Below are 57,531 nucleotides of genomic sequence, written 5' to 3'. Positions count from 1 at the left end.
GCCGGGCGACTGGAACACGCCGATGCCGACGGCCGGCTGCTTGTTGAGCGAGAAGATCTGGCTGTAGGTCTGGGCGCCCAGCTCGACCCAGCCGACGTCGCGCACGCGCGTGACGTCGCCGCTGCTGCCTGATTTGACGATGATGTTCTCGAACTGGCTGGTGTCGTCGAGACGTCCGTTGACGTTGAGCGTGTACTGGAACGCTTGGCCCGCCGGCGTCGGCGGCGCGCCGACCTGGCCGGCGGAGACCTGCTGGCTCTGCTGCTGGATCGCTTGGATGACGTCCTGCGGCACCAGACCGCGCACCTGCAGCTTGTTCGGATCGAGCCAGACCCGCATCGAATACTGACCGGCGCCGAACACGGTGACGTTGCCGACGCCGGGCAGGCGGGAGAGCTCGTCGCGGATGTTGATGGTGGCGTAGTTGCTCAAATAGAGGCTGTCGTATCGCGAATCCGGCGAGGTCAGCGTCACGAACAACAGGATCGAGGTCGACCGCTTCTGCACGGTGACGCCCTGGTTCTGCACGGCCTGCGGCAATTGCGACAGCGCGCTGGAGACGCGGTTCTGCACCAGCACCTGTGCGAAGTTGAGGTCGGTGCCGATCTTGAAGGTCACGGTGAGCGTATAGGTGCCGTCGGAGCCGCTGTAGGACTGCATGTAGAGCATGTCCTCGACGCCGTTGACCTGCTGCTCGATCGGCAGCGCCACCGTATCGATCACGGTCTTGGCGCTGGCGCCGGGATAGCGCGTGGTGACCTGGACGGTCGGCGGCACCACGTCGGGATATTGCGCGATGGCGAGATTGAACAGCGCGACGCCGCCGATCAGGATCATCAGCAGCGCGATGACGTTCGAGAGGACGGGCCGCTCGATGAAGAACTTTGAGATCATGGCTGGCCCTTACTTGCTCGCGGCCTGCGGCTGCTCGATCTTCGTCACCTGCGGATCGATCTTCTGGCCCGGGATCACCCGCAGCAGACCCGCGATGACGACGCGGTCGTCCGGCTTCAGGCCGCTTTCGATGACGCGCAGCCCATTGTCGACCGGGCCGATCTGCACCTTGCGCTGCTCGACGACGTTGTCGCCGTTGACCACCAGCAGATAGCGGCCGCCCTGGTCGCTGCCCAGCGCAGTGTCGGGGACGAGCAGGGCCGCGTTCTCCTGGTCGAAGGGCACGCGAACGCGGACGAAATAGCCGGGCAGCAGCATCCGCTTGTCGTTGGGCACGAGGCCGCGCACCGCCAGCGTGCCGGTCGATTGATTGAGCGTCGGCGAGACGTAGTCGAGCTTGCCCTCGTGCGGATAGCCGGTCTCGGTCTGCAGTCCCACCTGAATCGGGAATTGCTTCATATCGGCGGGGGTCAGTCCACGGCGGGCGGCTTCGGCACGGATGCGCAGCACGTCCTGCTCGTTGACGGTGAAGTTCACATAGATCGGGTCCATCGCGACGATGGAGGCAAGCTGGGTCGGCGAGGAGACGCCGACGAGCTCGCCGACCGAGACCAAGTGGGCGCTGACGATGCCGTCGAACGGCGCCGTCACTTTGGTGTAGCCGTAATTGACCTCGGCGAGCTTGGTATTGGCCTGCGCCTGCTGCAGATTGGCCTGGGCGTTGTCGCGCGCCGAGGTGGAATTATCGAGCGTGGCTTGCGAGACCGCCTGGCGCTGCACCAGCTCGGCCTGCCGCTTGTAATCGGCTTCCGACTGCCGGACCGAGGCCTGCGCGCCGGCCTCGGCCGCCTGCGCCTGTTCGAGCTTGAGCTTGTAGGTCTCCGGCTCGATCGTGAACAGCTGGGTGCCCTGCTTGACGAAGCTGCCGTCCTGATAGTCGATCGATTGCAGAAAACCCTGCACCCGCGCCACCAGATCGACGCTCTTGATCGGCGCGGTGTTGCCGGTGGCCTCGATGTAGCGGGTCACCGGACGCTGCACGGGCGTTGCCACATCCACCTTGGGCGGCGGCGGTGCCACGAACGTGTTCTTGTCCTCGCAGCCGGCGAGGACGGCCACGGAGGCCGCAGCGGAAAGGACCCGCCCGATATGCCTCCACGCTCCGTTGCGTCGTGCGGGAGAGGCGGGATTCGCTGCGGTCATTCGGTAGCCCCCGATTGCTGTCTGTCGGTGCGGCAGGCTAGCAACAAATGACTGGCCGCGGAACACCATAGCCATGGCAGTCACCGGCCTTGCACTGCAAAGAGCGATGTGGCCTTTGACAAGTTTATCACCACAAACTGCTTTTCACCGAGGGCATGATCGACCAGAATTGTGTCAAAGGTCGCGCCGGCCAAACAGAGCGGCCGGGAAGAAGAAAAGGTGAGGAGACCATGACATGCCAACGCCATTTCGGTCGGCCCACGCCGGCCTCGTTCTCGCAGCGATTGTTGCCATGCCCGCGCTAGCAGACGGCTTGAAGGACGAGATCGCACCGACCGGCAAGCTGCGGGTCGCGATCGCCATCAGCCCCGCAGGCGGCGCGTTCTGGTCGACCAAGACCGAAGCCGGCTATGCCGGCGTGCCCGTCGATCTCGGCAAAGCGATGGCCGCCGAGCTCGGCGTCCCCGTCGATTATGTCGTGCACCAGAATTCCGGACAGATCACCGATGCCTCCGCAAAGGGCACCTGGGATGTGACCTGGCTGCCCAAAGATCCCGAGCGCGAGACCAAGATGCTGTTCGGCCCGATCTACGAGGTCGCGGATGCCACCTATATCGTCAAGCCTGGGTCGAGCATCACCAATTTCGCCACGCTGGACCAACCCGGCGTCAAAGTTGCGGCCGTCAACGCCACCACCACCATGCGCGGCGCGATCGCGCATCTGAGGCATGCGAAGGTCACCGGCTATCAGACCTATGACGAGATCTTCGGCCTCTTGAACAGCGGCGAGATCGACGCCTTCGCGCTGTCGCGCGATCAGCTCAACAAGATGGCGCAGAAGATCCCGGGTACAAGGGTGCTGGACGAGACGTTCAAGAAGACCGTGACTGCGGTCGCCGTGCCGCTCGGCCACAACGAGGCGCTGACCTTCGTCACCAAATTCATGACGGAGGCCACGGTCAACGGCACGCTGCGCAAGGCCTATGACGATAATGGTTTGAAGGATTCGCCGATCCGGACGGAATAGCGGCAGCGGCAGATTAGATGCTTGATCTTGGTCGCGTCTGATGTCCGCTTGTCCCGGAACGGCGGCACAAAAGCGGACATCGTTGAAGGTCGCCGGAGGGCAAGAAGCGCCTCAACGTTTATGGTCTTCTCGACGTTCGAAATTAACGCATAGAAGGTCGAGCTCTCCTCTAGTGATACTTGCCCGAAAAAATCGGCAGGTAAATTCGGCCTGCATCTTGCGCGGAAGTTCGCGAGCCGTTTCTGCCAAAAAAATGCATTCCTTGCATGTGTCTGCATGATGGGAGTGCTGAGTGGTGTCCAAACCGTCCAAGACCTGACGGAGTATGTCTCGAAACTTGTTTGCACCAAGCTCAAGTGCGTAAATTGCATTCACAAGCGGCTTAATTGGATCGCTTGCGAGGATCATCTCGCCTTGCGGCGTCACAGCTAGAGTTACTGACCGTTTGTCTGTCGGAGAACGCCTGCGCTCCAAGTAGCCCCTTCCTTCCAAGTCCTTGATCATCTGGGACGCGGTGGCTCGAGTAAGGCCGACGAATTGAGCTAGTGCTGAGGGGGTCCGTGAGAACCGATTGGCGCGAGCCAGAAACCGCAAGGCCATCCAGTCTCGATCATGCAATCCCTGTCGGGTACCATCAAAATGCCAGGCATTTCCCGCTTGCACCAGCAGGTCGACCGCTTCCCGAGCTGCCGCAATCATCCCGCACCTTTGCTTACATGCCACTCTGCATGTTCAGGATGGCAATTGGCAGTGCACGTCTAATTGGGAGAGGTCAACACATACATAGGTTTTGCAACCATGGCTCGCGCGCCAGCAATCGGTTACAACCGGTTGGCTATAAATCGTCTGGGCTCCGCTGCCAGAAGCCGACATCGCCACTCGTCAGCCCCCACCCTAATTCGCCGGCTTGGCGCGGTCGCTTCCTTGCATCAGGAAGCCCCTCACCTCGCGGTTGAGAAAATCCACGTCCGCAGGATTGAAGCCGCCCGCGGAGGCGTGGCCCGTGACGGTGCCTGGACTGATGGTCTCCATCCTCACATGAGCGATGTTCTTGCCCGCCGCGATCGGTTCGAATTCCGGATTGAGCAGGTCCTTGGTGCCGGTCAGGATGAGCGTCTTCGCCTTGATTGCGGCAAGCGCCTTCGCGGTGTCGCCGTTGAAGCCGGGCGAGGTGCCGACATCGTGGCGTTCGTAGGCCCAGGTCTGGTAGATCCAGTCATTGGCGTCGAATGCCTTCATCGCCGCGTCTTCCTGCTCCTTCATCCACGGCAGGACATCCATGCCGTTCTTGAACTGGGCCTGATACATATCCGGCGTGCGCGCCGCGAGCAGGTTGAGGATGTCGCGCCAGAGACGAATGCCTTTCTCGGGCGGCGCATCGTAATTGCCGCCGTTCCATGCGGCATCGTTCATGATGGCCTTGCGCGAGGCTTCGAGCACGGCCACGCTCCAGGCCGGAGTTTTCGCCAGGGGGACCATTGCCACCAGCGCATCCATGTCGTCGGGATGGCTGACACCCCATTGCAGCACCTGCATGCCGCCCATCGAAGGTCCGATCACGGCAACGAGATGCGAGATGCCGAATTTCTCCTTTACCAGGCGGTGTTGCGACTCGACCATGTCGCGGATCGTGAATTTCGGAAACTGCATGCGCGGCTGCGCCTTCGAATTGCTCGGCGAGGTCGTCAGGCCGTTGCCGATCGCGTCGGTGCAGATGATGAAATACTTCTCGGGGTCGAGCGCCTTGCCGGGGCCGATCATGAAGTCGACCCGGTGGTGATTTCCCGAGATCGCCGTCACCATCAGGACGGCGTTGGATTTGTCGGCGTTCAGCGTGCCGTGGGTGACATAGGAGATCGAGAAGTCCTTGATCACCTCGCCGCTCTCCAGTTTGAGGTCTCCCTCGCTGAAGAGCTGATGCGGCGGCTGCTGCGGCGTGTGGGCCGCTGCCGATCCGGTCAGCAGGAGACCCAAGACGGCAACGCGAATGAGGCCGGCGCCGGACAGGATCATATAACCCCCCATTTGTTGTTTGCCTTGCTTGGCGCCAGCTAAAAGCAAGCAGACGATTTTCGCAATGATCCGACGCAGCGAAATTTATCTGTGGGGCTACGGGAATAAACGAGATTGCTGGAATGATCGTCTCCCGCGAATGCGCACGCACTGCAATAAGGCAGGGCGATCGCATGTGACTTCGAGCGACAGTTGAGCGCATGCCTCGTCCTTCGAGACGACCGCTTCGCGGTCTCCTCAGGATGAGGCTAAGCGGCATCGATCCTCGCCAAGAAAAATGGCGCAACGCTCTTGGTCCTCATCCTGAGGGCCCGCCGACGGCGGGCGTCTCGAAGGACGGCCACAGGCGAAATCGCTGCCACATGCTATTCCCCTGCGCAATAAGGGGAGAACACGCCTGGCACGCGACCCTACCGCGGCTTGATCTCCGCGTATTTCGCCATCGCTTTGTCGAACTTCCGGTTGAACAGCCACATCGCCGCTAGGATCTCGCGGAAGCTTGCGGAGGTGCGCGCCCGGTCGGCCTGTCCGAACGCGAAGATGCTGTTGTTGCGCAAGTGCTTCATGATCGTGGGGCTGGAGACCCTGTAGTTCAGCAGATCGCCGGATTTGAGCGCGGCGCGCGTCGGGGTCGGCACGATCTGGATCAGCTCGAACAGCTTCATCTGGTCGATCGGGTCGGGCAGTGTCTTCACGATGGCGGGGATCTCGCGGAACACGTCCGCATGTGCGTTCATCAGGGCGTCGCGCACGTTGGTCCAGTGGTTGAAGCGGTGATCGGTACCGCGGGCTCGCGCCTCTTCCTTGTCGTCGCGCGCGCTCAGGGACGGATCGATCGCGGCGACCTCGTTCTTGATGGTCTCCCATTTCCTGTGACCGTTGCGGTCCTCGGAGGGGCCGGTCTGGAAGCTGCCCATATAGGTGTTCGAGCGACCGTTGCGGACGTTCTGCTTGCCGTTGGTTTCTGCGAAGAACAGCCCGAGGCTGATGCGTCCCGCAGCGGCCGCATGCTCAGGAGCAAGCCCCTTGGCGCGCGCGATCACCGTGGCGAGATCGACGACATCCCTAAACGGCGTCGCCGAGTTCTGCGCGTCGGCCGGCGGCGCCTCCATGACGTCGAACAAGTTCGAATATTCGTCGATCAGCGGTTCGATGTCGGCGTCGAAATAGGCTGGCGGAATCTCGAACTTGTTGGGCCTGCCGATCCGCGACGGCATGGCGTCGGTAAGATCCTTGTAAGTACTGATCACGGCGACACGCGCAAGATAAAGCGCCTGTCCCGGCAGGTTTGGCAGCGGCTGCTTGGCCTCGATCTGGCGCCGCCGCTCGGCCAGGACCGACTTGAAGTCGGCGAGCGCGCGGTCATAGGCGGCAAGCGCCTCCGATTGACGGGGCGTGAGCGCGCGCTGTTGGCCGGCGGCGGGCGCCGTCATCAGCAGGGCGACCGCCGTCAATGTCGCGGCGACAAGGTATCTTGGTCCCATGCGGTTCCCCGGGCGCCTGACGAATCGTGGCCACGATCGTAAGCATCAGACGCGGAGGCTGGCGAGACGCAATCTCTCGCAATCCCAGCGAGCGTCCTCCTCACCTATAGCGCGCGTTTCGAACTTTCCGGGGCGAGCAGGATGCCGATGAAGGCGCAGGCCGCGATCGCCTCGAAATAGAGGATCACAGGTGTGAAGCTGCCGCTTGAGCCCATCAGGGCGGTGCCGACGAGGGGCGCGATGCCGCCGCCCAGGATGATGCCGAGTTGCTTGCCGAGGGAGGAACCGCTGACCCGGACCTCCGTCGGAAATTGCTCTGCGGTGAAGGCTGCTTCCGGCGCGAACATCAGGGCGTGGATGATGCCGATCGAGACGACGAGGCCCAGGATGAGCAGCGTCGGATCTTTGCTGGCGACGAGCTGGAAGTAGATCGGGTACCAGGCCGCGGCCAGCAGGATGCCGAGCGCGATGAACGGGCGGCGGCCGAAGCGGTCCGAATAGGCCGCGATCAGCGGCACCAGGCACATCTCCAGCACGTTGGCGACCATGGTGCCGAAGGTGACGTTGGACTGCGCCATGCCCAGCGTCCTGACGGCATAGCCGAGCACAAAGACCGTGCTCATGTACTGGAACGTGCTGTGGGCCATGTTGGCGAGGCATCCGAACAGCACCGACTTCTTCCACGACCGCGCCACCTCGAGCAGCGGTGCCTTCGGCCGCCCGGCCGAGGCCTGGACCGCCCTGAACATGGTCGATTCATCGACCTGGAGGCGGATATAGCTGCCGAGCATCACCAGCACGAGGCTCAGCACGAAGGGCACGCGCCAGACCCATTGCGCGAAATCCTGCGGGCTCGAGACGAAGCCGAGCAGTGCGATGAAGCCGGATGCCAGGATCACGCCGATTGGACCGGACGCGTTGACAAAGGAAGCGAAGAAGCCGCGCCGTGCCGACGGCGCATTCTCCAGCGTCAGCGACACCGCGTTCATGTATTCGCCGCCGAAGGCAAAGCCCTGCACAAAGCGTAAGGCGACCAGCGCGATCGGCGCCAGCAGCCCGATCGAATCATAGCTCGGCAGGCAGCCGATCAGAAAGCTCGCGACGCCCATCAGCACGAAGGTAATCGTCAGCATCGCCTTGCGGCCGAGCTGGTCGCCGTAGTGGCCGAACACCATGCCGCCGAGCGGCCGGGCGACGAAGCCGACTGCAAACGTGGCGTAGACCGCCAGCATGCTCGCGGTCGAATCCATCTTCGGGAAGAAGAAGCGATCGAACACGATGGGAGCGGTGAAAGCGTAGATGAAGAAATCATAGTGCTCGATCACCGACCCGAGCGAGGATGCGACCACGAGCTTGCGGAACGCGGGCGTGATGGGCGCGGCTTCGGCGCGGTCGGTCGGGCCGGCGATGACCTCGGCGGTGTTGCTCATGTGTTTCCCCTCGTTGGCTTTTTGCTTGTGTCGTTTCAAGTCAGGCGCCTCGGCCCGGCGGCGAACAAGGCAAGCTTCGCCGCCGCCGAGATGCAAAGACGTCGAGCGGACAGCTCACGGCGCCTCGTCGACGACGGGATTGCGCAGGATGGCGAGCTTCTCGACCTCGACCTCGACGATGTCGCCGGGCTTCATCCAGAGCGGCGGGGTGCGCCTGGCGCCGACACCGCCGGGCGTGCCGCTGACGATGACGTCACCTGGCTCGAGCCGGGTGAATGTCGAGCAATATTCGATCTGCCGCGGGATATCGAAGATCATGTGCTTGATCTGGGCCTCCTGCACGATCTGCCCGTTGAGGCGGGTGGTGAGCTTGAGCTCGCCGAGCCCGCCGAGCTCGTCGGGCGTCATCATCCACGGGCCGAACGCGCCGGTATCGGGAAAATTCTTGCCCGGTGTGAACTGGTGGGTGTGGCGCTGGAAATCGCGGATGCTGCCATCGTTGTAGCAGGAATAGCCGGCAACATGGCCCATCGCCTCGCTGCGGGAGATGTAACGCCCGCCCTTGCCGATGATGACCGCGAGCTCGCCCTCGAAGTCGAGATCAGTCGAGACGCGCGGCCGGATGATGGGCTTCAGATGCCCGGTCTGACTGTTGGAATAGCGCGAGAAGATGGTGGGGTGCTCGACCTCGGCGCGGCCGGTTTCCTTGCGGTGCGTTTCGTAGTTCAGGCCGACGCAGATGATCTTGTCGGGGTTCGGGACGACCGGCAGCCAGGTGAGTCCGGCGAGCGGTGTGGCGGTTGCCTTGGACTTGGCGTCCGCAACGCCTGCGAGGTTACCCGCGATGGCGGCCCGGAGATCGGCGTAGCGCGAGGCGAGCACGGCGCCGACATCAAGGAAATTGTCGCCCTCGACGAGGCCCCAGGTCGTGCGTCCCTCGATCGCAACGGTTGCGAGTTTCATGCTGTCTTCTCCATTTTCAGATCGGGATTGGAATGGGTGTGCAGGCGCGACATGACCTCACGCAAGAGACTGTCGAGCTCGGATGCGCTATGCGCGGTGCCGAACACGTAATGATCGGGCCGCACGATCACGGCGGCGGCCGCGTGGCGGTCGAACCAGCCGGCCAGCACACCGTCGATTTCTTCGAGCATGCCGGCTGCACCGGCGCCGGCCGGCGTGATCGTCGTTGCGGCCAGCTCGGGATGCGCCGCGCAGAGTGCCGTGAGCGAGGCCGCATCGCTGCGGCGGCCGTCGATGAACACGCGCAAGGCGGGCCCGGTGATCTTGTCGAGCAGGCAGGGCGCGCCGTCGCGCAAGATCCGTGGTTGCGGAAACAGACTGCCGCGCGCAGCGCCATCCTGCTCAGCCAGCAAGCCCGTGCGCAGCGGCGGGATGATTTCCTGCCGGGTGATCTCGAGCGGCTTGCCGCCGCCGTCCCTGAGGATCTGCGCGTCGCGGCGTCGCGCGGCGGCCGTATCGCGCTCGCAGATCGACTGGCCGATCGCCTTGATCTTGCCGGTCAGCTCGATCACGTGTTGCTTGCGTTCGGCCGTGTAACTGTCGAGCAGCGTCTCGGGCGAAGTGTCCTTGAGCACGCGGTCGAGCTTCCAGGCGAGGTTGGTCGCATCGCGCAGGCCCTGGCACATACCCTGTCCGATGAACGGCGGCTGCTGGTGTGCGGCGTCGCCGGCGATGATGATGCGGCCGTTGCGCCAGTTTGCGGCGACCAGCGCGTGGAAGCGGTAGGAGGCCGCGCGCCACAATTTTCCATCTTCCGGCGCGAGCCAGGGAGCGAGCAGCTTCCACACGTTCTCCGGGCGCTCCATCTGCTTGGCGTCTTCGCCCGGCAGCAGCATGATCTCCCAGCGGCGATGGTTCTTCGGGCCGATCAGGAAGCTCACGGGCCGCGCCGCGTTGCAGAACTGCGCGGAGTTCTGCGGCAGCTTGGCGAGCGCGTCCTCGTTCACCCGCACGTCGACCACGAGCCAGGGCTCGTCGAAGATCAGGTCGTCGAGCGCGATGCCTGCGATCTGCCGCGCGGTACTCGAGGCTCCGTCGCAGCCGATCACGTAACGCGCCGTCACGGTCCGCAATTGCCCGCCCGCGTCCCTCAGCGTCGCCTCGACGTGGTCGGGCCGCTGCACGAGACCGACCAACTCGACGCCGAGCTCGGCCTTCACGCAGGAGAAGCTCAAGGCGTGACGGCGCAGCTCGGCCTCGACCGGCGGCTGGCTGAACACCATGCTCGGCGTGTAGCCGAGCGGGTAGGGCTTCGTCACCATGTGGACGCGCCGGATCAATTGGCCGTCAACGCCAAAATGCTCGGACGCGGTGAAGGGCTCGACATGAGGCGCGATCGCATCGGCCAGCCCCATATTGTCGAAGTGGCGAAAGATCTCGTGATCGAGCGCGATCGCGCGCGGCCTGTCGTAGATGTCGGTGAGCCGGTCGATGACGAGCGTGCGATGGCCGAGACGGCCGAGCAGGCCGGCGGCGACGGCGCCGGTCGGCCCGAAGCCGACGACAAGCACATCATGCTCCGTGGCAGCCGTGGACGTCGTCATGCGCGGCGACCTGCGTCGAACAGCACGGCGAGTTGCGCCGACTTGCACGCTTCGCTCTTGGGCGGCGCAATGCCCCATTGGTCTGTGCGTCCCGGTGGCCAGACCCATTCCGCCGGGCTCTTTGGACGATAGCTGTCGTCAACCTGGAGGACTTCGGCCGTGTACTCGACGACGATTCCGGTCGGGTCGACGAAATAGGCGAACACGTTGTTGCCGGGCCCGTGACGGCCGACGCCCCAGCCGATCGGAAAGCCGTGATCGATCATGCGGCCGGAGCCGCGCATGACCGATTCCAGATCGGGCATCAAAAACGCGACGTGGTTGAGACCGTTGATCGGCGCTTCCGCGAGCACGACCGCATGGTGATCGCTGTTGCAACACAGGAATGCCATCAGCTTGGAGCGGTCGGTCAGGCGAAAGCCCAGCACCTCCTGGTAGAACGTCGAGAGTCTTTCGATGTCTGCGCTGTTGATGTTGACGTGGGCGAGCCGCTCGGGGCGGTCAGCCAAAATGCGCGCCGTCTTGGTGCGATCGCCGTGGACGAACTCCATGCAGGAGCCCTGCGGCTCGCGGATCACGAAGTGCGCGCCGCCCGATGGCGCGTGTGATGACCCCGGCGGCGTGATGATCTCGCAGTCCGCCTCGCTTGCGCGCGCGAAGAGGCGGTCGAGATCGTCGCGCGAGCGGACGCGAAAGGTGATCTTCCGGAGCGCAGTCCGCTCGCCTTGCGTGAGCTCGAGGACGTGGAAGTCCGCTCCCGTCGCAGCGAGATACATCGTCCCCTCGGCTTCGGCAGCGACATCGAGGCCCCAGACCTTCGCATAAAAGTCGGCCGAGGCGCCGAGGCGCGGCGTCGCGATCTCGACGCTGCGCAACGCGACCACCGGAAAATCGGACATCGGGCTTCCTCGCTAAAGGCACGGGGCGCATCCGAATAGCCGCGGATCGCCCCAGAGCCGGTTGTTGTGGGCGAAGAATTAATATATACAAATCTGCCAGTAAAGATGTAATTTATAAATTCTTGGTCGCTCGCGGGCTGATGTACAAAAAACGCGATGAATCAGTGGGACGCCATGAGCTCAGACCTGTCGAGCCCGAAGACCGACGCGCCGGCGACGCTGGCGACGAGCATCTATGCCCGCCTCAAGGCCGACATCCTGACCACGCGCCTTGCCCCCGGACGCAAGCTGCAGTCGCGCTTCCTGATGGAGCACTACAATGTCGGACAGACTCCGCTTCGCGAGGCTCTCAACCGTCTGACCACGGAAGAGTTCGTGGTCGGCATGGAGCAGCGCGGCTTCTACGTGAAGCCGGTCAGCAAGGATGAGCTTCGGGAATTGACCAAGACGCGCTGCTGGGTCGAAGGGCTGGCCTTGCGGGAATCCATGCAGAACGCGACGCAAGCGTGGGAGGAGGCGCTTCTGGTGACGCATCACCGCCTCGACCGCACGCCGCGCTCGCTCGATCCGGACAAGTTCGCAGACAACCCCGACTGGGAGAGAGCTCACCGCGCCTTCCACGCCACGCTGATTGGCCTGTGCGGCTCGCGCCCGCTGCTCGGCTTTTGCGAGCAGCTCGCCGACCGGCTCTACCGCTACCGCATGATGTCGATTGCCAAGGCCTATCCGGTCCGCAAGATCGGGACCGAGCACGCAGAGATCCTTCAGGCCGTGCTCGACCGGAGAACGGATGAAGCCGTGGCGCTGCTCCAGAAGCATTATCAGCGCACGGCGGATGTGATCGATTCGGACCTGGAGACGGTACTGCCGGAGTCCGACAGGCCTCACGCCGCGCGATAGTCCGGCGCGGTCGCCAGGAATTTCGCATAGGCATCCGCATCCGGCGGCTGGAAGCGCCCGGCCAGCCCGCCGCGCTTCTGCTGCGTCGCGCCGATGTCGGCCATCAGCTCGTCGAAGTGGCGGTAGTGATAGGGCGCGACGCACAGACCGCCATAGACGCCGGCGGCCGGCCGCTCGACGCGCTTGAAGTGCAGCATCATCTCGATGTTGTCGCGCATCTGCTGCGCCGTCGGCTGGTTCGCGAGCTGGCCGTCGGCATAGCGCACCAGCCAGTTGGCGGCGAGGTCGGCGCAGAGCACGGTGCAGAACGACGAGTTGAAGCCGACGAAGCCGAGCTCAGGCAGGTCGGGATTGGCGATCAGGCGGTAGAGCCGGTACTGCCCGTCCGCATCGACCAGCTTCTGCCGGTAGGCTTCGGGCAGGAACGGCACGCCGAGCTTGTAGCCGATCGCGAGCACCGCGACATCGGCGCCCACGCGCTCGCCGCCGCTCATCACGATGCTGTCGCCGTCGTAATGGTCGAAGGTGCCGAACACCGCCTTGATGCGGCCGTCGGCGACCATGGGATAGAAGCCCGGCGTCGCGATCGGCACCGAGCAGTTGACGCCGTCCTCGATCCGCTCTTTCGGCACCATGTTGCAGCGGCCGAGCTTGAGCTGCGCCTTGAGCAGGCTTTCCAGCCCGCGCCAGTTCGCCCACACCAGCGGCGCGGCGATGCGGTGCGCGAGCCGCCCCATCGCGCTGATGCCCCAGCCCGGAAACATCTCCTCCTGGGCGCGGATGTAGAGGATGCGCTTGAAGTTCACGAGGCCGCCGATGAAATAGGGGATGCGCCAGACCGGCTCGCGCATCACGATGGTGACCTCGCGCGCGCCCGATTTCACCGCGTTGACTGCGACGTCGGTTGCGGACTTCGAGCCACCGAGCACGACGACGCGGCGTCCCTTCGCCAGCGAGGGATCGCCGTATTTCGACGAATGCAGGATCTGGCCGCCCTGCGCGAGGAAGCCGTCCTCGCCCGGGCAATGCAGCTCGCGCGGCTCGTTGAACTGGCCGGTGCAAACCGCGACGAAATCGAAATCCTCGTGCGTGCTCACGCCGTCCTTGCTCTTCAGTGTGAGCGTCCAGCCCGGCTTGCCGTCGGCGCGCCGCGCCATGCCGGCGACCTCGGTGTCGAGGCGCAACATGCGGTCGAGGCCGAAGCTCTTGGCATAATCGGCGAGATAGGCGTGAACCTGCGGCCCGGTCGGCCATTCCGGATAGGCCTCCGGCATGGCGCGGTCGGTGTAGCGGTAGAGCTCCTTCGGGCTTTGCGTCTGCACCTCGGGGTAGGAGCGCGCCGGCTCCCAGACGCCGCCGAGACCGCTACTGCGCTCGACGATGGTGACGCGGTGGCCGCGGCCGGAGAAGGTCTTGGCGGCGGCAAGGCCGGAGACGCCGGCGCCAATCACGCAGACATGCTTGGGAGTGATCATGGGTTTGCTCGCAATGTGTTTTCCGCGCGCAAGCGGCCACGTTCAGCCGCAAGGCGCGGCCGGCGGGCCTGCAAGCAGATGAATTGGACGGGGAGGCGGCCGCCTAGTCGTTGGCCTCGGGCGGCAGGAAATCGACCTCGTGCAGCGCCGAGATGCGCACGACTTCGGCAGGGTCGGTCAGATTGTGCAGCTGATTGAACAGCGCCTCCAGTTTCTGCATCGGCGAGACCCAGAACAGCGCGCGGCACGGCTTGTCGGATTTGTTGAAATAGCCATGCGGGATGCCACGCGGCATGCGCACGAGATCGCCGGCATGGGCCTTGACCCATTTGCCGTCGAGCTTGAGGTCGAGCGTGCCCTCCTGCACCAGGATGAACTCGTCCTGGGTCGGATGGATGTGCACCGGCACGAACTGGCCGGGATCGCTGTTGGTCTCGAACGCGAAGGTGGAGTCGGTGACGGCCTTGGGGAAATAAACCTGGCCCAGAATGTTCCAGCTCTTGCCGCCGTAGCCTGTGCCCTTAGCGGTAATGCCTTTTTCGAGTGCAGTCATGGCGCGCTCCCAATGAATTCCGGCGGGGATGGAGCTTCGGTCAACAATGGGGCGCCTGTCTATCCGCTAAACGAATCCACGGAGCGCCTGTTGCCGTGCAGCATGATGATTTCGGGGAGGTCGCCCTTTTCGCGTTCGGAAAACTATTATAGGCTTAAAATAATTCCGCGACGCGAAGCGTGGTCGACGATGTCCGCAGCCGTGCTGGAAATGACCGCAAGGGCGTCCGCAGCCGAACGGCTTGCGGATTTCGCCCGCGTCACCACCGACGACGTCGACGAAGCGGCTGAAGAGATCGGCCGCATCTTCTGTCCGCACGATCTGAAGCCGGCGCAGGCGCGCGCGGCCGGCTTTTCGGCCCGGCACAATTGCGCGGCCTTTGACGGCTTTTCCATCAACTACGTCGCCTATGGCGGATCGGTCTGCATCGATCCCGGCTGCCTCGAGCGCTTCTTCCTGGTGCAGATCCCGCTCGCGGGCACAGCCCACATCCGCGCCGGCGTCGCCGAGCTCGATGCGGCGCCGGAGCGGACGGCGTCGCTGCTGTCCCCAACAATTCCGACGCAAATGATGTGGCGCGACTGCGCGCAGGCGATCCTGCTGCTCGACCGCCGCATGGTCGAGCAGCGCGCCGCGGCGCTGTCGGGCAGGGCGGCGGACACGGTCGAGTTCGATCCCGTGATCGACCTGGAGGCGCCGGCCGGGCAAGCTTTGCGGCGCAGCCTCGCCGAGTTGACGATGCTCGCCGAGCGTCTTGGTTCTTCCGGCAGGCTGTCAGCGGTCGCGATGGCCGATTGGCGCGAGCTGCTGCTCGATCAACTCCTCAATGGCCAGCAACATGGCCTGTCGGATGCGATTCAAACATTCTCCGGCCGGGCCGAACGGCTGCCGCGTGCGCTCCGTGCCGCGCGCGATCATCTTGCGGACAATGCCGGCGAGCCGCTCGACCTCGCGCGGCTCGCCTGCGCCTCCGGCATCGGCATCCGCGCGCTCCAGCTCGGCTTCCGCCGTCATTTCGGCCTGTCGATCTCGCAGATGCTGCTCGACATGCGCCTCGCCGGTCTCAACGCCCGGCTCGCGCAAGGATCGCCCGATTCTTCCATCACCGACATCGCCTTCGATCTCGGCTTCACCCATCTCGGCCGCATGGCCGGCGCCTACCGCGAAAAATTCGGCGAGACGCCATCGGCCACGCTGCGGCGGCGGATGAGCTGAGGCGGAAGACCTACTTCCGCGGCCGCGTCGTGGTGTCTTCCGCCGCCTGCTTGCGCAGAAAAGCTTCGACGTCGGCCTGCACCGAGTAGGGCGTCGGGATCGCATCGCCGGCGGAGTCGACCGCGGTGTCGAGGCAGCGGCGCAGCATGCGGGCGAGCTCAGCCTTGCGATAGGGCTTTCTCAAGAGCGGCGTGCCCATCGTGGCGCTGCCCTGCGCGTGCAGCGAATCGTAGGCCTAGCCGGAGGTGAACAGGACCCGCAAAGAGGGCCGCGCCGCCACCATCTGTTCGGCGAGCTCCCGTCCGTTCATGCCGCCGGCCATCACGATGTCGGTGAAGAGCAGGTCGAACGGCGTGCCTTCGGCCGCAATCGCGAGGGCCTCGGTCGCATTGGCAGCCGGGATGACCTTGTAACCGAGGCTTTCGAGCTGGACCGCGACGTAGTGGCGGACGTCGCGGTCGTCCTCGACGCAGAGCACGGTCTCCTTGCCGCCGACGATCTTGCGATCGTCATAGCCGGTCGGGCGCAACGCGCTGGCCTCCGCCTTCGGCAGGTACATGGTGAAGGTCGTGCCGCGGCCCTCTTCGGAGGCGACTTTGATGCCGCCGCCGGACTGCTTGACGAAGCCGAACACCATGCTGAGCCCGAGCCCCGTGCCCTTGCCGACCTCTTTGGTGGAGAAGAACGGATCGAAGATGCGCTCCAGGATGGCTTGTGGAATGCCCGTGCCGGTGTCGGCAATCTCGATCTCGACATAGTCGCCGGCATAGCCGGCGCCGACCGCCATGGCCTCGCGCACGCCGAACACGACGTTGCGCGTCGTCAGGGTCAGTCTGCCGCCGTCCAGCATGGCGTCGCGCGCGTTGATCGCCAGGTTGAGCAGCGCCGAGCTCAACTGGCCGCGGTCGGCGAAGGCGAGCCAGACGTTGCGGTCGAGCCGGGTGACGATCTCGACCTTCTTGTCGAAGGTTGCCAGCAGCAGCTTTGCCAGCTCTTCAAGCAGCTCGTTGACGTCGATCTCGACCGGCTGCAGCGCCTGCTTGCGTGCAAAGGACAACAGGCTCGACGTCAACGCCGCGCCGCGATCGGCGGCCTCGCTGATCAGCTTGGTGATGGTCGCAAGCGGCGGATTGTCCTTGACGGCTTCGGCGAGGATCTCGATCGTGCCTGTGATCACCGTGAGCATGTTGTTGAATTCGTGCGCGATGCCGCCGGTGAGCTGTCCGACCGCCTCCATCTTCTGGGACTGGACCAGTTGTTCCTCGGCGGCGCGCTTCTGGGTGATGTCCCGGACGAAGGTGTTGACGACGGTGCGTCCGCCGAGCCGCAAGACCGTGCTGGAGGCCTCGGCCAGGATCCGCTCGCCGTTCCTGTGGACCAGGGTGAGCTCGAAGCGAAGGCCGGACGGCGTGTCCGACAATTCCGGCACCAGCCGCGCCATGCGCTGCCTGAAGGCGGCGCGCAGCGGCTCGGCGACGATGAGGCCGACGACGTCGGCACCGAGCGCCTCCTGGCGCGTCCATCCGGTCAGGGCCTCGGCCTGAAAACTCCACTCCAGCACGACACCGCTGTCGTCGATCTGAATGAAGGCATCGAGCGCGGTCTTGATGACGGCTTGCGTCATCTGTGCGCTGTCGCTGCGCGCCCGCGCCAGCTCGGCCGATTGCGCGACCGCGCGTTTCTCTTCCGACCTCTCGATCGCGCGCGCGCAGAGGCGCACGAGCAGCACAGCTACCGCGGCACTTGCCAGCACGGCGACCAGCTGGGCAATGCCGAATTCACGGGTGCCGGTCGCGGCATAGGAAGCGAACAGGGCTACGGCCGTCACGATGACCTGTGCGGCCATCGCGAGTGTCAGAAGCCCTCTGAGTTTCATGGTCTCACACCAAAGACGCCAGCCGCGGACCGCATCGGCCGCCCGGTCCTGGGAGGGCCGCTGCATGTGAGCTACAGACTCGGCGTGGCGGCGTCGAGGGGCAATTTGCAGTGGTACAGGGCGGCGGACGCCTCAACCTGCCGGCGAATCGGTTTGGCGCAGCGTCGTCACCCAGATCACGCGCGCCGCCTGCTGGGTGGGATTGTCGAACATGTGCGGCACGGTGCTCGGAAAGCGGAAGCTGTCGCCGGCTTCCAGCACATGGGCCTGGTTGTCGAGCCAGAGCCGCAGGCTGCCGGACAGGATGTAGCCGGCCTTCTCGCCGGTGTGCTGCAGGAAGTCGGTGCCGGAGGAGGCGCCGGGATTGAGCGTGAGCTCGTAGAGCTCGAGCTGGCCCTTGCCTTCGGGGGTGAGCGCTTCCTTGACGACGCCGCTGGCGGTGAGGCGCAGCAGCCGGCGACTGTTCTTGCGCACGATGTAGCGCGGCACGTCGGCGGGATCGCTGGCCTCGAAGAAATAGGAGATGGGAACGTCGAGCGCGATGCTGAGCAGGCGCAGCGTGCGGATCGACGGCATGGCACGCGCGCGTTCGAGCTGGCTGATCATGCCGGTGGAGAGGCCCGTCTTGTTGGCGACGTCCTGGATCGAGAAGCCGGCGCGCTGACGCAGCAGCCGCACGGTTTCGCCGAGGCGCTGGTCGACCGCATCGTCCGCCTCGTTTCCCGGGACGTCCTTCGGACTGTTGGTGTCGCCGCGACCATCCATGTCGCTCTCCCGTGCATCATCATGAGCCCCGGCCGTGTCGGTCCGAGGCTTCAGTCGGAGTGAAAAGGTTGTGCATACTAGCAATGCGATTGACAGGTGTATTTAGTCATGATGAAATTTTGACTGAAAAATTTAGAAGCACTAAAGCCCACTCCTGTCCCTTTGCCGGGGTCTCGGGGCGCGGGAGACGGTGCCGCGTGCGGGAACGGAGACTGGTCATGGCAGACAGCACCGGCAGGTTCGGCGTTGGCGGACTCCACTTCGGCATTCCAAACCGCCGACAATTCTTCCAGCTCGGTGCGGGTGCCGCGGCGGGTTTGACGCTGCCGGGCCACGCCTTTGCCCAGAGTGAACGTCCCTCCAATCCGCCGGACAAGCCGCGCGGTCAGGTGATCGCGGCGCTGTCGCAGGAGCCGACCGTGTTTCATCCCTTGATGCCCGGCATCGAGGTCGATCAGGGCGTCTGGTGGCAGGTGTTCTCGCTGCTCTGGTACATCGACCCCGCCGGCAATTTCGTTCCCGACCTCGCGCGCGAAGTCCCGACCATCGAGAATGGCGGCCTGTCGGCCGACGGCCTGACCTGGAAGATCAAGCTGCGCAGCGACGTGAAGTGGCACGACGGCACGCCGTTCACGGCAGACGACGTCAAGTTCTCGCTCGAGCTGATCAACGATTCCAATTTCCGCGCGCGCAGCCGCGTCGGCCACAGCCTCGTCAAGGACATCAAGGTCGTCGCGGCGGACGAGATCCATTGGCGCATGGAAGCGCCTTACTCGCCCTATATGTCGATCCTGGGCTCGCTCACCTTCATCGTGCCCAAGCACATCCTGGAGAAGGTGTCAGATCCGAACGCCTCGCCGTTCCACAATGCGCCGGTTGGTACCGGGCCGTTCCGCTGGGGTGAGCGCGTGCCCGGCGATCACATCCTGCTCAACGCCCACACCGGCTATCACGGCAAGGGACCGTACGTCGAACGCGTAGTGTTCAAGTACATCCCCGACCTCACCGTGCTCTACACCCAGTTCCGCACCGGCCAGGTCGACTACACCGGCCTGCAAGGCATCTTGCCGAACTTCGTGCAGGAGGCGAAGACGCTGAAGGGCCGCAAGATCGTCGTCTCCTCGACGTCATCCGTGGAGCATATCGCGCCTAATCTGGAGTTCGGTCCCTTCGCCGATCGCGCGGTGCGCGAGGCGCTCTACCTCGCCATCAACAAGCAGGCGATCATCGACGCGCTCTATTACGGCCTGCCGACGCAGACCGAGAGCTTCGTGCCGCAGCAGGCCTGGTCGTTCCAGCAGGAGCTGTCGCAACACAAATACGATCCCGCCAAGGCCAACGCGCTGCTCGATGCCGCAGGATGGGTGCGCGGCGCCGGCGGCGTGCGCGAGAAGGGCGGCGTCAAGCTCGAATTCACCAATTCGACGACATCGGGCAATGCAGCGCGCGAGCAGACTCAGCAGCTCCTGATCCAGGACTGGCGCGCGATCGGCGCTGCGATGCGCGTCAACAACATGCCGGCGGCCGTGATCTGGGGCGACTTCTGGCAGCAATCCAAGTTCAATTCGGTGATCGTCGGCGTGAACTTCATGCTGGGCAGCGACCCCGACGTGACGCCGCGCTTCGGCTCCGGCGCCATTCCCGCCAAGGGCGGCCGCGGCTACAACACTTATCAATATCAGAGCGCGGAGGCCGACCGGCTGCTGGCCCAAGGCGCCAAGCAATTCGACCTGGCGCAGCGCAAGGCGACCTATGGCGAGCTGCAAAAGCTGATCCGCAACGACCTCGCCATCCTGCCGCTGTTCCAGGGCTTCATCGCCGAGGGCGTGAAGGAGGGGCTGCAAGGCTTCCGCCCCAACATCAACACCTCGATCAATTGCTGGAACATCCGCGAATGGTACTGGGCCTGACGGATCAGGTGCGCAGGGCAGCCTGAGATGGCCCGTTACGTCGTCAACCGCCTGGCGCAGGCGATCATGCTGCTGGTGATCGTCTCGGCGATCGGCTTTGCCATCCTGCATCTGGCGCCCGGCGGTCCGCTGTCGCAATTCGCGGCCTCCGCGCAGATGACGCAGGAGGATCTCGATCGCGTCACCAGGCAGCTCGGCCTCGATCGCCCGCTGCCGATCCAGTATCTCGACTGGTTCGGTCGCATGCTGAAAGGCGATTGGGGCCGCTCCTATCGCGACGGCGAGGCGGTGCTGTCGGTGATCTCCTCGCATCTCGGCGCCACGCTGGAGCTGATGGCGACGGCGACCATCATCGCGGTGCTGCTCGGCTGCTGGATCGGCATCCTCGGCGCGCTGCGCCGCTATTCGCTGTTCGACACGCTCGCCACCGTCGGTGCCATGATCGCGCTGTCGATCCCGACCTTCTGGTTCGGCCTCGTCACCATCTACGTGTTCTCGGTCAAGCTCGGCTGGCTGCCGGCTGGCAATCGCGAGACCGTCGGCGACGGCTCGCTGCTCGATCTCCTGCATCATCTCATCGCGCCGGCGATGGTGCTGGCGCTGGTGGAGACCGCGATGTGGGGCCGCTTCATGCGCTCCTCCATGCTCGAGGTCATCAACCAGGATTACATCCGCACTGCGCGGGCCAAGGGCATGCCGGAATGGCGCATTCTCACGGTGCACGCGCTGCGCAATGCACTGCTGCCGATGATCACGGTGGCAGGCCTGCAGTTTCCGACGCTGCTCGGCGGCGCGCTGGTGGCCGAGACCGTGTTCACCTGGCCCGGCATGGGGCGGCTGTTCCTCGATTCCATCGGCTATCGTGACTATCCCGTGGTGATGGGCATCCTGATGTTCTCGGCGACCATGGTGCTGATCGGCTCGCTGCTTGCCGACATCCTCTACGCCGTCGTCGATCCGCGCATCCGGGTGGGCTAGGTGATGGCGACCGCGGCCCTCTCCACCGTTCAGCTCGCGCCCGGCCAGGCCGCCTGGCGGCGCTTCCGCCGGCATCGTCTGGCGCTCGCCGGCGGCGTCATCATTCTGGTGCTCGTGCTCGGTTCGGCATTTGGTCCGTATCTGCTGCCGTTCGACGACACCTATATCGACATCATGAAGCGGTTCGCGCCGCCGCTCTCGGGCGCGCACATCCTCGGCACCGACGAGCTCGGCCGCGATGTGCTGGCGCGGCTGATGATGGGCGCGCGCGTCTCGCTGTCGATCGGCTTCGTCGCGATGATGATCGCGATGGCGGTCGGTATCGTCGTCGGCGCCTTCGCCGGCTTCTATGGCGGCCTGATCGGGGCGATCTTGATGCGGCTTGTCGACGCCGTGCTGTGCTTTCCGACGATCTTTCTTCTGCTTGCCCTTGCCGCGCTCACCGAACCGGGCCTCGTCACCACCACCGTACTGATTGCAGCGACCGCCTGGATGGCGGTGGCGCGCGTCGTCGAAGCCCAGGTGCGATCGCTGAGGGAGCGCGAGTTTGCTGTCGCTGCGCTCGCCTTCGGCTCCTCGAACCTGCGCATCATGTTCCGCGAGCTCGTGCCCAATGCGATCGCGCCGATCGTGGTGGCGGCGACGCTGAACGTCGCGAAGGCGATCCTGCTCGAATCCTACGTCAGCTATCTCGGCTACGGCATCCAGCCGCCGGCCGCGAGCTGGGGCAACATGCTCAACAACGCGCAGATCTATCTCACCAACGCGCCGTGGCTCGCGATCGCGCCGGGCCTTGCCATCACGTTGGCCGTGACCAGCTTCAACTTCCTCGGCGACGGCCTGCGCGATGCGCTCGATCCGCGCATGAACATCCCGTGACGAACAAGACTTCGATCGAAACTGAAATCCAGGAGTGCCCCATGTCACCGCCGCTCAATCGCATCAACAGCGACGAACGCCTGCCGGCGCAGGTGGACGTCGTCGTCATCGGCGGCGGCGTGATCGGCGTGTCCGCGGCCTATCATCTGGCGAAGAAGGGGCATTCCGTCGCGCTGGTCGAAAAGGGCCATGTCGGCGGCGAGCAGTCGAGCCGCAATTGGGGCTGGTGCCGGCAGCAGGGCCGCGCGCGCGAGGAAATTCCGCTGGCACGCGAGGCGCTCCGGCTCTGGGAGGACATGCAGAACGATGCCGGCGTCGATGCCGGTTTCCGTCGCACCGGCGTGCTGTTCCTGACCAAGAGCAAGGACGAGCTCGCAAGCTGGGAGCGCTGGGCCGCGGTCGCGCGCGAGATGCAGGTCCACTCCACCGTGCTGACGCCGGCAGAGGTCGCCGAGCGCGTGCCGGGGAATACCGACGCCTGGGTCGGCGGTCTTCACACGCCGAGCGATGGCCGCGCCGAGCCGTCGATGGCCGTGCCGGCGCTGGCCACTGCCGCGCGCAAGCATGGCGTCAGCATCCATCAGGGCTGCGCGGCGCGCGGGCTGGAGACGCAAGGCGGCCGCGTCAGCGCCGTCGTCACCGAGAAGGGCACCATCCGCACCCAATCGGTGCTGCTCTCCGGCGGGGCGTGGTCGTCGCTGTTCTGCCGCCGCCATGGCATCGAGCTGCCGATCGGCCTCGTCAACGCCACCGCATGCCGGACCACGCCGGCGCCGGAGATCACTTCCGGCGCGCTCGGCACGGATTTCTATTGCATTCGTCGCCGCCTCGATGGCGGTTTCACGCTGGCGCTGCGCAACCGCGGCACGGTCGAGCTGTCGCCCGACCTGTTCCGCTACGCGCGCACGTTCTGGCCGACTTATTTGCATCGCAAGAACGGGCTGAAACTCTCGTTCGGCAAGTCCTTCTTCGAGCAGATCGTGCGCGGCACCAGCTGGAGCCTCGACAAGCCGTCGCCGTTCGAGACTGAGCGCGTGCGCGATCCCGAGCCCGACATGTCACTGGTCAATGCCGCGCTTGCGTCTTTGATCAAGGCGAATCCGGAATTGAACGACATCGAGATCGCCGAAGCCTGGGGCGGCACCATCGACTGCACACCCGACACGATCCCCGTGATCTCGCCGGTCGATGCGCTGCCGGGCTTCTGCCTTGCGACCGGCTTCTCCGGCCACGGCTTTGGCATCGGCCCCGCGGCCGGCAAGCTCGCCGCCGACATCGTGACCGGCGCGACGCCGCTGGTCGATCCCGCCGCCTACAGCCACAAGCGCATGATCGACGGCCGGCGGCTGGCGCCGGTCAGCCCGTTCTGAGGGCCGCATGACGGTTCTCTACAAGGCCAACATGGTGCGCGGCGCCGAATGGGCGCGCTTCTTTGCGGAGCGTGCGCCCGAATTGCCGTTCCGGCTCTGGCCCGATATCGGCGATCCCGCCGACGTGCGCTACCTCGTGACCTGGGTGCCGCCCGACGACATCGCGACGACCTTTCCGAACCTGGAGCTCGTGTTCTCGGTCGGCGCGGGCGTCGACCAGTTCGATGCCACGAAAGTTCCGGCGCACATTCCGCTGGTCCGCATGCTGGAGCCCGGCATTGCCGAGACCATGGTCGAATATGTCACCATGGCCGTGCTGGCCCTGCATCGCGACCTCCTGCAATTCATCAGCCAACAGAAGGAGCGGGTCTGGCGCGAGATCCGGATCACGCCGGCCAGGCGTCGGCGCGTCGGTGTGATGGGGCTCGGCCAGCTCGGGCAGGCCGTGCTCGAACGCCTCAAGGCATTCGGCTTTCCGCTTCTGGGCTGGAACCGGTCGCCGCGCGAGATCGAGGGCGTCGCCTGCTACGCGGGTGCAGAAGCGCTATTCGAATTCCTTGCGCAGAGCGACATCCTCATCTGCCTGCTGCCTCTCACCGATGAGACGCGCGGCATCCTGAACGCGGACCTGTTCGCGCGCTTGCCGCGCGGGGCGGGGCTGGTCAATGTCGGCCGTGGCCCGCATCTCAATGAGGCCGATTTTCTCGCCGCGCTCGACAGCGGCGCGTTGTCAGGTGCGGTGCTCGACGTCACCGATCCTGAGCCGCTTCCCTCAGGACATCCGTTCTGGAGCCACCCGCGCATTTTGCTGACGCCGCACAATGCCAGCATGACGACGCCCGACACCGCCGTCGATTTCGTGCTCGACGTCATCGCCCGCCACCGCCGCGGCGAAGTGTTGCCGGGGCGCGTCGATCGCACGCGCGGATATTGAGGCGCGATGATGATGAGACCGTTGGTGCAGCCACGAGCTCCTCTTACCTCTCCCGCCTGCGAGAGAGGTCGCGCCAAAGGCGCGGGTGAGGGTTCTCTCCTCTGGGGGAGTCTTCGTTGTCGAGACACCCTCTCCCCAACCCTCCCCGGCGAGCGGGGGAGGGAGCGCACCTTCTCTGCGGCAGGCTTCGAGGTCCAGGTATGAGCACCGGCGCGACCAAACCCGAGCAGCTCGTTGCCGAAGCCCCCGTGCTGTCAGTCTCCGGCCTCACCACGTCGTTCATGCTCGACGAGCGACGATGGATTCCCGTCGTCCGCAACGTCTCCTTCGACTTGGCGCCGCGAGAGACCGTGGCGATCGTCGGCGAGTCCGGTTCGGGCAAGAGCGTGACCGCGCTGTCGATCATGCGGCTCATCCCGAAGGAGATCGGCCGCGTCGAGGGGCGTGTCACGCTGGCCGGCCGCGATCTGCTGACGCTGCCGGAAGCGAGCATGAAGGACATCCGCGGCAACGATGTCGCCATGATCTTCCAGGAGCCGATGACGAGCCTCAATCCGGTGCTCACCATCGGCTTCCAGATTGCGGAGGCGCTGATCCAGCATCGCGGCCTGTCGCGCGCGGCGGCGGAGGCCGAGACCATCCGCCTGCTCGACCGCGTCCGCATTCCTGCGGCGAGGTCGCGCTTCCACGAGCACCCGCATCGCTTCTCCGGCGGCATGCGCCAGCGCGTGATGATCGCGATGGCGCTGGCCTGCAGGCCGAAGCTCCTGATCGCGGACGAGCCGACCACCGCGCTCGACGTCACGATCCAGGCCCAGATCCTCGAGCTCCTCAAGGAGCTCCAGCAGGAGGAGGGGATGTCGATCCTCTTCATCACCCACGACATGGGCGTCGTCGCCGAGATCGCCGACCGCACCGTGGTGATGTATGGCGGCCAGGCGGTGGAGACGGATGCGACTGCGCGTATCTTCGCGACGCCCTCGCATCCCTATACGCGCGCGCTGCTTGCCGCGGTGCCGCGGCTCGGCTCGATGGACGGCTGCGCCCGGCCGATGCGGTTTCCGATCGTCGACAAGGTGACGGGGAGCTCGGACGAGCCGGCGGAGACGCCCGACACCGTCTCGACGGCCGAGCGGCCGCTGCTCGAAGTCGCTGGCCTCACCACGCGCTTTCCGATCCGTTCCGGATTATTCGGCAAGGTCTCCGGCCGCGTCCATGCGGTCGAGAACGTCTCCTTCACCTTGCGGGCCGGCGAGACGCTGGCGCTGGTCGGCGAGTCCGGTTGCGGCAAGTCGACCACGGGCCGCTCGATTCTCAAGCTGACCGAGCCGGACAGCGGCACCGTGCTGATCGACGGCCAGGATGTCCTCGCCATGAATGGCCGCACCTTGCGCGACGTTCGAAAGCACATGCAGATCATCTTTCAGGATCCGTTCGCGAGCCTCAATCCGCGCATGTCGGTGGGGACGGCGATCGCCGCGCCCTTGCTTGCCAACGGGCTGGCTTCGGCGTCGCAGGCGCGCGACAAGGTCGCGGACCTTCTCGTGCGCGTTGGTCTTGCCGCCGACATGGCCGCGCGCTTTCCGCACGAATTCTCAGGCGGCCAGCGCCAGCGCATCTGCATCGCGCGTGCTCTCGCGCTCGGGCCGAAGCTGATCGTCGCGGATGAGGCGGTCTCCGCGCTCGACGTCTCGGTCAAGGCGCAGGTCGTCAATCTGATGCTCGACCTGCAAGCCGGCATGGGCCTTGCCTATCTCTTCATTTCGCACGACATCGCGGTCGTCGAGCGCATGAGCCACCGCGTCGCGGTGATGTATCTCGGCGAGATCGTCGAGATCGGCCCGCGCGCATCCGTGTTCGGCAATCCGCAGCATCCCTATACCAAGAAGCTGATGGTCGCCGTGCCCGTGCCCGATCCGTCGCGGCGCGGCACGCGGCGCGACGTGTCGAACGACGAGATCAGAAGTCCCGTGCGTGCGCCGGATTATCAGCCGCCGGTGCGGCAATATCGCGAAGTCTCGCCTGGCCACGTCGTGCAGGTCTGGGGCGAGGAATGGTCGGGCTGACTGCGAGCTCCACATGTCCTCCGGAAATCGTGAGCGGATGGCGCGACAGGGAACAGCGGTATGTGAACCGCTTCATACTCGATCACTCTCTTTCTGAACTACCACGTCCGCAAGAAATTGCCGCACCCGGACCTGATTGACGAACACGGGTGAGATGCAATGCCTGCGCAGCCGCGTGCTCGCAGCTTTGGATTGGCTCCTCGTCTTGCTCACGAGCAAGCCAGCTCCATCACTCAGCACAGATTTTTCAGAAATTGGAATCAAGGGCATCGAGAAACGCGTCCTGGCAGCTTCTATTCGGGTCGGCCGGTAGGCTGCTATTTACTCAGAAGGAGCCCCCAATGAAGATTAGCAGCGCATTTTCCAACGCATTTTCCCTCACAAGGCACGTCGGCAGTCTTCGGATCCCCCGTTCCAGTCTGATCAAGTCGGCCCATATCCTTGAAAGAATTGGGCTGGGAGCCGTTGGAGCCTCTTGCGGCCTCTATGTGGGTGCGACCCTGTTGCGTCAGAAAGGCGGACTGTTTGAAAGCGGCTGGATCGTACTGATAACAATGATCTACGGAGCTCTCAGTTATTATGTCGGAATCGACTTGGCCGGCAATGTCGCACGGAAGCCGGCATCGAGCATCTCGGAAGAATGGAACGGTTCCGAGCCGGCCGAGATCATGAGTGCAGCCGGTACGTTCAGCGCAGCGATCGCCGCAACTCTGTCGGTCAGCATCCTTGTCCTTGATCAAAATCTGCCTAACGGCCTGATAGGCTTTGTTGCCGGCTGTTGGGTGGTTGGTTCTTCGCTTCAGGTTGCGGCGGGCACGATGGCTCGCAACTACGAAGCGCCCATCAACAAGCAATGAAGGACGTGCGCTCATGGAAGAACGTCCGCTTGACATCGTACGTCAGCACAAGCCGCAGTGTTGGTTCGGCTTCAGGTCTGGAATGAGCAACGACGATTCATCGCAACCTCTGCTGTCCAACGCTGCGCGCCAGCGATGTTTGGTAGCGCAGCCGTTTCGCATCGAGCAGTGTCCCGATCGAAACCGTACCGGTACTGAGTAACCTAGGTTTTCGCACGGCAAACAAGACGTGCCATCATGACCGCGTTGGGATATTCTCTCTGCGCGGCCGTGGTCCAAAATTCTGCTAACTGCCAGTCACAAGATCGGTGGGAGCCATGCAGATTGCGGAGTGGCTCGAGAAGCTGGGGCTTGGGCAATACGCAGAGCGTTTTGCCCAAAATGGCATCGACGTGGGCATCCTCCCCGAACTGATGGACGAGGACTTTGACAAGCTCGGAGTCCTGCTCGGTCATCGCCGCAAGATGCTGCGTGCCATTGCCGAGCTCGATCCAGCCGCATTGATCGCGTCGCCGTCTCCTCCTCACGACGCGGAGCGGCGCCACCTCACCGTCATGTTTTGCGATCTGGTCGGATCGACTGCGCTCTCAGCGCGTCTCGATCCCGAGGATCTGTGGGAAGTGATCCGGGCCTACCGCGCCGCTTGCGCGCGCGTCATTGCCGCTTATGACGGCAGGATTGCCAGATTCGTCGGTGACGGAATCCTCGTCTACTTCGGTTATCCGCGCGCCCACGAAGATGATGCGGAGCGCGCAGTGCGGGCGGGCCTCGACATCATCGCTGCGATTCGCCAGCTCGAGACAGGAGCCGGCGAACGGGTTGAACTGCGGATCGCAATCGCGACCGGGCTCGTGGTGGTCGGCGGCCTCATCAGCGGAGATGCATCTGAGGAGCACGCAACCGTCGGCGATACGCCAAACCTCGCTGCCCGGCTGCAGAGCCTGGCGGAGCCGGGGGCGGTCGTCGTTGCTTCATCGACGCGCCGGCTGCTTGGCGATCTCTTCACCTTCCGCAATCTCGGCCGTCGCGAGGTCAAGGGGATAAGCGAGCCCATCGCGGTCTGGGCGGTGGAAGGAGCGAGCGTATCGGAGAGCCGCTTCGAGGCGGTCCGCGCCGCGCGCTCGATCGGCTTTGTCGGCCGCAAGGACGAGATCGAATTCATTCTCTCGCGCCAGCGGGAGGCATGGCAGGGCTTGGGCCAGATCGTATTGATTTCCGGCGAAGCTGGCATCGGCAAGTCGCGCGTTGTGGCAACACTGTCCGAAAGCCCCTCGCTGGGGACACACCGTCGAGTGCGGTATCAGTGTTCGCCTTATCACACCAACAGTGCACTTCATCCCTTTATCGCGCAGCTCGAGCGCGCCGCCGCAATTCGCTTGAACGACACGCCGGAACAAAAGCTCGACAAGCTCGAGGCCATGCTGGCGCTGGGAACCCAGCAGGTCGCCCGAGCAACCCCGCTGATTGCGGCTCTGCTTTCGATTCCCATAGGCGACCGTTACCCGCCCCTCGGCTTGAGCCCGGCGCAGCAGCGGAGACAGACGTTTGCTGTCCTTCTCGATCAGCTCGAGGGATTGGCGCGAGGCCAGCCTCTGTTGCTCATCTGCGAGGATATGCATTGGGCCGATGCCACGACGCTCGAGCTGTTCGATCTCGCGGTCGATCGGATCAGGGCCCTGCCGATACTCGTGCTCATGACATCCCGGCCGGAGTTCGAGCCCTCCTGGTCGGGCCTTGCCAACGTCAGTCTGTTGCGGCTCGACCGGCTCGACCGGCAGGACACGCGCGCGCTGGTGGAGCAGGTGGTCGTCGGCCGCCAGCTGCCACGCGAGATGATGAAGCAGATCATCGACAAGACCGACGGCATCCCGCTGTTCGTCGAGGAATTGACCAAGATGGTGCTGGAGTCCGGCTTGCTCGTCGAAGATGCCGGACGCTACCGCCTGAATAGTCCGCTGCCGCCGCTTGCCATCCCCGCGACGCTGCAGGATTCGCTGATGGCGCGGCTCGACCGGCTCGCTCCGGTCAAGGAGGTGGCACAGATAGGCGCGGCCATCGGCCGCGACTTTTCGTACGCGCTGCTGAAGACCGTGGCAGGACGCGATGATCTGACCCTGAGGGCTGCGCTGGGACAGCTTGAAGAGGCCGAATTGCTGTTGCGCCGTGGGGCGCCGCCCGAAGCAAATTATAGTTTCAAGCACGCCCTCGTTCAGGAAGCGGCGTACGAGAGCCTGCTCAAGAGCAAACGGCAGGTGCTTCACACGCGAATTGGCGAGGTCCTGCGCGAGAAGTTTCCAGCCGTCGCCGAGACCGAGCCGGAAGTCCTGGCACACCACTTCACTGAGGCGGGGCTGAGCGAGGTCGCACTCGAATGGTGGCGCAAGGCGGGCCAGCAGGCACTGAAACGCTCGGCCTATTCCGAGGCGATCGCGCATCTCGGCAAGGCCATTGCGATCGCAGATCAGTTGCCAGACGAGCCGCGCCGGGTGATGAGCAGGCTGCATCTTCAAATCGCATATGGCCGTGCACTCAGGGGCAGCCTCGGCCATAGCGCTCCCGAAACGGTCGCGGCATGGACGCGTGCGCGCCAGTTCGCAGCCCACATCGATGATCCCGTTGAGCTGGCGCCGGTGCATTCGGGACTCTTCAATGCCTGCCTGACGCACGGCGAACTCGCTCCGATGCGGGAGCTGGCGGACGCCATCAGAAGCGCCGCTGACCGACGACCGGACTCGCCGGTGGCCGCCGTGGTTGCCCATTGGGCGGGCGGCGTCACCTGCTGGTTCGCGGGCGATTACTTGAATGCGAGAACGCATCTCGAGCGGGCGCTGGCGATCTATGGTGCCGAGCCGGATCCCGCGACCTTCAGGGCTTCGGCGCTGGATCTGCCGTTCGTGATCATGAGATTTCTTGCCCTGGTGCTCTGGCCGCTCGGCAGCACCGCTCGTGCGCGCAAGCTTGCCGCGGAAGCGGTGGGTGCTCCGGCAGAAAAACGAGCGCTGTCCCAGGCGAATGCGCTGGTTCATCGCGCAGTGTTCGACGGGATATGCGGGGGCATGCTGCAGCAAACAGAGACGATCCTGGCGCTCGGTCTCGCGCGCGACCACACGATGCCGCTATACGTGGCCGCGGGCACCTACCTGAATGGCCTCGCCAAGTGGCGCGCCGGCGACCGAATGGCCGGATTGGCGGACATGCGTCACGGCTGGACCTCGCTGCGCGAGAACGATTGCTACCTCTGCGAACCGTTTTGGGGGCTGCATGTCGCCATGGCGAATGCGGAGCTGGGCGAAGTCGAGACCGGGCTGGATATCCTGGACGAATTGATCGCCGGGACGGCACAGTCCGGCCAGCATTGGCTTGATGCCGAGCTGCATCGTGTCCGCGGTAAACTCTTGTCGCGCCATGACGGATCCAGTGCCGAAGATGCCCTGAAGCGAGCGCTGGAAATCGCGCGACACCAGCAGACCAGGACTTTCGAGCTGCGCAGCGCGCTTGAACTTGCCCGGCTGCAAGAGGCAAATGACCGAGCGAATGCGATATCCGAGGTGCTCGCTCCCGTGCTCGCTGAATTCGAGGCGGAGCAAAATCTTCCCGAAGTCCTGGAAGCGAAAGAGCTACTTGGGAATGGGCGTTAGCCGCGCCGTGATCGGCGCAAACGCCGCGCCGACTTCAAGCCGGAATGGGGCGATATCCTGATCCTCGATTCGGCAGCCGTAGTTATCCGGTTTTGACACGGCTTAACCTGATGTGGTGAACCCTAGGTATGCTTCTCGTGGTTGCGAAGGCGAGTCTGCCGCGGTGGCGAATCCTGATTTCGGCTGGCGGCAATGTTGTCGGATTGCTCCTTGCCTCAAGGCGCAAACTTCATCCCAACGCCCGACGATTGGTTTGCCTTCGCTGCGGCAGGCGCAGCGACCAAAGCCCATTGGAGATCCAGTCGTGGTTCGTTTGCACGTCGAACGTTTCATTCGCAGCCGGGTTGTTCGTCGAGCCCTGGCGCTCGGGATCATCGCGCTGAGCGGATGGGCCCTGTTGCCGTATGTGACCTACCGAATCGCTCCCTCCGCCTTTGTCAATGCCGAGCTGATGCGGGTGACCGCACCCTTCGCGGGTCAGCTCTCGCCTGATCTTCCGCGCAAGGGCGAATATTTCCAGCAGAGCCGGGTGGTGCCGCTGGTCGGGGCGCGTTCGCCGGACCGCCGACACCTCATGGACCTCGATCAGCAGCTTGCCGTGTCCACCAAACGCGCCGAGCTCGCACGTCGGCAACTCGAGGAAATCGCCGAGCTCGATCGCAAGCTCCGCGAGCGCAGCGAGGACTATCGTTTGGGGATGGTCGCGCGGCTGAGCCACGAAATCGGCGAAACGGAAGTTGAAAAAGGCGGCTGTCTCGCCGAGGCGCGGCAGCGGAACGATGTCGCGGGCCGGATGGAGAGGCTCGTGAAGCTCGGCATCAGTTCGCAGATCCGCTCCGGCGAAGCCCAGGCGTCGCAGGAGGCAACCGCAACGCGGTGCCAGATGGCCGATGAACGCCTGCAGCGCCTCAAGACCGAGTTGGGGGCGGCCGAGAAAGGTCTTTATCTTCGTGGCGATGCCAATGACGTGCCCTACTCCCAGCAGCAACGCGAGCGGCTTGTTCTCCGCCGCCAGGAGCTCGAGACGGACGAGTTGCAAAACAGCTCACGTTCTGCGCAACTGGCCGCGGAAATCGCCGAGGAGCGCGTTCGGCTTGATCGTCTCGATCACTACGATCTGTCGTTGCCTGCCGCCCATGTCGTCTGGTCAGTCGCGGCCAGCCCGGGCTCGATGGTCACGGAAGGGCAATCGGTCCTCGATTTTGCAGACTGCCAACGCCGCTTCATTGTCGTTGAACTGCCCGAGCGCGATTTCGAGAAGATCAAGGCCGGAGATGCGGCTACCGTCCGCCTGATTGGGAGCGGCGAATGGAAGACCGGCCAGGTCCGGCAAGTCCGGGGATCGGCTGCTTACGCCGATGATCGACTGCTTGCGGCTCGGGTGCCGCGGCCTGATCCCGGCAACATTACCGTCGAGATATCGCTTCCCCCAAATGAAACGTGGGCCGACCGCAATGGCTCCTGCGATATCGGACGGCTGGCCGAAGTGCGCTTCGAGCGCAGAGCCGACGGTTTGCTACGATTGGTCAGCTCGAAGTTGAAATGGCTAACCGCGCGCCTGGAGCTCGCCCAGTCGTCCCTGTGAGCGAGGTGTTCCATGCAGGCCATGACCCTGTCTCTCTCTCAGCTGTTCGCGCCGATGGTGGGCATCTTTGCGGCGATGTACCTGTTGGCGCCGACCTTTCCAGTCGCGCGCCTTTGGGCACGCGTCGCGGTTTTTGTCGCGGTTTGGCTTGTCGTGGCCCGCTATCTCGAATGGCGTATTTTCACCACGGTGCTGCCGGCAACCGGGACTTGGTATCAGGTCTGCTGGATCTGGTTCTGTCTCTTCGTTGAGCTCCTGACCTTCACGGATCAGTTTATTCTTTATCTGATTTTCCTTCGCAGGACCGATCGCCGCAGCGAGGCAGATCAGCACGAGCGTCGGCTTCGCAGCCTCCCGGATGACGAGCTGCCATCGGTCGACGTCCTTATTCCAACCTATGACGAGCCGTTCGAGGTGCTGGAAAAGACGATCACCGGCGCGCTGTGTCTGGACTATCCAAACTTCCAGGTCTGGGTTCTGGATGATGGTCGCCGGCCTTGGCTCAAGGAACTCTGCGAGGAAAAGGGTGCCGGGTATCTCACGCGCGCCGACAACTTGAATGCCAAGGCGGGCAATATCAATCATGCGCTGACGCAGACGAGCGGCGAGTTCTTTGCGATCTTTGACGCGGACTTCGTGCCGCAGCGCAAATTCCTGATGCGCACGATCGGCGTCTTCGCGGATCCAAAGATCGGAATCGTTCAGATCCCGCACACCTTTTACAACGAGGATCCGATGCAGGCGAATCTCGGCCTGCACAGGGGATTGCCGGACGAACAACGGTTCTTCTTCGATTCCATCATGCCCGCGCGCGACGGCTGGGATGGTGCCTTTTGTTGTGGTTCCAACTCCGTCACGCGTCGTGCAGCACTTCGCGTGGTTGGGGATGCCTTGCCAACCCAGTCCATTACCGAAGACATTCTGCTGACGCTGGTCCTGCTGCGCAAAGGCTACATCACCCGTTATCTCCACGAGCCCCTGGCGATTGGATTGGCGCCGGAAAGCCTTGACGCGTTTTTCGTGCAACGGCAACGCTGGGCGCGTGGCGCGATCCAGATTCTGTATCTCGCCGCCGGTCCGCTCGGCCCCGGACTCGGCTTGATGCATCGGCTCCTGTTCTTTCCGACCCATTGGCTCTCATTGGGCTTGCGGGCGCTCATGGTTGTGGTGGTTCCGATCGTGTTCATGTGGACCGGTCTAGCGCCTGTCGTCGACGTCACCCCCGAGTCGGTCTTCTTTTACTTGTTCCCCGCGATCCTGGCGCTCAACGGCGGCATCTCTTGGTTTGCGCCGCACGTGCACTTTCCGCTGGCCGCTCAGGTGTCGGCGACGATCCAGAGCTTCAAGATTCTGCCGACGGTGCTCGGGACTCTCGTCAAGCCGACGGGACATGCGTTCAAGGTGACGCCCAAGGGAGCTGCCGCGCGGTGCGCAAGCTACGCCGCGGAGATATTCTGGCCGTCGGCGGCGCTGATGGCGTTGACGGTTGTCGGCCTGGTTCTGAACACCATCCCGGAATGGCGGATGATCGATCATCCGGCCGCTTTACCGATGGTCGCCTTCTGGTCGGTGGTGAACATCGTCGTGCTCTTCTTCGTCTGCATGACCTCGCTGCAGGCTCGGATGGGACGCGCCGAGGAGCGTTTCGACGTCGATGAATCGGTCTTGATCCAGACTGGGACCGGCGAACGGCTTTCTGGGCGCGTGAACAACATCTCCCTCTCTGGCGCTGGCGTTCTGCTCGGCTCCGGCATTGACTGTCCTGGCGCTGGAGAACCGCTGCGAGTGCACATCATGCAGGTGGGCTGGATCGACGCGATGATCGTACAACAACGAGGCCGGCTGGTCGGGATGCAGTTCCATTTGCCGCAATCGCTTGAACGAGACCTGCTGATTCGCAAGCTCTTTACCGTCGCCCGTCTGAAGGAGAACGGTGTCATCGCATGCTCCGTGAACAGGGCGATGCTCAAGAACATCTGGTCAATGGCCGTGCCGTTGCCTCAAATTGTTACAACTGGCGCGAAGCCCGCATCGCTCTCGCCGCCGGTGCGTTTGCCGGCAGAGAGCCTGGTCGTTCGGCCTCAACCGCGGATCGACGATTTGGCACATCTTGCCGGAGTCCGAAGCCTGCATCCGGCCAGTTTCACTGAGCCTCACTTTGGCCGAGTGGCCGGCACGTTGAGCGAGGCCGTCAAGTCGGGCTGATTGCTGTGGTGTCCTTCTCGCCCGACCGGTCGATGGGTTATCGATCGACGGTCAAGCCGCTCATCGATGCCGTCGGTCTTCTCCCGGAGCCTTGTCAAAAAACTCAACCGGAACGGGCAACTGTCCCTTAGCCCAAGGCGTTTACGGGGTTGAGGGTGGAGGGAACATCTCTTGATCGATCACCGTACTGATGTTCGCCAGGGGCGTCTGACGTTCTGGGTCTCGGCATTCGTGGCGGTCGCCTGTATGGCGATTGTCGCGCTCAGCGGCTGGCGGGAATGGTCCTCGCGACTGGCGGTGCTGAAGGGCTCCGAAACGGACATGGCCAATCTGGCCCGGTCGCTGACGCAACACGCGGACGACACGTTCGAACTCGCGGACACCGTTCTGAATGTGCTGGTTGGTCAACTCGAATTGGAGGGAACCGGGCCAACGGCAATCGCCAAGATTCAGACCTTTTTGACCCGACGCAAGGCCGCGAACCGGATCCGCGCCGTATTTATCTACGACGAGACCGGCCGCTGGCTCGCAACTAGCGCGCCAGTGGATTTCGCCCGTCTCAACAACAGCGATCGAGATTATTTCCAGCATCATCGTGCCGTGGCGGACCGGGGGACCTTCATTGGGAATCCGGTGAAGAGCAGATCGGGCGGGCAATGGATCATCACCGCGTCAAGGCGCTTCAATCATCCTGACGGCAGTTTTGCCGGAGTTGCTCTTACGACGATCGATGTCGACTATTTTCTACAATTTTATCGCGGGTTCGACGTTGGCCAGAACGGTTCAATCGCTCTGGCGACCGCGGGAGGCATTGTCCTCGCGCGTACCCCGGACAACGGATATACGGGCCGCGATCTGTCGAGTGCTCCGCTTTTCAAGACTATTCGCGAGCGGCCGGCGGCGGGCGTCTACTACTTCACGTCGCCTCTCGACGGCGTTCGGCGTCTGAGCTTTTATCAACTCAGCAGCCGCTACTCCGTTCTCCTCGTTGCTACGGAATCGGAAGATGACGTCTTGGCCCCCTGGCGCCGAGCCGCGCTGACGCGCATGGCCGCAGTCCTGGCGCTGATAGGTGGGCTCGGTGTTGCCGGGCTCTTTCTGGTGCGCCAGTTGCACCTGCGGCAGAAGATGGCCGCTGCCCTGGTCGCCAAGGAGGCGGATTTTCGCCTCCTTGCAGAGCAGTCGGGAGACATGGTCATGCGCGTCGCAGTCGATGGACGGATCCTCTATGCGTCGCCGTCCACCGCTCGAATCCTTGGCTGGGCTCCGAACGAATTGGTGGATACATCAGCCCTCGCCGGCATCAATCCCGCGGATCTGGCCCGAGTTGAGCAAACGCTCTCCGCATTGATGAACGGCGAAGCCGAGGAGGCGAGAATCACATATCGCACCCGTCATCGTGAGAAGGAAGAGATCTGGGTCGAAACTGCACTGCGCGTCACGAGGAGTGCGCAGAGTGGACACATCGACGGCGTGGTGGCGATCTCGCGCGACATGACCGAACGCAAGGATCTGGAGGATAGGCTGGCGGCTCTCGCCAGTTCGGACGGCCTGACGGCCTTGGCAAACCGCAGACACTTCGACGAGCGGCTGGAGGCGGAATGGGACCGGGCCAGGCGGGAAGGAACGCCTCTGTCACTGCTGCTGATGGACGTCGATCATTTCAAGAGCTTCAACGACCGGTACGGGCATCAAGCGGGCGATTCATGTCTCCGCTCGATCGCGGGGGTCCTGGCGCAGCAGGCCAGACGGCCGGCAGACGTGGCGGCCCGGTACGGTGGTGAGGAATTCGCCTTGCTGCTACCGAATACCGACGCAGGAGGTTGCGAGCAGGTCGGCGAGCGAATCCGGCAGGCGATTGAAGACCTCGGCATCCTGCACGCGCTCAACCCGTCATCCAGGCAGGTCACCCTCAGTATTGGTGGGGCCACACATAATTCGTTCGGCGAAAAGGCGGATTGCACGTCGCTGATAGCGGCTGCGGATAAGGCGCTCTACGCCGCCAAGGAGGGCGGACGCAACCGCCTTGTGATGTCAGGGCAAGTCGTCGCGTGGCCCGGCTCGATACGGGCTTGAAGAGCAACTCCAGCGCGCCGTGGCGTGGCCTCACGAATTGACGTGCACGAAATCCCGTAACAGCGGATAGATCTCGTTATTCCAGCGCCGGCCTGAGAACACGCCGTAATGGCCGACGCCGGCCTGCATGTGGTGCACCCGCCGATAGGCGCGCACGCCGGTGCAGAGGTCTTGGGCGGCGAGGGTCTGGCCGATCGAGCAGATGTCGTCTTTCTCGCCCTCGACCGTCATCAGCCCCATGCGGCTGACGGCCCTGGTGTTCACGGGACGGCCGCGATGCATCAGCTTGCCCTGCGGCAACAGGTGCTCCTGGAAGACGTCGCGCACGGTCTCGATGTAGAACTCGGCCGGCAGATCCATCACGGCGAAGTATTCGTCGTAGAAGGTCTTGATGGTCGCGGCCTTGTCCTTCTCGCCCTTGGCGATGTGGTTGGCGAGGTCGAGATGCTGCTTGATGTGGCGCTCGAGATTCATCGAGACGAACGCGGTGAGCTGTACGAAGCCGGGATAGACCTTGCGCAGGGCGCCGCGGCATTGCACCGGCACGTAGTTGATCAAATTGCGCTCGAACCATTCGATCGGCCTGCTCTTGGCGAAGTCGTTGACCCTGGTCGGCTGGATCCGCGTGTCGATGGGACCTGCCATCAGCGTCAGCGTCGCCGGCCGCGAGGGATGGTTGTCCTCGCACATAATCGCGGCGGCCGCGAGCGCCGAGACGGAAGGCTGGCAGATCGCGACCATGTGGGGGCGCGGGCCGAGCTGGCCCAGGAAGTCGATCAGATGCTCGGTGTAGTCGTCGAGCCCGAAGCGGCCTTCGCGGCGTGGAATGTCGCGCGGATTGTGCCAATCGGTGATGTAGACGTCGTGGTCCTGGAGCAGCGTCTGCACGGTGCCGCGCAAGAGCGTCGCGAAATGGCCGGACATCGGCGCCACCAGCAGCATGCGCGGCTGCTCGCCAACGCCGTCTTTCCTGAAATGCAGCAGCGAGCCGAACGGCGTCGCGTAGGCGATCTCCTCGGTGACGGCCACTTCGCGATTTCCCACCATCACGCGCTCGATGCCGTAGGCCGGACGGTGATAGGTCAGGGTCGAACGTGAGATCAGCTCCAGGGCGGCCGAGAGCCGGCCAATGAGCTGATCCGACATGCCCTGCGGCACCAGATTGACGAACTTGAGCGCGGACGAGGCCCCCGCGCGCCACGGCGCCGTCAGGTCCATGTGGTTCTGAAAGGCCTGATAATACATCGACATCATACTGACATGCCCACCCGTTCCGCGGTGCTATGCAATAACGACGCCAACGGCAGCCGGACCGCCCGCAAATTGGCACGTCGCTTGCTGCTCACGTCACGGCAAGCACAGGGCAGGTCCGCGAGCCGGCGGAGAGGCGGGATCAGGGAAGGGCCATATGGTAAAGGCGACACTGACCATCAGCAGCAAGAACTATTCGTCTTGGTCGCTGCGCGGCTGGTTGCTGGCGAAATTCTCCGGGCTCGATTTGGAGGAAATCGTCACCGCGCCGGACGATCCGTCGGCGCGCGCGGAGATTCTCCTGCTGTCGTCGTCGATCCTGGTGCCGTGCCTGCGGCATGAGGGCGCGGTGGTCTGGGATACGCTTGCGATCGGCGAATATCTCAACGAGGTGATGCCGGGCGCCGGCCTGCTCCCTGATGACCGCATCCAGCGCGCCCATTGCCGCTCGATCTCGGGCGAAATCCATTCCGGCTTCACCACGCTGCGCGCCTCGCTGCCGGTGAATCTGAAGGGACGTTTTCCCGGCTTCAAGATCTGGTCGCGCGCGCAGGCCGACATCGACCGCGTCTCGTCCATCTGGCTTGACTGCCTGGAGAGGTCGGGCGGCCCCTTCCTGTTCGGCGCGCAGCGCACCATGGCCGATGCGATGTACGCGCCAGTGGTGACGCGCTTCGTCACCTATGATGTCAAGCTGGAGCCGCTGCTGAAGGCCTATGCCGACACCATCATGGCGATGCCCGAGATGGCCGAATGGATCGCGGCGGCGCGGGAGGAGCCGGCCGAGATCGAGGAGCTCGAGGTCGAATATTAGGCAGCCATTGCGCGGCCTTGCCTGCTTCGGCGGCGGCGATCCGCTCACCCAGCCTGAGAGCTATACGCTTGTCACGATTAACCTTTGGCGATCGTGACCAGCCGACGCCGTCTCCCGCGTTGCACAGATATTGTACGCACCTGCACGGCAGCATCGACATCTAGCCGTGAACAGATGCGTACACGGCCGTTCGGCTGATTCGGACGTGATTCGTTCGGGCCGCGTTCCGTTGGTTAAGGCGGAGCGCGGCGCCGTTGCATTTTGGAACAGATATCGGCTTCAGGCGGCCCCGCGCTGCTTCACGCGCGGCAGGCGCCAGCCGATGACGGTGGCTTCGACCGCGATGCCGGCTTCGTGGTTCTGCCAGCGTCCCTCGACATAGCGGCAGGCGAAGGGCAGTTGGTACGTGCCGCTGTGGTCCTCGCACAGCACTTCGAGCGCCAGGCCCGGCGGTGGTTCTCCGGCGCCATCGAATTCCGCCAGTCGTCTATCGCGCGTTGCCATTCCAAAAATCTCCCCTAAACAAAGCCGCGGAACGAGCGCCCACTTCTTCCGCGTCCGGATCATCGTTCCCCGTCCGAGGGAACGGACGCAAGCTCAACGCGAGAATGCGGTACGAGTGTGGTAGCCTTTCCCGGCTGTGCGCAAACAGCGCACATTGCCGTGATCGATCGGACGAGGAACCTTTCATGCTGCTTCGAGATGCCGGCATTTGTTTCGCGATATTGCTGCTCGCAACGCTGGCGAATGCGCCGGTGCACGCGCAGGACGTGCCCGGCATCGAGATCTGCACGGTCGAGAAGACCATGGAGCGTCGCACCAGCTGCCTGCAGAGCAATGTCGACTTCCTGCAGAAGACGATCACCAAGCTCAATCTCGACCATCAGCAGAAGCTGGATGCGGCGGGTCGTCAGATCGACGCATTGAAGACAGGCATCGCCGGCTTGCAGAAGACGCTTCTCGATCTCCAGGCCGCCCAAGCGAAGACTGCCGAGGATCTGAAGAAGAAGCAGGACGCGCCGCCGGCCAAGGACGCTGCGAAGTAGGCGCGGCGATCACGCCACGCGATAGCGCTCCATCACGCCGCGATCGGGCTCATAGCCGAGCCCGGGTCCCGTCGGCACCGCGACGTGGCCCGTGGCATCGACGTCGGCGCGGCCGCCCCAGAGGCAGGCCTCGCGCTTGAGATAGAACATCTCGACCAGCCCGTCGTCGCGCGTCGCGAGCAGATGCAGCGTCGCCAAGAGGCCTGGACCGAAATACGGGGAGTGCGGACCGATCTTGACGCCGAGCCGGTCGGCCAGCGCCGCGACCTTCAGAAATTCGGTGATGCCACCGACCTTGATCACTGACGGCTGGGCGTGGCTCACCGCGCCTGCCTTCATCATCTGGCGGAATTGATAGTCCGTGCAGGCATTCTCGCCGGCGGCGATGTCGAGCCCGCCTTTGCGGCGGACCTCGGCGAGCGCGGCGAAATCCTCCGGCGGCCAAACCGGCTCCTCCAGGAACATCGGTCGCGCGTCGCGGCACGTCGTCGCAAACGCGATCGCCTGCGCGGCCGTCAGAGGGCAGTTCATGTCGACCATCAGCGGAATGGCTGGCCCGATCGCCTCCCGCGCGGCGAACACCGCCGGCGCCGTGGTCTCGTGCAGCTTGATCGCGCTATAGCCGAGCGCGAGCGCCTTCCGGCATTCGGCCGCGATGTTGTCGGGCGAGCCGATCCGCAACAGGCTCGCATAGGCCGGAATGGCCGTGCGCCTGGTCTCGCCGAGCAGGCGATGCACCGGCACGCCCTCGATCTTGGCAGCAAGGTCCCACAGCGCGATGTCGAGCCCTGAGATCGCGAACATGGTGATGCCGTAGCGGCCGAACAGATGCAGATTGCGCTGGATCTGCTCCATCATTGCGGGAATGCCGGCGGCATCGGGCACCTTCAGCCCGCGGGCCTGCGGCGCGATCATCTCCTCGACGGCGCTGCGCGTGGTGCGCGGGCAGACATAGGCGAAGGCATCGCCCCAGCCGGTCAGCCCGGCATCGGTTGAGACCTCGACCAGCACCATGTCGAGCGCGGTGATCGCGGACGCGCCCTGACGAAAGCTCGCGACACCGGAATCATAGGGGATGCGGATATGGTGCGCCCGCACATCGGTGATGTCCATGATCCGGTTCCCCCTTCTCGTGAGCGGTTCTGGCGAGTGTAGCCGCGAACGCCGGAGCGTTGCCAGTGGCCATTGTCGGATTATCCTTCCTGTGCCGCCAGCAATGCCGATCAAGCGACGCGGCCGCATGCCGCGCATCATGACCGCGCTTCGAACGAGGGTTGAGCCGCCATGAACCCAGCGCAGCGTGCGCTCTGGTATATCGAGAGCCATCTGGCCGAGCCGATGACGCTCGACGAGATCGCTGCGATCTCGGGCGTGTCGCGGTTCCACATCGTACGTGCGTTTGCCGCAGCCACGGGTCTGCCAGTGATCCGTTATGTGCGCGCCCGCCGGTTGACGGAGGCCGCGCGCAGCCTTGCGGACGGCGCGCCCGACATCCTGTCGCTGGCGCTGGAGGCGGATTACGGCTCGCACGAAGCATTCACCCGCGCGTTCCGCGACCAGTTCGGCACCACGCCCGAAGCCGTCAGGGCCGCGTCATGCGCCAGCCACCTCAAGCTTCAGGAGCCGATCCTCATGGATTCCACCATGCTCGACCATCTCGCCCCGCCGCGTTTCGAAACCGTGAAGGCTTTCCTCGTCGCCGGTCCCGCCGAGCGTATCTCCTGCGACAACGGCGCCATGATCCCCGGCCTGTGGCAGCGCTTCCATCAGGAGGTCGCCGACATTCCCGCACGTGTCGGCCAAGGGAAAGATCAAGTCGCTTACGGCGTCTGCTGCAATGGCGACGATGCCGGCAATTTCGACTACATCGCCGGCGTCGAGGTCGCCGATTTCTCCGACCTGCCGCGCCGCTTTGGCCGCATCCGCATTCCCCAGCAGCGCTATGCGGTGTTCACCCACACCGAGCACGTCGCCTCGATCCGTCGCACCGTCAACACGATCTGGAATCAGTGGTTGCCGGCATCGGGTCTCGAGGCCGCGGACGCGCCGAGCTTCGAGCGCTACGGCGAGGCCTTCGATCCCGCAACCGGCAATGGCGGCTTCGAGATCTGGGTGCCGGTGAGGGAGTAGAGCTTCCGCAACGCTGGCATACCGTCCCGCTTGCTTGGCAAGCCCGGGCGACTTTGTCATAACCGCAGGCAAATCTTGCGTGTGGGGCCGTGCCGGACATCCCGTGCAAGTCATAACAAGCAGCCGGGAGGGTCTCGCAATGTCTGATGTCCGCGTTCTCGCCACCGACCTCGAATTTCCCGAAGGGCCGGTCGTGATGCCGGACGGCTCGGTGGTGCTGGTGGAGATCCGCGGCCAGCGCCTGACGCGCGTCTACCCTGATGGCCGCAAGGAGATCGTCGCCAAGATTCCGGGCGGCCCGAATGGTGCCGCGCTCGGCCCTGACGGCAAGATCTACATCTGCAACAATGGCGGCTTCTCCTGGGTCCCGACCCGGAACATGATCATGCCGGGCCCGCAGCCTGACGACTATCTCGGCGGCTCGATCCAGCGCGTCGATCTGCAATCCGGCAAGGTCGAGACCGTCGCGACCAAATGCGGCGCGCACGATCTGCGGGGGCCGAATGATCTGGTGTTCGACAAGCAGGGCGGTCTCTGGTTCTCCGATCTCGGCAAGCGCCGCGCGCGCGAGATGGACGTCGGCGGCATGTATTATCTCAAGCCCGGCATGACCGAGCTCGTCGAGATCGTGCACGGCATCCTGCCGGCGAACGGCATCGGCCTGTCGCCGGATGAGAATACCGTCTACATCGCGGAGACGCCGACAGGCCGGCTCTGGGCCTACGAGCTCTCGGCGCCCGGCACGCTGAAGCCGCGCGACGCGATCTATCGCGGCGAGCGGGGCAAGCCGATCTGCGGCCTCGGCGGCTACCAGATGTTCGATTCGCTCGCGGTGGAAGCTGGCGGCAATGTCTGCGTCGCCACTCTCGTTTCCGGCTGCATCTCGGTGATCGCGCCCGACGGCACCCTGGTCGAGCAGGTCCCGACCGGCGACCGCGTCACCACCAACATCGCCTTCGGCGGCCCCGAGCTGAAGACGGCCTACATCACGCTGTCAGGCAAGGGCGAGCTGGTCGCCATGGACTGGCCCCGCAGCGGATTGCCGTTGAATTTCTTGAATAAGTGAGCCAAGCCGTCATTGCACGGGAGGCGAGGCAACTCCCAGACCCTCACCCTGAGGAGCGCGCCCATGGCGTGCGTCTCGAAGGGCGAGGCCACCAGCCGGGCCTTCATCCTTCGAGACGCGCGAAGACGCGCTCCTCAGGATGAGGAGTTGGCAGTCTGGATTGCTTCGCTCCGCTCGCAATGACAACGGAGAGACCTCAAATGCCCTGGCCCGATCCCGTCACCCTGCGTGGACAGCACGCCCGTCTCGAGCCGCTGTCGCATCAGCATCGCGAGGGCCTGGTCGAGGCCGTCAAGGACGGCGAGCTGTCAAAACTCTGGTACACCGCGATCCCGCTGCCGGAGAACATGGGCAAGGAGATCGACCGCCGCTTGGGCCTGCAGGCTGCAGGCTCGATGCTGCCCTTCACCGTGTTCGATGCCGGCGGCAACATCGTCGGCATGACGACCTATATGAACATCGATGCCACCAACCGCCGCGTCGAGATCGGCTCGACCTGGTATGGCAAAAGCGCGCAGCGCGGCCCGCTCAACACGCAGTGCAAGCTGCTCTTGCTCCGGCATGCCTTCGAGACGCTTAATTGCATCGCGGTCGAATTCCGCACCCACTTCTTCAACCACCAGAGCCGCCGCGCGATCGAGCGCCTCGGCGCCAAGCAGGATGGCATCCTGCGCAGCCATCAGGTCGCGCCGAATGGCACGCTGCGCGACACCGTGGTTTACAGCATCATTGCCGCCGAATGGCCGACGGTGCAGGCGCATCTGGAATTTCAACTCAACGACAAGCCGCGCTAGGGGCGGCCGAGGTACCATGGATAGATTTGATTATGTGATCATCGGCGCAGGCTCTGCCGGTTGCGTGCTCACCAGCCGGCTCAGCGAAGACCCCAACACCAGCGTCTGCGTGCTGGAGGCTGGCCCGTCCGACTGGCATCCCTACATCCATCTGCCGGCGGGTTTCATCAAGACCTTCCACATGAAGAGCATCAACTGGGCCTACCAGCAGGAGCCGGGGCCCTGGACCGGCGGGCGCAGCATCTACGCGCCACGGGGCAAGACGCTCGGCGGATCGTCCTCGATCAACGGCCACATCTACAATCGCGGCCAGCGGATGGATTTCGACACCTGGGCGCAGATGGGCAACCGCGGCTGGGGCTATGCCGACGTGCTGCCTTACTTCCGCCGGCTGGAGAAACGCGTCGGCGAGGGCGAGGACATTTATCGCGGCCGCGAGGGCAATCTCATCGTCACCACCATGAACTGGCGCGATCCGCTCTGCGAAGCCTTCATGGAAGGCGCGGTGTCGCTCGGCATTCCCCGCAACCCCGATTACAACGGCAAGACACAGGAAGGCGTCTCCTACTGCCAGCGCACCATCGACAAGGGTTTGCGCGTCTCCGGCTCGACCGCGTTCCTCAAGCCGGCGATGAAGCGGCCGAACGTGCATGTGCACACCCATGCGCATGCGACCGAGATCATCTTCGAGGGCAAGCGCGCCGTCGGCGTGCGCTACATGAAGGGCGGCCGCGGCGGCACGCCGGTGGAAGTGCGCGCCAACAAGGAAGTGATCCTCTCCGGTGGCACCTATAATTCGCCGCAGCTCCTGCAGCTCTCCGGCATCGGCTCGCCCGATCTGCTGCAGCAGCACGGCATCGCCGTGCGTCACGCGCTGCCGGTCGGCGAAGGCCTGCAGGACCATTACGCCCCGCGCACGGTGGCGCGCGTCAAGGACATCAAGACCATCAACGAGCTCCGCCGCGGCCTCTCGCTCTGGATCGAGGCGCTGAAATGGGCGACCGCACGCCGCGGCCTGCTGTCGCTGTCGCCGACCATGGTCTATTGCTTCTGGCACTCCGGCGAGAGCGCCGAAAGCTCCGACCTGCAGCTCACCTTCACGCCGGCGTCCTACAAGGAAGGCGTGCAGGGCCAGCTCGAGGACGAGCCCGGCATGACCGTCGCCTCCTGGCAGCAGCGCCCGGAGAGCCGCGGCTATGTCCGCATCCGCTCATCCGATCCGTTCGCGCCGCCGATCATCCAGACCAACTATCTCGACGCCGAGCTCGACCGTCGCGTCATCGTCGGCGGCATGAAGCTCGCGCGCAGACTTCTCAAGTCCGCGCCGCTGTCGCCCTATTACGCCTACGAGGATTTCCCCGGCCCCAACGTCAACACCGACGACGAGTTCCTGCACGCCGCCACCGAGCGCGGTACCACCACCTTCCACCCCGGCTGCACCTGCCGCATGGGCCCGGCGGATTCCACCTGGGCCGTGGTCGACGACCAGCTCCGCGTCCACGGCCTGGAGGGTCTCCGCGTCATCGACGCCTCGGTCATGCCGCGCATGATCTCGGCCAATCTCAACGCCTCCACCATGATGATCGCCGATCGTGCCTCGGACCTCATCCGCGGCAAGGCGCCAATGGAAGCCGCAAGGATTCCGGACGCGGCGGTGGCGTAGGAGGATGCCGTGCCCCGGACGCAGCGCAGCGCTCCTTCAGCGTTGCGCTGCAGAGCCGAGGCCCATCTCACCACGATCTCCACGTGAGGTCTGGGTCCCGGCCCTGCCCAGTATCGTAGGGTGGGCAAAGCGAAGCGTGCCCACGCTTCTGTTGCGATATTGTAGAGGTGGTGGGCACGGCGCAAGTGCGCCTTTGCCCACCCTACCAGCTTGCTGTGTCGCTCCCGCGTCAACCCTCTTCTGCAAAAATATTCCACTTTACCGAAATTCGGAATTACGGGATAGATCGACACAGCCCGGCCCGACGAAGAGGGGCGGTTCGCGAGTCGTTCGAAACGCGGGCCGGGTTGCGGTGGACGCGGCAGCGTCGGCACGAGAGGTGCGGGCAGGGCGGGTAGTCCCTGTGAGCCCGCCCTGCGTGCGGACGAACGGCGCTGAGCGCGTACGGCAAAACCGTGTGGTCCTTGCTGCAAGCGATTTTTTCGGCCTGTTGAAATCGCCGGAAGCGCCTGAAGATAAAGGTATATTTCTGTTGCTGCCGGACGAGCGAGAGGCCCGTCCGAACCTGCTTGGGCCCTAACAGGCCCTAGTTTCACATGGCGCGGGCCGGTCCCGTCCCCTAGCCCGGTTGCGTTGTGCGGCCTTCCTGCGGCCATTGGAACGCCGGGACCGGCACGAGGTTAGATGGATTGTGCACCATCGCGGCGGCGCTGACCGCGCGCTGGATCGGAGGCAGCACATGATCATCGTGGACGAAGACGGCGAGATCATCGCCACAGCATCCGATGACCATACTCTAATCGGCGGCCACCACCGCCTCGCAGTGGCGGCCAGCCTTGGTAAAAAACTGTTCTGGCGACATACCGGCGAACCAGTGAAGCTTGATAACTTTTTCAAGCATTATGGAAGTTCTCTTCGACATTCAGCCTAAGCCGCTCGACGAGGGATAATGTCTCGCTCACTTGCCCTGCATCGTGTGCTGATCAAGCGCCCAGTCGGAGATCTTCGGCGCGCGCGCCAAGGTTACAGCCCATCGTGTGCCTGATCGCGCCCGCCGAAGCCGCCCTTTACCCTGCCACGATTCGGATCGCACTCGTTGACCGCGTTCCGCCAAGCGACGATCTCATCCTCGTGCCCCCGCTGAACCCCGATTAGTTGCGCCGCTGCCCCGGTCGTCGTCTTCAAGAATGTCCGCCCCACCGATCAAGGACGTGCCGAAGGGACTGCTGTTCGGCCTCGTTGACGATCCGGCACCGCTCCCATGCCTCGGGCTCGATGTGCTCGTTGATTTCGGCCTCGACGCGCGCCCGCAGGTCGTTCGGGTCCATCGCGTCCAACTCCCAGCATCGCTGACCGAATGTTTTCCAGAACCACGGAGCGCGCGGGTCCTTCCTCTTGTCTGCGACGTTGAAGGCAGGCCTCTCGCCGAGCGTCATGCAGTCCTCGTGAAGAAGCGCAATCCGCCTTATCGAGATGTGATCCCCGCCGTAGCGCTCTAGCCGCTCTGGAATGTCGCGTTCCGACATCCACAACCCGCTCGGATCGAAATCCCCGATATACAGGATGATCAGCGGGCGACCATCGTCATACTGCGACACGCCGTTGATGGTGGTCGCGCTGCCGAACCCGTGCATGACGCGGAAGCCGACGCCGTACTCATCGAGCACGGGTTGCAGCACGCCCCGGATCGTGCCTTTTTCCGACCAGACCTCTACCCGCTGCGGCTGCTGCTGGCAGAAGTCGCGCCTATAGGAACGGGCCACGCAGCGAACAAAGGCCACAGGATCGTCCCAAGTCGAGACCTGTTCCAGTTCACGGGTCTCATCAACGATCCACTCCCACGGGATTGTCCCTTCCTCACGGGCCTCTTTCAGCAGGCGGTAGACGCCCTGCATGACGTTCTTGCTCATGGACGGGATGAGGCCCAGCGAGAACAATTTGTAGCCAATACCTCGCTCTGTGATCGGCCGAGCGTCTTCGGCGATTTCGTACATCGCCTTGATCATATCGAGCGAGCGCCGTGCCCGGCCACGACCCTTTTTCGTACTTGTCTGAAAATACTCGCCGGTCATCGTTGCACCTGCGAGCAGGCCTTGCGCCGACGCCCCTTGCCACGTCCACGGTTCGGATCGAAATGCGGGTCGCATTCGTCGATCGACTTCTGCCACGCGACAACTGCGTCCAAAAACCAGCATCGCCGGTTCTGCGAAATGTAGACCGATTTCGGAAACTTGCCCGCCTTCTCCAATCTGTAGAGCGTCGTCCTGCTGATCGGGACAATCTGCAAGACCTGAGCTTCGGACAACATTGGCCGAAGCTCAGGTACTGTTGCTGCACCTTCCGTCATTGCTCTCGCCCTTTTTCTCGGGACGCCCTTCGCCGCAACACGCTACGGCGACAAGCGCCCCATTCATGGTCGAGCGGGCCTGATCATTCTCATGCTTTCGTCTCCTTTGGGCCGCACTAGGGGCATCGCGCGCAGCCCGACAATCAGTTCATCCGTAGGCCAACCGCAACTTTCATACTTTCGCGGCCCGCTCAGACTTCCTCATCTCGGCGCGAAGAACGCGCAGCCGGTCAAGCCGAGCCCGTAACTCACCATCTGTCTTTGCGTCGAGCACGTCATCGACGGCGCGGAGCAGCGGCTCCCCGAGATCGGCCAACGTGATCCGCGAGCCGTATCTCGCGAGGATGATTTCCATATCCCTGATCAGTTCTCCAAGCTTGGCCTGCTGATCCAGATAGTGGATGCGGCTCAAGTGATTGACTATGACCCGGCTTTGCGGTCGGCCTTGGTCCTTGGCCTCCCCCTCAACCCACTTCGAAATATCCTCCGGCAATATCATCTTGAACTCGCGCCCGCGTTTGAACGCCGGAGTGGTCGCCTTCTGCTTTTTTGGGCGGGGTGCCATCGGCGCAAGCTTTCCTTCCTGAAATCGGACGACATGGGACGATCAGAGATTGACCCTAGTACCCTTGTCGAAGGTTGGCAATGTCCAATTAATGGGGTAGAAATACCCAAACAAGTTTCATCTCGGATGATGCGAGGAGGTCTCAGTTGCGAGCCGAAGTCATCAGCCGCGCGATCCGCGAGAAGTTTTTCTACAAGGTGGAAGCTGCCGGATCGCGCATCGGCCTCTCCCGCGCGCAGTCTTACCGCGCCGTGGAGCTGGGACAGATACCAGCCGAAAGACACGGAAAATTTCTGCTCGTGCCGCGAAAACGGTGGGATGCCGAAGTCAAGCGTCTGTTGCGCGGACCTTCGCATGCGAAGCCGCGCCGATCGCGCAAACCTGCCGAAGTAGCCAGCGCCTCTTAAAAAAACGCCGCCCCCGGCAAAGGGGCGGCGCACAAAGTAAAAAGCTCAATCCGCTGCTCGTCACCACCGAACAGGAGATCGCTATGACTATTACCAATAAGCCTGAGAACCGCTTAGCGCAAGCGCGCAGCACTATGAGGCATCTTACGAAAGATGCCGATGGCTCGCGCGAGACCGTCGTTCTCAACTTCATGATGACAGACGCGATCACTCACTGCAGTTGCTTCGCGTGCAGGAGGCGGCGGCGAGTGTTGGAGTTGCCGTCCCGCATTGCAGAGGAAGTAAATCTCTCCGCCGATCTGCTTGCCGCAATCAACCATGCAGCATGCCAGCTCTTTGTCGATCTCGACGAATTGGAGAACGAACGTCGGCAGGACATGGACGACGACATTCCCTTTTAGGAGCACCGTTGTGGTCTCCGGCGACCTCATTCCCCTCGACGACCTGCGTGCGATGCTGGCGCAACGTGCCGCCGATCTCGCCCAGCACCTGCTCGGTGATCCAAATCGGCAACTCTCATCAAAGCGTGAGTTGCGGTATGGCACGCACGGCTCGTTCGCCGTTAGCATTGCGGGCAGCAAACTTGGCTGCTGGTACGACCACGAGATCGGCATTGGCGGCGATCCCTTTGCTCTAATCATGCGCGAGCGCAACTGTGATTTCCGCGACGCCGTGGAATTCGCCCGGCTGTTTGCCGGCGGCAATATCTATCGCACAACGATACGGCCACTACAGTTGAAGCAAAGCGATCGCGGAGATGAAGTCGCAAAACGGCTGCAACTCGCGCGGTTTCTCTGGTCGCAACGACAGCCGATCAAGGCGACGGCGGGTGAACGCTATCTGCGGGAGGCACGCGGGTATGGCGGCGCTATCCCGCCGACCATTGGCTATCTGCCCACGCGGGGCAAAGATGTGCACGCCATCATCTGCGCATTCGGTCTTCCAGATGAGCGCGAGCCGGGCGCATTGCACATGCGCGACGACGCGGTGCGCGGTGTCCACCTGATCCGACTGCTTCCTGATGGGAGCGATCGGGATCGTGACCATCCGCAGGGAAAGAGCACGATCGGCAAATGCCCTGGCGCACCGATTGTCTGCGCGCCGTTCCATGACAGCAGCAACGCCCTGGTCATTGCCGAAGGCGTCGAGGATGCGTTGACTGCGCATGAAGTCATGGGCATCGGCGCATGGGCGGCAGGTGGCGCGTCACGGATGCCCGCTCTCGCCGAAAGCATCCCGGACTGGACCGATTGCGCATCGATCCTGATCGATGACAACAGCGCGGGGCGCGTCAATACCGCAAAACTCGAACGCTCGTTGCAGGAGCGTGGCGTCGAAGTGTGGGAAATCCAGCCGTTCGAACTTGGGAGCGATGCCCCATGACGGTTAGGAAGGTCGACGCCAATCATTATGCGAAGAAGTATGGTGCCGATGCTCTGCGCAAGCAAATCGATCGGGCGAGGCCGTCGCCGCCGCTTGCAAATGGCAGCGGCGGCAAGGTTCAACATGCTGCCGATACGGCTCCGGTTTTCAGCGATGAGGCACTTGCTATCGCTTTTGCGCAGCGCCATGCCGACGACCTCCGTTACGTCGCCAAGTTCGGGCGCTGGATGAGTTGGACCGGTCAATACTGGCGGTCAGATGACACGCTACATGCCTTCAATCTCGCCCGCGTGATCTGTCGCGACGTTGCCGCTACTTGCAACAAGCCAGGCTCCGCAAAAGCGCTTGCCTCCGCAAAGACCGTGGCGGCGGTCGAGCGGCTGGCAAAGGCTGATCGCCGCCTCGCTGCGACGGCAGAACAGTGGGACGCTGATCCATGGAAATTCAACGCCGGAGATTAACGAGTGGGAACGATCGAACTCCGCTCGGGTGAAGAGCGCCCGTATGAACCCAACGACTATATTACGCGAAAGGCGGGTTGCTCATTGGCGCCGCCAGGAACGCCGCATCCGTTGTGGTCGTCATTTCTCGGCAGGATCACCAATGGAGACCGAGAGCTTGTGGGATTCTTACAGCGATACGTTGGTTACTGCTTAACCGGCACGACGGCCGAGCACGTCTTCGTGTTTGCTTACGGCACTGGCGCAAACGGCAAGGGAACGTTCATCAATACCATTGTCAAGATTTTCGGAGACTACGCAACGACCGCAGCCATGAGTACCTTTATTGCCAGCAAGAATGACAATCATCCGACGGACCTCGCGAAACTGCGCGGTGCGCGCTTGGTGGTCGCGCAGGAAACGCAGCAGGGGCGCGAATGGGACGAGGCGAAGATCAAGACGCTCACTGGCGGCGACCGCATGACGGCCCGGTTTATGCGTCAGGACTTTTTTGATTTCGACCCGACCTTCAAGCTGTTCATTGTCGGTAACCACAAACCTCGCCTGACCGTCGTCGACGAAGCCATGCGGCGACGCCTGCTTGTTGTTCCTTTCACCGTCAGGATTCCCGAAGCGGAGCGCGACCAGGACCTATCGAGAAAGCTGGAACCGGAGTGGCCTGCCATCTTACGATGGGCGTTAGACGGCTGTTTGGAGTGGCAGCGCATAGGCCTTGCTCCACCCGCCGTGGTTCTCGACGCGACGGCTCAATACTTCGCTGGCGAAGATATGTTCGGGCAGTGGCTCGATGACGCCTGTGAGGTCGACATCGGCAACATATGGAAATGGGAACCCGTCGGTTCACTTTTCGATAGCTGGTCGGCTTATGCCGCACGCGGGAATGAAAATGTTGGAAGCAAGAAGGCCTTCAGCGAACAGATGCAAGCGAGGGGCTTCACTAGCGCGCAGAAGGGACACGCCAAGACGCGGGTCTTTCTCGGTGTCCGCTTTAAACCAACAAACCGCGACAGCAACGGGGATTGAACGGCCATGCGGACGGGTGCGGACGTGTCTAGCCATATCAAGCGTAGGCCCTCTCGCGACCCGGACGGTGATAACGGAAAAACTGTCCGCACCCGTCCGCAGGCAGAAATGCCCGTCCTCGATCGCAGGGATGTGCTAGATGCTTTGGCTGGCGCGCTCGATTTGCCGATCGGCACGCTGACAGCTGCGGCCGCAGCGCTCGGCCATGAACGACGAAGCAGCCAGCTTCCTAGTTCTTCCAACTGCGCGCCAATGACGCAACGTCGTTCGCGGCACAGAGCCGACGGATCATCTCAGTCTGTTCTTGCAAACATGGAGCTATACAAATGACCCATCGCTGGGCGGCGCAGATCGAATACAACAATGGCGAGCCACTGAAGGTCGTCGCCTTTGAAGAATTGGTCGAGTTGCACGACATCGTGGAGCTTGGGCCCGACTGGCACACGATCGATCAGATCGTCATCACGCTTAAACGACGTGTAACGCCCGCTCCGCTGAAAAAATTAGACTGAGAGATCTCCACCATGGCACTCAGAAAAACGACGACGATTTCGAATCTCGAAACAGCGCTCACGGCATTGCGTTCGCGGCATTCCATGCTCAACGAGCGAAAGGCGGAAGCCCAATCGTCGCTCGATAAAGCCAGAGCGGCTCAACAGCGATTTTTTCTCGAATCCGATGTCCGCAATGACGACGCAATCACCACACTTGAAAATGCGGTCGATGCGGCAACGCTGCGGCTATCCAGCCTCAGCGACGCATGCGCGGCGCTTGCCGCCCAGATCGTTGATGCTGAGCAGAAACTAGGCACCGAAACCGAGCGAGAAGAGCGAGAGGCCGCGGCAGAGGAGATCATGGCAATGGCCGACGCACTCCAGGAAGGACTTGAGTCGGTGCTTCGCGGATTGCGCAGCCTCGTGGAGACCCTCGTCCCAATCGAGGACTTGTCGCTTGAGACCTTTAACTTCGGTAACTTCCTTCGGAAAACAGCCAGGGAGATCGAACTCGCTGGGGGCATCACGCCGTCTCTACTTCGTGGCCTGGCGGGAGCCGTTGAGCGGGGCGAAGCGAAGATCCCGCGTCGACCCGCGTGATGTATGAGAATCAGCGATTAGCGTTGCCGAGTCCTGCGACAATGTTCGTCGCGCCAATTCAGCGCGGTGTAGCCACAGATCGAGAGGACCGCTCTTTGGGCGCAGCCAGTGTCCGCGCCCGCGTGTATCACGGGAGGCCCCCCGGGACCCACACGCGCCGCTGCCTTTTGGCGTTTGCTCGGTGGCGCGGCGGACAGGCGGTTGCTCCACTTCCTGTTCGCCGCGTCTCTATCGAGTGCAGCCCCCGCAAGAGCGGGCTGTGTCCGCTTAACGTCCAACAGCGGCGCAAGAGGAGACATTCCGCAACTGCCGCTTCGGGCCATAAGCCGACATGCCACGGGGGCAGGGAACGCTGCGATGAGCGGCAGTACTGGCATTGGGGACCCGCGCGATCTACAGGATCATCCTCTCTTTCGAGGGGGCGCGGATTTTTTCAACCGACAATGCACGTTAAAGTGCATTTGGTTCCCTGTAAATCCTTAATAGATATAAAGAATTGGCGCCAAATATCTGAGCCGAGTGTTGCGGCTTAGCTACATCAACCTTCAGGCGAACGAGTTAGCATTTGATTCGTCTCGTGGGCATCGTGTCCTTTTTGAAATTCTTTCTGGGGAGATTCTCGTAATGAAAAAGCTTGTGATTGCTGCGGCCGGGATGATTGCCGCGGGTCTATCCGCCCCCGCGTCAGCGGCTGATCTGGCGGCCCGTCCGTACACTAAAGCACCGCCGCCCATGGTTGCTCCGATTTACGACTGGACCGGTTTCTACATCGGTGCGAACGGCGGCTGGGGTCAGAGCCACAGTTGCGTGGATTTCGTCACCGCTGCGGGAACGTTCGCGAGCGGCTGCGGTGATCGCTCCGGGGGCGTTGCCGGTGGACAAATTGGATATCGCTGGCAAACCAATCAGTTTGTATTCGGATTGGAAGCTCAAGGCGATTGGGCGGACCTCAAGAACACTCGCGTGAGCCTGTTCAACCCGACGCTCTCAACCACGGCAAAGACTGACGCGATCGGTCTTTTCACCGGCCAACTCGGTTGGGCTTGGAATTCGGCTCTGCTCTATGTGAAGGGCGGCGCGGCTGTGACCAGTAATCGCTTGACTATATTCGACAACACCACCGGGATTGGTCTGGTCTCCGCGGATAGCACGCGCTGGGGCGGCACCTTGGGTGTCGGCTTTGAGTATGGCTTCACGCCTAACTGGTCGGTCGGTGTTGAATACGACCACTTGTGGATGGGGCACGCAAATAACTCCTTCTCTGTGGTGGATCCGCGTCTTGCGGCGGTACTCAACGACCGAGTCAGCCAAGACGTGGATATGGTCACCGTGCGCTTGAACTATCGCTTCGGCGGCTACGGCGCCCCGGTCGCGGCGAGATACTGATCGCCCCAGTCCGCGCAAACCAAAGCCCCGGCTTGCCGGGGCTTTTTTGTGGGCTATGAATTGTTAGCGGTGCTGCTTCTTCGCAATGTCTGTGGTGGGTCAGCGCCTGATCGCCGCCCGGTCACGTCCGGTCTGCCGCGACGACCGGACGATCTCAGAGCCCGGTCCGGGTTTCCCGTGCGGCCAGAACCTGACGTTCGTTGTGCTCGGTTGGAGTCAATAGGCGGACAAGCGTCGTGGGGGGTGTCCTGCGTCGGCGAACGACGGCGCGTCATCCTTGGCCGGCCGGCGGGACTACATACAGCGTTAGCGCAAAGATCGCGTAGATGAAGATGAGTAGGGCGCCGACGAACCAGGCCGAGCGGCCGCTGCCGGTGATGAAACTCGCGGTAACCGTCGCAATCATTATCATGGTTACGGCACCCGGCCAGAACTGGAGGTTCATCGGCGTGGGACCCACAACATAGCTGAGCAGCACCAGCGCGGGGGCCACGAACAGGGCGATCTGAGAGGCGCTGCCGAGCGCAATGCTGACGCTCATATCGAGGCGGTCCTTGCGCGCCGCAGAGAAGGCCACCGCGAATTCCGCTGCCGCGCCCACTAGCGAGACGATGATAAAACCGACAAACGCCGGGCTCATGCCGAAGGTCTCCCCTGCCTTCTGTACGGACTCTACGAAGATCTCGCTCACCAGCGCGACCAGCACGGTAATAACCAGCAGCGTGCCTACGGCAAGCCCGATCGGCCAGGGCGCTTCTTCTCCCTTGTCGTGCTCTGCGCCGGCGAATAATTCCTTGTGGGTCTTCAGCGAAAACAGGAGGCCGAGTGCATATACGCCGATCAGCAGCACGGAGATGCCGACGCTTAGCTTGTGGATGACGCTTCCATCCTGCGGCAAATGTTGGAGGTCGGCGACGGCCGAGGGGGCAAGCAGGGCGACGGTTGCCATCAGCAACAGTCCGGAAGACAGCCGCGCGCCGGCGCGGTTGTATTCCTGCACGTGGTAGCGCAGACCACCCAGCAGCAGGCAAGCGCCGAGCATGAACATCGCATTGGTGACGATAGCCCCAGCAATCGAGGCCTTGACCAGCGTGTACTGGCCGGCGCGCAATGCGGCGATGGCGATGATGAGTTCTGTCAGGTTTCCGAGCGTCGCGTTGAGCAGCCCCCCGACGGCATCTCCGGTTCTCGCGGCGACCGCCTCGGTGGCGTGGCTAAGCAGTGCCGCCAGTGGGATGATGGCGAGCACCGACAACACGAACAGTAGCGTATGGGAATTTGACAGGACCGCCTCGGCCGCCAGCACGGTCGGCACAAATACCAGCATCCAGAGCAAAGGGGTATTCCGGATCTCTTTGAGCAGAGGTTGCATGTCAGCCACCGTCACCATGGATGCGTGGGTGGAAAGGTCTGATGCATCAGCGGGGCGGGCGTTGATCTGCCTCAACGTGAAACCCAGCCAGTTGCGATTGCCGCATGATTATTCTGCCTTGGATGCCCTTTGTCCGCTTCGGGTCCAGGCTGTGTGAAAACCCTGTCGATGCTATGATCTCGTGCTGAATCGGCGGGGGGGAAGTGATGCGAGGTTTCGTTCAAGGGGTTGATCGCCACCAGACGACGTTGCTGCCGGAATGCCTCGATGATTGGGTCGGCGAGAACAATCCTGTTCGTGCGGTCGATGTGTTCGTCGATGCGTTGGAGCTCCGCGACCTCGGGTTCGATGGCGTTGATCCTGCCGCGACTGGTCGGCCAGCGTACCATCCTTCCCCGATGCTGAAGTTCTACATTTACGGCTATCTCAACCGGGTCCAATCGAGCCGGCGGCTGGAGCGCGAGGCAGGTCGCAATCTTGAGGTGATGTGGCTGACCGGACGGCTCGCGCCGGATCACAAAACCATCGCCGATTTCCGCAAGGACAACGGTCCCGCGATCAAGAAGGTTTGCGCGCAATTCGTTGAGTTGTGCCGCAAGATCGGCCTGTTGGCGAGTACCAGCGTTGCCATTGACGGCAGCAAGTTCAAAGCCGTCAACAGTCACGACAATAACTTCACGCAAGGCAAGATCCAGCGCCGCCAGAAGCAGATCGAAGAGAGCGTGGCGCGCTACATGAGCCAACTCGATACCGCCGACCGCCAGACTGCAGCAGGTAAAGCGCCTTCTGAAGCGGTGCTTCTGACCAAGACGCGGCTCAGGGAAAAGCTGGTGAAGCTTGAAGAAGAAGTGAAGCGACTGGCTGCGATTGAGGAGACATTGCTCGCCTCACCCGACAAGCAAATATCGCTGACCGATCCTGATTGCCGCTCGATGGCAACGAGCGGGGCGAGGCTCCGGCATGGTCGCCTACAACCGTACAAAGTGCGGTCGAGACCACGAACCATCTGATTGTCGCCCATGACGTTACCAACATCGGTTCCGATAGAACGCAATTGGCGACGATGGCGCAGCCGGCCAAAGCCGCGCTGCGCAGCGATACTTTGGACGTCGTTGCGGATCGGGGTTACTTTAAAGGTGAGGAAATCCTGGCCTGCGAACAGGCCGGCGTCGCGGTCACGCTGCCCAAGCCGCAAACCTCGGGTGCCAAACCGGCAGGCCGCTTTGGGAAACCTGATTTTGTCTATTTGGCCAAGGACGATGTCTATCGCTGCCCGGCAGGCGAGAAGCTGGCACACCACTTCACCGCTGACGAAGACGGCCAAAAAATGCGGATCTACTTGACGAAGGCGTGTCGCACATGCCCGTTCAAAGATCAGTGCACAACATCCAACGAGCGCCGCATCAGACGCTGGGAACACGAACACGTCGTCGAAGCCGCGCAGACGCGGCTCGATCGAAACCCGCAAGCCATGCGTGTGCGTCGCGAAACAGTCGAGCATCCGTTCGCCACACTGAAGATGCGGATGGGGGCGACGCACTGTCTGATGAAGCGGTTGCCCAATGTCGCGACCGAAATGGCGCTGAACGTACTCAGCTACAATCTCACGCGTGTACTGAATATCCTCGGCGTCGAGCCATTGCTGGCAGCCATGCGAGCGTGAGGCGCGGCAGCGGGCTCAAGAGCGACGCCGATGGTCGCCCGACGTTGCATGGAGGTGATGCGGAGCCGTGTTTTTACACAGCCTGGGTCAATCGCGACGGTTTAGCCCGGTTTAGGTTAGGTCCGGTCTAACCCTGACAGCCGACATATCCTCAGCCGTGCGATGCGGCAGCGATGGGCCATGTGTGGACGGCTCCGGGTTGGCAAGGAGAATCTTCACGTCGCAGTATTGGTCGGAGCAGCCATGTGTTCGGCCTGTTAGCGCGGT

At 63.4% G+C, this 57,531-nt stretch carries 48 protein-coding genes and 2 pseudogenes (1 of these 50 only partly in view); 30 read left to right on the top strand and 20 right to left on the bottom strand.

Translation table 11 applies throughout. From position 1 onward, the window contains the following. Both XH84_RS25225 and XH84_RS25220 read right to left on the bottom strand, forming a co-directional pair. Positions 1–894: the 5' portion of an efflux RND transporter permease subunit gene (locus tag XH84_RS25225; protein WP_128920110.1), read on the bottom strand. Its footprint begins 2,265 nt before the window's first position; the window shows 894 of its 3,159 coding nt (coding positions 1–894); its start codon is at positions 892–894; its stop codon lies beyond the left edge, outside the window. A 9-nt stretch (positions 895–903) separates the two neighbouring features. Further along, entirely contained in the window at positions 904–2,097 is a 1,194-nt protein-coding gene (locus XH84_RS25220) for an efflux RND transporter periplasmic adaptor subunit (protein ID WP_164936344.1), read from the bottom strand. A gap of 235 nt (positions 2,098–2,332) precedes the next feature. Here XH84_RS25220 and XH84_RS25215 point away from each other — a divergent pair, with 235 nt between their 5' ends. Next, the gene (locus tag XH84_RS25215) at positions 2,333–3,124 is read left to right on the top strand and encodes a transporter substrate-binding domain-containing protein (protein ID WP_128920109.1); all 792 of its coding nucleotides are present in this window, start codon (positions 2,333–2,335) and stop codon (positions 3,122–3,124) included. Positions 3,125–3,235: 111 nt separating this feature from the next. Here the strand turns inward: XH84_RS25215 and XH84_RS25210 are convergent, their stop codons facing one another. The 7 genes from XH84_RS25210 to XH84_RS25180 all read right to left on the bottom strand — a co-directional run bounded on the left by XH84_RS25210 (position 3,236) and on the right by XH84_RS25180 (position 11,517). After that, entirely contained in the window at positions 3,236–3,823 is a 588-nt protein-coding gene (locus XH84_RS25210; protein WP_283810237.1) for a MarR family winged helix-turn-helix transcriptional regulator, read from the bottom strand. Positions 3,824–4,018: 195 nt separating this feature from the next. Beyond that, entirely contained in the window at positions 4,019–5,149 is a 1,131-nt protein-coding gene (locus XH84_RS25205; RefSeq protein ID WP_245471846.1) for an alpha/beta fold hydrolase, read from the bottom strand. Positions 5,150–5,547: 398 nt separating this feature from the next. Next, positions 5,548–6,621: a hypothetical protein gene (locus XH84_RS25200; protein ID WP_128920108.1), complete on the bottom strand. Its 1,074-nt coding sequence runs from the start codon at positions 6,619–6,621 to the stop codon at positions 5,548–5,550. 104 nt (positions 6,622–6,725) lie between these two features. After that, positions 6,726–8,051, bottom strand: a complete 1,326-nt coding sequence (locus tag XH84_RS25195) for an MFS transporter (RefSeq protein ID WP_128920107.1) — start codon at positions 8,049–8,051, stop codon at positions 6,726–6,728. A gap of 114 nt (positions 8,052–8,165) precedes the next feature. Next, positions 8,166–9,014, bottom strand: coding sequence for a fumarylacetoacetate hydrolase family protein (locus XH84_RS25190; protein WP_128920106.1), 849 nt, complete (start codon positions 9,012–9,014; stop codon positions 8,166–8,168). Next, positions 9,011–10,618, bottom strand: a complete 1,608-nt coding sequence (locus tag XH84_RS25185) for a bifunctional 3-(3-hydroxy-phenyl)propionate/3-hydroxycinnamic acid hydroxylase (protein ID WP_128920105.1) — start codon at positions 10,616–10,618, stop codon at positions 9,011–9,013. Before XH84_RS25185 ends, XH84_RS25190 begins: the two co-directional genes overlap by 4 nt. Beyond that, the gene (locus XH84_RS25180) at positions 10,615–11,517 is read right to left on the bottom strand and encodes a VOC family protein (protein ID WP_128920104.1); all 903 of its coding nucleotides are present in this window, start codon (positions 11,515–11,517) and stop codon (positions 10,615–10,617) included. Before XH84_RS25180 ends, XH84_RS25185 begins: the two co-directional genes overlap by 4 nt. A 174-nt stretch (positions 11,518–11,691) precedes the next feature. On the opposite strand from XH84_RS25180, the gene XH84_RS25175 reads away from it, so the two are divergent. Continuing rightward, a complete protein-coding gene (locus XH84_RS25175; protein ID WP_128920103.1) occupies positions 11,692–12,417 on the top strand; it encodes a GntR family transcriptional regulator in 726 nt (241 codons plus the stop codon). On the opposite strand, the gene XH84_RS25170 is transcribed toward XH84_RS25175, so the two are convergent. Both XH84_RS25170 and XH84_RS25165 read right to left on the bottom strand, forming a co-directional pair. Then, positions 12,402–13,892 (bottom strand): flavin-containing monooxygenase, encoded by a 1,491-nt coding sequence (locus XH84_RS25170; RefSeq protein ID WP_128920102.1) that lies wholly within the window; start codon positions 13,890–13,892, stop codon positions 12,402–12,404. The genes XH84_RS25175 and XH84_RS25170 overlap by 16 nt on opposite strands. Before the next feature lie 103 nt (positions 13,893–13,995). After that, positions 13,996–14,445, bottom strand: coding sequence for a cupin domain-containing protein (locus XH84_RS25165; RefSeq protein WP_128920101.1), 450 nt, complete (start codon positions 14,443–14,445; stop codon positions 13,996–13,998). Positions 14,446–14,634: 189 nt separating this feature from the next. Between XH84_RS25165 and XH84_RS25160 the strand changes: the two genes are divergently transcribed. After that, positions 14,635–15,660 carry an AraC family transcriptional regulator gene (locus tag XH84_RS25160; RefSeq protein WP_128920100.1) on the top strand — a complete coding sequence of 342 codons (1,026 nt, stop codon included), beginning with the start codon at positions 14,635–14,637 and terminating at the stop codon, positions 15,658–15,660. 10 nt (positions 15,661–15,670) lie between these two features. Here XH84_RS25160 and XH84_RS25155 read toward each other — a convergent pair. Together XH84_RS25155 and XH84_RS25150 are read right to left on the bottom strand one after the other, a co-directional pair. After that, positions 15,671–17,536, bottom strand: a pseudogene (locus XH84_RS25155) (ATP-binding protein). Between the two features lie 132 nt (positions 17,537–17,668). Beyond that, complete coding sequence (locus XH84_RS25150) at positions 17,669–18,301, bottom strand: cupin domain-containing protein (protein ID WP_128920099.1); 633 nt, start codon at positions 18,299–18,301, stop codon at positions 17,669–17,671. A 218-nt stretch (positions 18,302–18,519) separates the two neighbouring features. On the opposite strand from XH84_RS25150, the gene XH84_RS25145 reads away from it, so the two are divergent. From XH84_RS25145 to XH84_RS25095, 11 genes are all read left to right on the top strand, one after another. Then, positions 18,520–20,211 (top strand): peptide ABC transporter substrate-binding protein, encoded by a 1,692-nt coding sequence (locus tag XH84_RS25145; protein ID WP_128920098.1) that lies wholly within the window; start codon positions 18,520–18,522, stop codon positions 20,209–20,211. Positions 20,212–20,238: 27 nt separating this feature from the next. Beyond that, on the top strand, positions 20,239–21,189 hold the full coding sequence (locus XH84_RS25140) for an ABC transporter permease (RefSeq protein WP_128920097.1): 951 nt from the start codon (positions 20,239–20,241) through the stop codon (positions 21,187–21,189). A gap of 3 nt (positions 21,190–21,192) precedes the next feature. Next, on the top strand, positions 21,193–22,068 hold the full coding sequence (locus tag XH84_RS25135) for an ABC transporter permease (protein WP_128920096.1): 876 nt from the start codon (positions 21,193–21,195) through the stop codon (positions 22,066–22,068). Positions 22,069–22,109: 41 nt separating this feature from the next. Then, positions 22,110–23,438 (top strand): NAD(P)/FAD-dependent oxidoreductase, encoded by a 1,329-nt coding sequence (locus tag XH84_RS25130; RefSeq protein ID WP_128920095.1) that lies wholly within the window; start codon positions 22,110–22,112, stop codon positions 23,436–23,438. Positions 23,439–23,445: 7 nt separating this feature from the next. After that, on the top strand, positions 23,446–24,372 hold the full coding sequence (locus tag XH84_RS25125) for a 2-hydroxyacid dehydrogenase (RefSeq protein WP_128920094.1): 927 nt from the start codon (positions 23,446–23,448) through the stop codon (positions 24,370–24,372). 200 nt (positions 24,373–24,572) lie between these two features. Further along, positions 24,573–26,438: an ABC transporter ATP-binding protein gene (locus XH84_RS25120; RefSeq protein ID WP_128920093.1), complete on the top strand. Its 1,866-nt coding sequence runs from the start codon at positions 24,573–24,575 to the stop codon at positions 26,436–26,438. Positions 26,439–26,779: 341 nt separating this feature from the next. Next, entirely contained in the window at positions 26,780–27,295 is a 516-nt protein-coding gene (locus XH84_RS25115) for a hypothetical protein (protein ID WP_128920092.1), read from the top strand. 317 nt (positions 27,296–27,612) lie between these two features. Next, positions 27,613–30,933, top strand: coding sequence for an adenylate/guanylate cyclase domain-containing protein (locus XH84_RS25110; RefSeq protein ID WP_164937396.1), 3,321 nt, complete (start codon positions 27,613–27,615; stop codon positions 30,931–30,933). A 304-nt stretch (positions 30,934–31,237) separates the two neighbouring features. After that, positions 31,238–32,518: an HlyD family secretion protein gene (locus tag XH84_RS25105; protein WP_245471845.1), complete on the top strand. Its 1,281-nt coding sequence runs from the start codon at positions 31,238–31,240 to the stop codon at positions 32,516–32,518. A gap of 12 nt (positions 32,519–32,530) precedes the next feature. Further along, entirely contained in the window at positions 32,531–34,723 is a 2,193-nt protein-coding gene (locus XH84_RS25100; protein WP_128920090.1) for a glycosyltransferase, read from the top strand. A gap of 246 nt (positions 34,724–34,969) precedes the next feature. Next, complete coding sequence (locus tag XH84_RS25095; protein ID WP_430641958.1) at positions 34,970–36,799, top strand: sensor domain-containing diguanylate cyclase; 1,830 nt, start codon at positions 34,970–34,972, stop codon at positions 36,797–36,799. A 30-nt stretch (positions 36,800–36,829) separates the two neighbouring features. Here XH84_RS25095 and XH84_RS25090 read toward each other — a convergent pair whose 3' ends face one another. Then, positions 36,830–38,053 carry a polyhydroxyalkanoate depolymerase gene (locus XH84_RS25090; RefSeq protein ID WP_128920089.1) on the bottom strand — a complete coding sequence of 408 codons (1,224 nt, stop codon included), beginning with the start codon at positions 38,051–38,053 and terminating at the stop codon, positions 36,830–36,832. A 154-nt stretch (positions 38,054–38,207) separates the two neighbouring features. On the opposite strand from XH84_RS25090, the gene XH84_RS25085 reads away from it, so the two are divergent. Continuing rightward, positions 38,208–38,864, top strand: a complete 657-nt coding sequence (locus tag XH84_RS25085; RefSeq protein ID WP_128920088.1) for a glutathione S-transferase family protein — start codon at positions 38,208–38,210, stop codon at positions 38,862–38,864. A 279-nt stretch (positions 38,865–39,143) separates the two neighbouring features. On the opposite strand, the gene XH84_RS25080 is transcribed toward XH84_RS25085, so the two are convergent. Further along, positions 39,144–39,368 carry a hypothetical protein gene (locus XH84_RS25080; RefSeq protein WP_028138161.1) on the bottom strand — a complete coding sequence of 75 codons (225 nt, stop codon included), beginning with the start codon at positions 39,366–39,368 and terminating at the stop codon, positions 39,144–39,146. 185 nt (positions 39,369–39,553) lie between these two features. On the opposite strand from XH84_RS25080, the gene XH84_RS25075 reads away from it, so the two are divergent. Then, positions 39,554–39,910, top strand: a complete 357-nt coding sequence (locus tag XH84_RS25075) for a hypothetical protein (RefSeq protein ID WP_128920087.1) — start codon at positions 39,554–39,556, stop codon at positions 39,908–39,910. Between the two features lie 9 nt (positions 39,911–39,919). On the opposite strand, the gene XH84_RS25070 is transcribed toward XH84_RS25075, so the two are convergent. Then, on the bottom strand, positions 39,920–41,023 hold the full coding sequence (locus tag XH84_RS25070; protein ID WP_128920086.1) for a mandelate racemase/muconate lactonizing enzyme family protein: 1,104 nt from the start codon (positions 41,021–41,023) through the stop codon (positions 39,920–39,922). A gap of 171 nt (positions 41,024–41,194) precedes the next feature. On the opposite strand from XH84_RS25070, the gene XH84_RS25065 reads away from it, so the two are divergent. From XH84_RS25065 to XH84_RS25040, 5 genes are all read left to right on the top strand, one after another. Further along, a complete protein-coding gene (locus XH84_RS25065; protein ID WP_128920085.1) occupies positions 41,195–42,040 on the top strand; it encodes an AraC family transcriptional regulator in 846 nt (281 codons plus the stop codon). 139 nt (positions 42,041–42,179) lie between these two features. Then, entirely contained in the window at positions 42,180–43,106 is a 927-nt protein-coding gene (locus tag XH84_RS25060) for an SMP-30/gluconolactonase/LRE family protein (RefSeq protein ID WP_128920084.1), read from the top strand. A 200-nt stretch (positions 43,107–43,306) separates the two neighbouring features. Next, entirely contained in the window at positions 43,307–43,900 is a 594-nt protein-coding gene (locus XH84_RS25055; RefSeq protein ID WP_128920083.1) for a GNAT family N-acetyltransferase, read from the top strand. 16 nt (positions 43,901–43,916) lie between these two features. Continuing rightward, positions 43,917–45,563, top strand: a complete 1,647-nt coding sequence (locus XH84_RS25050; RefSeq protein ID WP_128920082.1) for a GMC family oxidoreductase — start codon at positions 43,917–43,919, stop codon at positions 45,561–45,563. Between the two features lie 739 nt (positions 45,564–46,302). Further along, the gene (locus tag XH84_RS25040; RefSeq protein WP_028153650.1) at positions 46,303–46,494 is read left to right on the top strand and encodes a ParB N-terminal domain-containing protein; all 192 of its coding nucleotides are present in this window, start codon (positions 46,303–46,305) and stop codon (positions 46,492–46,494) included. A 250-nt stretch (positions 46,495–46,744) separates the two neighbouring features. On the opposite strand, the gene XH84_RS25035 is transcribed toward XH84_RS25040, so the two are convergent. The 3 genes from XH84_RS25035 to XH84_RS25025 all read right to left on the bottom strand — a co-directional run bounded on the left by XH84_RS25035 (position 46,745) and on the right by XH84_RS25025 (position 48,475). Then, on the bottom strand, positions 46,745–47,635 hold the full coding sequence (locus XH84_RS25035; protein ID WP_206734141.1) for a hypothetical protein: 891 nt from the start codon (positions 47,633–47,635) through the stop codon (positions 46,745–46,747). Continuing rightward, positions 47,632–47,910 (bottom strand): helix-turn-helix transcriptional regulator, encoded by a 279-nt coding sequence (locus XH84_RS25030; RefSeq protein ID WP_128920081.1) that lies wholly within the window; start codon positions 47,908–47,910, stop codon positions 47,632–47,634. Before XH84_RS25030 ends, XH84_RS25035 begins: the two co-directional genes overlap by 4 nt. A 172-nt stretch (positions 47,911–48,082) precedes the next feature. After that, positions 48,083–48,475, bottom strand: coding sequence for a hypothetical protein (locus tag XH84_RS25025; protein ID WP_128920080.1), 393 nt, complete (start codon positions 48,473–48,475; stop codon positions 48,083–48,085). 146 nt (positions 48,476–48,621) lie between these two features. Between XH84_RS25025 and XH84_RS25020 the strand changes: the two genes are divergently transcribed. From XH84_RS25020 to XH84_RS24990, 8 genes are all read left to right on the top strand, one after another. Beyond that, the gene (locus XH84_RS25020; protein WP_128920079.1) at positions 48,622–48,882 is read left to right on the top strand and encodes a hypothetical protein; all 261 of its coding nucleotides are present in this window, start codon (positions 48,622–48,624) and stop codon (positions 48,880–48,882) included. A gap of 83 nt (positions 48,883–48,965) precedes the next feature. Beyond that, complete coding sequence (locus tag XH84_RS40020) at positions 48,966–49,283, top strand: hypothetical protein (protein ID WP_164936341.1); 318 nt, start codon at positions 48,966–48,968, stop codon at positions 49,281–49,283. Between the two features lie 10 nt (positions 49,284–49,293). Further along, on the top strand, positions 49,294–50,265 hold the full coding sequence (locus XH84_RS25015) for a toprim domain-containing protein (RefSeq protein ID WP_164936340.1): 972 nt from the start codon (positions 49,294–49,296) through the stop codon (positions 50,263–50,265). After that, the gene (locus tag XH84_RS25010) at positions 50,262–50,726 is read left to right on the top strand and encodes a hypothetical protein (RefSeq protein WP_128920077.1); all 465 of its coding nucleotides are present in this window, start codon (positions 50,262–50,264) and stop codon (positions 50,724–50,726) included. Before XH84_RS25015 ends, XH84_RS25010 begins: the two co-directional genes overlap by 4 nt. A 3-nt stretch (positions 50,727–50,729) precedes the next feature. Then, entirely contained in the window at positions 50,730–51,749 is a 1,020-nt protein-coding gene (locus tag XH84_RS25005; protein WP_128920076.1) for a phage/plasmid primase, P4 family, read from the top strand. A gap of 326 nt (positions 51,750–52,075) precedes the next feature. Then, complete coding sequence (locus XH84_RS25000) at positions 52,076–52,261, top strand: hypothetical protein (protein WP_128920075.1); 186 nt, start codon at positions 52,076–52,078, stop codon at positions 52,259–52,261. A gap of 12 nt (positions 52,262–52,273) precedes the next feature. After that, positions 52,274–52,843 carry a hypothetical protein gene (locus XH84_RS24995; RefSeq protein WP_128920074.1) on the top strand — a complete coding sequence of 190 codons (570 nt, stop codon included), beginning with the start codon at positions 52,274–52,276 and terminating at the stop codon, positions 52,841–52,843. Between the two features lie 624 nt (positions 52,844–53,467). After that, entirely contained in the window at positions 53,468–54,229 is a 762-nt protein-coding gene (locus XH84_RS24990) for an outer membrane protein (protein WP_128920073.1), read from the top strand. 271 nt (positions 54,230–54,500) lie between these two features. On the opposite strand, the gene cax is transcribed toward XH84_RS24990, so the two are convergent. Continuing rightward, positions 54,501–55,601 carry a calcium/proton exchanger gene (cax, locus tag XH84_RS24985; protein WP_164936362.1) on the bottom strand — a complete coding sequence of 367 codons (1,101 nt, stop codon included), beginning with the start codon at positions 55,599–55,601 and terminating at the stop codon, positions 54,501–54,503. A 206-nt stretch (positions 55,602–55,807) separates the two neighbouring features. Here cax and XH84_RS24980 point away from each other — a divergent pair. Next, positions 55,808–57,264 (top strand): annotated as a pseudogene (locus tag XH84_RS24980) (IS1182 family transposase). The last annotated feature ends 267 nt before the right edge of the window (positions 57,265–57,531 follow it).

This window comes from Bradyrhizobium nanningense (assembly GCF_004114535.1).
Taxonomy (GTDB): Bacteria; Pseudomonadota; Alphaproteobacteria; order Rhizobiales; family Xanthobacteraceae; genus Bradyrhizobium; species Bradyrhizobium nanningense.
Note: the sequence above shows the minus strand (reverse complement) of the source record. Positions and strands in the feature narration are given on the sequence as shown.

What these genes read in the sequence shown, in the direction of transcription:
- XH84_RS25220 (WP_164936344.1), bottom strand. Translation starts at nt 2,097, where the DNA reads ATGACCGCAGCGAATCCCGCCTCTCCCGCACGACGCAACGGAGCGTGG.
- XH84_RS25215 (WP_128920109.1), top strand. Translation starts at nt 2,333, where the DNA reads ATGCCAACGCCATTTCGGTCGGCCCACGCCGGCCTCGTTCTCGCAGCG.
- XH84_RS25210 (WP_283810237.1), bottom strand. Translation starts at nt 3,823, where the DNA reads ATGATTGCGGCAGCTCGGGAAGCGGTCGACCTGCTGGTGCAAGCGGGA.
- XH84_RS25205 (WP_245471846.1), bottom strand. Translation starts at nt 5,149, where the DNA reads ATGGGGGGTTATATGATCCTGTCCGGCGCCGGCCTCATTCGCGTTGCC.
- XH84_RS25200 (WP_128920108.1), bottom strand. Translation starts at nt 6,621, where the DNA reads ATGGGACCAAGATACCTTGTCGCCGCGACATTGACGGCGGTCGCCCTG.
- XH84_RS25195 (WP_128920107.1), bottom strand. Translation starts at nt 8,051, where the DNA reads ATGAGCAACACCGCCGAGGTCATCGCCGGCCCGACCGACCGCGCCGAA.
- XH84_RS25190 (WP_128920106.1), bottom strand. Translation starts at nt 9,014, where the DNA reads ATGAAACTCGCAACCGTTGCGATCGAGGGACGCACGACCTGGGGCCTC.
- XH84_RS25185 (WP_128920105.1), bottom strand. Translation starts at nt 10,618, where the DNA reads ATGACGACGTCCACGGCTGCCACGGAGCATGATGTGCTTGTCGTCGGC.
- XH84_RS25180 (WP_128920104.1), bottom strand. Translation starts at nt 11,517, where the DNA reads ATGTCCGATTTTCCGGTGGTCGCGTTGCGCAGCGTCGAGATCGCGACG.
- XH84_RS25175 (WP_128920103.1), top strand. Translation starts at nt 11,692, where the DNA reads ATGAGCTCAGACCTGTCGAGCCCGAAGACCGACGCGCCGGCGACGCTG.
- XH84_RS25170 (WP_128920102.1), bottom strand. Translation starts at nt 13,892, where the DNA reads ATGATCACTCCCAAGCATGTCTGCGTGATTGGCGCCGGCGTCTCCGGC.
- XH84_RS25165 (WP_128920101.1), bottom strand. Translation starts at nt 14,445, where the DNA reads ATGACTGCACTCGAAAAAGGCATTACCGCTAAGGGCACAGGCTACGGC.
- XH84_RS25160 (WP_128920100.1), top strand. Translation starts at nt 14,635, where the DNA reads ATGTCCGCAGCCGTGCTGGAAATGACCGCAAGGGCGTCCGCAGCCGAA.
- XH84_RS25150 (WP_128920099.1), bottom strand. Translation starts at nt 18,301, where the DNA reads ATGGATGGTCGCGGCGACACCAACAGTCCGAAGGACGTCCCGGGAAAC.
- XH84_RS25145 (WP_128920098.1), top strand. Translation starts at nt 18,520, where the DNA reads ATGGCAGACAGCACCGGCAGGTTCGGCGTTGGCGGACTCCACTTCGGC.
- XH84_RS25140 (WP_128920097.1), top strand. Translation starts at nt 20,239, where the DNA reads ATGGCCCGTTACGTCGTCAACCGCCTGGCGCAGGCGATCATGCTGCTG.
- XH84_RS25135 (WP_128920096.1), top strand. Translation starts at nt 21,193, where the DNA reads ATGGCGACCGCGGCCCTCTCCACCGTTCAGCTCGCGCCCGGCCAGGCC.
- XH84_RS25130 (WP_128920095.1), top strand. Translation starts at nt 22,110, where the DNA reads ATGTCACCGCCGCTCAATCGCATCAACAGCGACGAACGCCTGCCGGCG.
- XH84_RS25125 (WP_128920094.1), top strand. Translation starts at nt 23,446, where the DNA reads ATGACGGTTCTCTACAAGGCCAACATGGTGCGCGGCGCCGAATGGGCG.
- XH84_RS25120 (WP_128920093.1), top strand. Translation starts at nt 24,573, where the DNA reads ATGAGCACCGGCGCGACCAAACCCGAGCAGCTCGTTGCCGAAGCCCCC.
- XH84_RS25115 (WP_128920092.1), top strand. Translation starts at nt 26,780, where the DNA reads ATGAAGATTAGCAGCGCATTTTCCAACGCATTTTCCCTCACAAGGCAC.
- XH84_RS25110 (WP_164937396.1), top strand. Translation starts at nt 27,613, where the DNA reads ATGCAGATTGCGGAGTGGCTCGAGAAGCTGGGGCTTGGGCAATACGCA.
- XH84_RS25100 (WP_128920090.1), top strand. Translation starts at nt 32,531, where the DNA reads ATGCAGGCCATGACCCTGTCTCTCTCTCAGCTGTTCGCGCCGATGGTG.
- XH84_RS25095 (WP_430641958.1), top strand. Translation starts at nt 34,970, where the DNA reads ATGGCGATTGTCGCGCTCAGCGGCTGGCGGGAATGGTCCTCGCGACTG.
- XH84_RS25090 (WP_128920089.1), bottom strand. Translation starts at nt 38,053, where the DNA reads ATGATGTCGATGTATTATCAGGCCTTTCAGAACCACATGGACCTGACG.
- XH84_RS25085 (WP_128920088.1), top strand. Translation starts at nt 38,208, where the DNA reads ATGGTAAAGGCGACACTGACCATCAGCAGCAAGAACTATTCGTCTTGG.
- XH84_RS25080 (WP_028138161.1), bottom strand. Translation starts at nt 39,368, where the DNA reads ATGGCAACGCGCGATAGACGACTGGCGGAATTCGATGGCGCCGGAGAA.
- XH84_RS25075 (WP_128920087.1), top strand. Translation starts at nt 39,554, where the DNA reads ATGCTGCTTCGAGATGCCGGCATTTGTTTCGCGATATTGCTGCTCGCA.
- XH84_RS25070 (WP_128920086.1), bottom strand. Translation starts at nt 41,023, where the DNA reads ATGGACATCACCGATGTGCGGGCGCACCATATCCGCATCCCCTATGAT.
- XH84_RS25065 (WP_128920085.1), top strand. Translation starts at nt 41,195, where the DNA reads ATGAACCCAGCGCAGCGTGCGCTCTGGTATATCGAGAGCCATCTGGCC.
- XH84_RS25060 (WP_128920084.1), top strand. Translation starts at nt 42,180, where the DNA reads ATGTCTGATGTCCGCGTTCTCGCCACCGACCTCGAATTTCCCGAAGGG.
- XH84_RS25055 (WP_128920083.1), top strand. Translation starts at nt 43,307, where the DNA reads ATGCCCTGGCCCGATCCCGTCACCCTGCGTGGACAGCACGCCCGTCTC.
- XH84_RS25050 (WP_128920082.1), top strand. Translation starts at nt 43,917, where the DNA reads ATGGATAGATTTGATTATGTGATCATCGGCGCAGGCTCTGCCGGTTGC.
- XH84_RS25040 (WP_028153650.1), top strand. Translation starts at nt 46,303, where the DNA reads ATGATCATCGTGGACGAAGACGGCGAGATCATCGCCACAGCATCCGAT.
- XH84_RS25035 (WP_206734141.1), bottom strand. Translation starts at nt 47,635, where the DNA reads ATGACCGGCGAGTATTTTCAGACAAGTACGAAAAAGGGTCGTGGCCGG.
- XH84_RS25030 (WP_128920081.1), bottom strand. Translation starts at nt 47,910, where the DNA reads ATGACGGAAGGTGCAGCAACAGTACCTGAGCTTCGGCCAATGTTGTCC.
- XH84_RS25025 (WP_128920080.1), bottom strand. Translation starts at nt 48,475, where the DNA reads ATGGCACCCCGCCCAAAAAAGCAGAAGGCGACCACTCCGGCGTTCAAA.
- XH84_RS40020 (WP_164936341.1), top strand. Translation starts at nt 48,966, where the DNA reads ATGACTATTACCAATAAGCCTGAGAACCGCTTAGCGCAAGCGCGCAGC.
- XH84_RS25010 (WP_128920077.1), top strand. Translation starts at nt 50,262, where the DNA reads ATGACGGTTAGGAAGGTCGACGCCAATCATTATGCGAAGAAGTATGGT.
- XH84_RS25000 (WP_128920075.1), top strand. Translation starts at nt 52,076, where the DNA reads ATGACCCATCGCTGGGCGGCGCAGATCGAATACAACAATGGCGAGCCA.
- XH84_RS24995 (WP_128920074.1), top strand. Translation starts at nt 52,274, where the DNA reads ATGGCACTCAGAAAAACGACGACGATTTCGAATCTCGAAACAGCGCTC.
- XH84_RS24990 (WP_128920073.1), top strand. Translation starts at nt 53,468, where the DNA reads ATGAAAAAGCTTGTGATTGCTGCGGCCGGGATGATTGCCGCGGGTCTA.
- cax (WP_164936362.1), bottom strand. Translation starts at nt 55,601, where the DNA reads ATGCAACCTCTGCTCAAAGAGATCCGGAATACCCCTTTGCTCTGGATG.